At 65.3% G+C, this 57,671-nt stretch carries 46 protein-coding genes and 1 riboswitch (2 of these 47 only partly in view); of the genes, 26 read left to right on the top strand and 20 right to left on the bottom strand.

The features are described 5' to 3' along the window. From ACVZTU_RS02470 to ACVZTU_RS02490, 5 genes are all read right to left on the bottom strand, one after another. Window positions 1-686, bottom strand: the 5' portion of a protein-coding gene (locus tag ACVZTU_RS02470) for an MFS transporter (protein ID WP_458311771.1). It extends 628 nt beyond the left edge of the window; 686 of the gene's 1,314 nt are visible here — the first part of the coding sequence; it begins with the start codon at window positions 684-686; its stop codon lies beyond the left edge, outside the window. A 148-nt stretch (window positions 687-834) separates the two neighbouring features. After that, window positions 835-1,701: a polysaccharide deacetylase family protein gene (locus ACVZTU_RS02475; RefSeq protein WP_248284101.1), complete on the bottom strand. Its 867-nt coding sequence runs from the start codon at window positions 1,699-1,701 to the stop codon at window positions 835-837. A gap of 171 nt (window positions 1,702-1,872) precedes the next feature. Beyond that, complete coding sequence (locus ACVZTU_RS02480) at window positions 1,873-2,904, bottom strand: Lrp/AsnC family transcriptional regulator (RefSeq protein WP_139470344.1); 1,032 nt, start codon at window positions 2,902-2,904, stop codon at window positions 1,873-1,875. 234 nt (window positions 2,905-3,138) lie between these two features. Then, window positions 3,139-3,447 (bottom strand): hypothetical protein, encoded by a 309-nt coding sequence (locus tag ACVZTU_RS02485; RefSeq protein ID WP_139470343.1) that lies wholly within the window; start codon window positions 3,445-3,447, stop codon window positions 3,139-3,141. Between the two features lie 111 nt (window positions 3,448-3,558). After that, window positions 3,559-5,052 (bottom strand): alanine/glycine:cation symporter family protein, encoded by a 1,494-nt coding sequence (locus ACVZTU_RS02490; protein ID WP_139470342.1) that lies wholly within the window; start codon window positions 5,050-5,052, stop codon window positions 3,559-3,561. 338 nt (window positions 5,053-5,390) lie between these two features. Between ACVZTU_RS02490 and ACVZTU_RS02495 the strand changes: the two genes are divergently transcribed. Continuing rightward, window positions 5,391-6,251 carry a glycerophosphodiester phosphodiesterase gene (locus tag ACVZTU_RS02495; protein WP_181272486.1) on the top strand — a complete coding sequence of 287 codons (861 nt, stop codon included), beginning with the start codon at window positions 5,391-5,393 and terminating at the stop codon, window positions 6,249-6,251. Between the two features lie 27 nt (window positions 6,252-6,278). On the opposite strand, the gene ACVZTU_RS02500 is transcribed toward ACVZTU_RS02495, so the two are convergent. Together ACVZTU_RS02500 and ACVZTU_RS02505 are read right to left on the bottom strand one after the other, a co-directional pair. Then, a complete protein-coding gene (locus ACVZTU_RS02500) occupies window positions 6,279-7,229 on the bottom strand; it encodes a hypothetical protein (RefSeq protein ID WP_482401307.1) in 951 nt (316 codons plus the stop codon). Beyond that, window positions 7,226-8,272 carry a hypothetical protein gene (locus tag ACVZTU_RS02505; protein ID WP_482401308.1) on the bottom strand — a complete coding sequence of 349 codons (1,047 nt, stop codon included), beginning with the start codon at window positions 8,270-8,272 and terminating at the stop codon, window positions 7,226-7,228. Before ACVZTU_RS02505 ends, ACVZTU_RS02500 begins: the two co-directional genes overlap by 4 nt. A gap of 112 nt (window positions 8,273-8,384) precedes the next feature. Between ACVZTU_RS02505 and ACVZTU_RS02510 the strand changes: the two genes are divergently transcribed. Beyond that, the gene (locus ACVZTU_RS02510) at window positions 8,385-10,826 is read left to right on the top strand and encodes a thioredoxin domain-containing protein (RefSeq protein WP_482401309.1); all 2,442 of its coding nucleotides are present in this window, start codon (window positions 8,385-8,387) and stop codon (window positions 10,824-10,826) included. Window positions 10,827-10,978: 152 nt separating this feature from the next. On the opposite strand, the gene ACVZTU_RS02515 is transcribed toward ACVZTU_RS02510, so the two are convergent. Continuing rightward, entirely contained in the window at window positions 10,979-12,745 is a 1,767-nt protein-coding gene (locus ACVZTU_RS02515) for an ABC-ATPase domain-containing protein (RefSeq protein ID WP_139470337.1), read from the bottom strand. Between the two features lie 31 nt (window positions 12,746-12,776). Further along, complete coding sequence (locus ACVZTU_RS02520; protein WP_482401310.1) at window positions 12,777-13,568, bottom strand: amidohydrolase family protein; 792 nt, start codon at window positions 13,566-13,568, stop codon at window positions 12,777-12,779. 305 nt (window positions 13,569-13,873) lie between these two features. Between ACVZTU_RS02520 and ACVZTU_RS02525 the strand changes: the two genes are divergently transcribed. Together ACVZTU_RS02525 and ACVZTU_RS02530 are read left to right on the top strand one after the other, a co-directional pair. Beyond that, on the top strand, window positions 13,874-16,228 hold the full coding sequence (locus ACVZTU_RS02525) for a TRAP transporter permease (RefSeq protein WP_482401311.1): 2,355 nt from the start codon (window positions 13,874-13,876) through the stop codon (window positions 16,226-16,228). 16 nt (window positions 16,229-16,244) lie between these two features. Next, window positions 16,245-17,237 carry a TAXI family TRAP transporter solute-binding subunit gene (locus ACVZTU_RS02530; protein ID WP_139470334.1) on the top strand — a complete coding sequence of 331 codons (993 nt, stop codon included), beginning with the start codon at window positions 16,245-16,247 and terminating at the stop codon, window positions 17,235-17,237. A gap of 212 nt (window positions 17,238-17,449) precedes the next feature. On the opposite strand, the gene thiC is transcribed toward ACVZTU_RS02530, so the two are convergent. Both thiC and ACVZTU_RS02540 read right to left on the bottom strand, forming a co-directional pair. Further along, window positions 17,450-19,258, bottom strand: coding sequence for a phosphomethylpyrimidine synthase ThiC (thiC, locus tag ACVZTU_RS02535; RefSeq protein ID WP_139470333.1), 1,809 nt, complete (start codon window positions 19,256-19,258; stop codon window positions 17,450-17,452). Continuing rightward, window positions 19,254-19,362: riboswitch (TPP riboswitch) on the bottom strand. It overlaps the preceding gene by 5 nt. Window positions 19,363-19,424: 62 nt before the next feature. Next, a complete protein-coding gene (locus ACVZTU_RS02540; protein ID WP_139470332.1) occupies window positions 19,425-20,729 on the bottom strand; it encodes a M18 family aminopeptidase in 1,305 nt (434 codons plus the stop codon). A gap of 135 nt (window positions 20,730-20,864) precedes the next feature. On the opposite strand from ACVZTU_RS02540, the gene ACVZTU_RS02545 reads away from it, so the two are divergent. Continuing rightward, window positions 20,865-22,517 (top strand): DUF1684 domain-containing protein, encoded by a 1,653-nt coding sequence (locus ACVZTU_RS02545; protein WP_482401312.1) that lies wholly within the window; start codon window positions 20,865-20,867, stop codon window positions 22,515-22,517. 104 nt (window positions 22,518-22,621) lie between these two features. Here ACVZTU_RS02545 and ACVZTU_RS02550 read toward each other — a convergent pair whose 3' ends face one another. Next, window positions 22,622-24,592: a M13 family metallopeptidase gene (locus ACVZTU_RS02550; protein WP_139470330.1), complete on the bottom strand. Its 1,971-nt coding sequence runs from the start codon at window positions 24,590-24,592 to the stop codon at window positions 22,622-22,624. Window positions 24,593-24,644: 52 nt separating this feature from the next. Between ACVZTU_RS02550 and ACVZTU_RS02555 the strand changes: the two genes are divergently transcribed. Continuing rightward, window positions 24,645-25,160, top strand: a complete 516-nt coding sequence (locus tag ACVZTU_RS02555) for a low molecular weight protein-tyrosine-phosphatase (protein ID WP_172172347.1) — start codon at window positions 24,645-24,647, stop codon at window positions 25,158-25,160. A 65-nt stretch (window positions 25,161-25,225) separates the two neighbouring features. Then, complete coding sequence (locus ACVZTU_RS02560; protein WP_229664247.1) at window positions 25,226-25,873, top strand: copper resistance CopC family protein; 648 nt, start codon at window positions 25,226-25,228, stop codon at window positions 25,871-25,873. Between the two features lie 193 nt (window positions 25,874-26,066). On the opposite strand, the gene ACVZTU_RS02565 is transcribed toward ACVZTU_RS02560, so the two are convergent. Further along, on the bottom strand, window positions 26,067-27,248 hold the full coding sequence (locus tag ACVZTU_RS02565; protein ID WP_139470326.1) for a PQQ-dependent sugar dehydrogenase: 1,182 nt from the start codon (window positions 27,246-27,248) through the stop codon (window positions 26,067-26,069). Between the two features lie 193 nt (window positions 27,249-27,441). Here ACVZTU_RS02565 and ACVZTU_RS02570 point away from each other — a divergent pair, with 193 nt between their 5' ends. Together ACVZTU_RS02570 and ACVZTU_RS02575 are read left to right on the top strand one after the other, a co-directional pair. Next, window positions 27,442-28,428 carry an LLM class flavin-dependent oxidoreductase gene (locus ACVZTU_RS02570; protein WP_139470325.1) on the top strand — a complete coding sequence of 329 codons (987 nt, stop codon included), beginning with the start codon at window positions 27,442-27,444 and terminating at the stop codon, window positions 28,426-28,428. Window positions 28,429-28,538: 110 nt separating this feature from the next. Beyond that, on the top strand, window positions 28,539-29,108 hold the full coding sequence (locus ACVZTU_RS02575) for a GNAT family N-acetyltransferase (RefSeq protein WP_216657127.1): 570 nt from the start codon (window positions 28,539-28,541) through the stop codon (window positions 29,106-29,108). Between the two features lie 29 nt (window positions 29,109-29,137). Here the strand turns inward: ACVZTU_RS02575 and ACVZTU_RS02580 are convergent, their stop codons facing one another. Further along, the gene (locus ACVZTU_RS02580; RefSeq protein WP_482401313.1) at window positions 29,138-30,091 is read right to left on the bottom strand and encodes a LysR family transcriptional regulator; all 954 of its coding nucleotides are present in this window, start codon (window positions 30,089-30,091) and stop codon (window positions 29,138-29,140) included. A 103-nt stretch (window positions 30,092-30,194) separates the two neighbouring features. On the opposite strand from ACVZTU_RS02580, the gene ACVZTU_RS02585 reads away from it, so the two are divergent. Continuing rightward, a complete protein-coding gene (locus ACVZTU_RS02585; RefSeq protein ID WP_482401314.1) occupies window positions 30,195-31,952 on the top strand; it encodes an L-aspartate oxidase in 1,758 nt (585 codons plus the stop codon). A 148-nt stretch (window positions 31,953-32,100) separates the two neighbouring features. Next, a complete protein-coding gene (locus tag ACVZTU_RS02590) occupies window positions 32,101-32,514 on the top strand; it encodes a VOC family protein (RefSeq protein WP_181272292.1) in 414 nt (137 codons plus the stop codon). A gap of 26 nt (window positions 32,515-32,540) precedes the next feature. Here the strand turns inward: ACVZTU_RS02590 and ACVZTU_RS02595 are convergent, their stop codons facing one another. Then, window positions 32,541-34,610, bottom strand: a complete 2,070-nt coding sequence (locus tag ACVZTU_RS02595) for an MFS transporter (RefSeq protein ID WP_482401315.1) — start codon at window positions 34,608-34,610, stop codon at window positions 32,541-32,543. A gap of 513 nt (window positions 34,611-35,123) precedes the next feature. Between ACVZTU_RS02595 and ACVZTU_RS02600 the strand changes: the two genes are divergently transcribed. From ACVZTU_RS02600 to ACVZTU_RS02630, 7 genes are all read left to right on the top strand, one after another. Then, window positions 35,124-36,200: an IS110 family RNA-guided transposase gene (locus ACVZTU_RS02600; protein ID WP_482401316.1), complete on the top strand. Its 1,077-nt coding sequence runs from the start codon at window positions 35,124-35,126 to the stop codon at window positions 36,198-36,200. 279 nt (window positions 36,201-36,479) lie between these two features. Next, window positions 36,480-38,240 carry a potassium-transporting ATPase subunit KdpA gene (gene kdpA, locus ACVZTU_RS02605; RefSeq protein ID WP_181272293.1) on the top strand — a complete coding sequence of 587 codons (1,761 nt, stop codon included), beginning with the start codon at window positions 36,480-36,482 and terminating at the stop codon, window positions 38,238-38,240. A 1-nt stretch (window position 38,241) separates the two neighbouring features. Beyond that, the gene (gene kdpB, locus ACVZTU_RS02610) at window positions 38,242-40,419 is read left to right on the top strand and encodes a potassium-transporting ATPase subunit KdpB (RefSeq protein ID WP_181272294.1); all 2,178 of its coding nucleotides are present in this window, start codon (window positions 38,242-38,244) and stop codon (window positions 40,417-40,419) included. Window positions 40,420-40,506: 87 nt separating this feature from the next. Next, on the top strand, window positions 40,507-41,079 hold the full coding sequence (locus ACVZTU_RS02615; protein ID WP_181272295.1) for a potassium-transporting ATPase subunit C: 573 nt from the start codon (window positions 40,507-40,509) through the stop codon (window positions 41,077-41,079). Further along, the gene (locus ACVZTU_RS02620) at window positions 41,079-43,871 is read left to right on the top strand and encodes a DUF4118 domain-containing protein (RefSeq protein WP_482401317.1); all 2,793 of its coding nucleotides are present in this window, start codon (window positions 41,079-41,081) and stop codon (window positions 43,869-43,871) included. Before ACVZTU_RS02615 ends, ACVZTU_RS02620 begins: the two co-directional genes overlap by 1 nt. Then, window positions 43,868-44,548, top strand: coding sequence for a response regulator (locus ACVZTU_RS02625; protein ID WP_139470444.1), 681 nt, complete (start codon window positions 43,868-43,870; stop codon window positions 44,546-44,548). Before ACVZTU_RS02620 ends, ACVZTU_RS02625 begins: the two co-directional genes overlap by 4 nt. A gap of 10 nt (window positions 44,549-44,558) precedes the next feature. After that, window positions 44,559-45,014, top strand: coding sequence for an NUDIX hydrolase (locus tag ACVZTU_RS02630; RefSeq protein WP_139470443.1), 456 nt, complete (start codon window positions 44,559-44,561; stop codon window positions 45,012-45,014). A 265-nt stretch (window positions 45,015-45,279) separates the two neighbouring features. Here ACVZTU_RS02630 and ACVZTU_RS02635 read toward each other — a convergent pair whose 3' ends face one another. The 3 genes from ACVZTU_RS02635 to ACVZTU_RS02645 are packed head-to-tail and all read right to left on the bottom strand — an operon-like array spanning window position 45,280 to window position 48,170. Next, a complete protein-coding gene (locus tag ACVZTU_RS02635; RefSeq protein WP_139470442.1) occupies window positions 45,280-45,948 on the bottom strand; it encodes a response regulator in 669 nt (222 codons plus the stop codon). Then, window positions 45,945-47,177 (bottom strand): sensor histidine kinase, encoded by a 1,233-nt coding sequence (locus ACVZTU_RS02640; RefSeq protein ID WP_139470441.1) that lies wholly within the window; start codon window positions 47,175-47,177, stop codon window positions 45,945-45,947. Before ACVZTU_RS02640 ends, ACVZTU_RS02635 begins: the two co-directional genes overlap by 4 nt. 51 nt (window positions 47,178-47,228) lie before the next feature. After that, window positions 47,229-48,170 (bottom strand): CPBP family intramembrane glutamic endopeptidase, encoded by a 942-nt coding sequence (locus ACVZTU_RS02645; protein WP_139470440.1) that lies wholly within the window; start codon window positions 48,168-48,170, stop codon window positions 47,229-47,231. Between the two features lie 128 nt (window positions 48,171-48,298). Here ACVZTU_RS02645 and ACVZTU_RS02650 point away from each other — a divergent pair, with 128 nt between their 5' ends. Next, the gene (locus tag ACVZTU_RS02650) at window positions 48,299-48,856 is read left to right on the top strand and encodes a dihydroxy-acid dehydratase domain-containing protein (RefSeq protein ID WP_180345704.1); all 558 of its coding nucleotides are present in this window, start codon (window positions 48,299-48,301) and stop codon (window positions 48,854-48,856) included. Between the two features lie 36 nt (window positions 48,857-48,892). Here the strand turns inward: ACVZTU_RS02650 and ACVZTU_RS02655 are convergent, their stop codons facing one another. After that, window positions 48,893-49,630 (bottom strand): MerR family transcriptional regulator, encoded by a 738-nt coding sequence (locus ACVZTU_RS02655; protein WP_139470438.1) that lies wholly within the window; start codon window positions 49,628-49,630, stop codon window positions 48,893-48,895. A gap of 141 nt (window positions 49,631-49,771) precedes the next feature. Here ACVZTU_RS02655 and ACVZTU_RS02660 point away from each other — a divergent pair, with 141 nt between their 5' ends. The 7 genes from ACVZTU_RS02660 to ACVZTU_RS02690 all read left to right on the top strand — a co-directional run bounded on the left by ACVZTU_RS02660 (window position 49,772) and on the right by ACVZTU_RS02690 (window position 56,586). Then, a complete protein-coding gene (locus tag ACVZTU_RS02660) occupies window positions 49,772-50,809 on the top strand; it encodes a hypothetical protein (protein ID WP_139470437.1) in 1,038 nt (345 codons plus the stop codon). A 103-nt stretch (window positions 50,810-50,912) separates the two neighbouring features. Continuing rightward, a complete protein-coding gene (locus tag ACVZTU_RS02665) occupies window positions 50,913-51,551 on the top strand; it encodes a TetR/AcrR family transcriptional regulator (protein ID WP_139470436.1) in 639 nt (212 codons plus the stop codon). Continuing rightward, the gene (locus ACVZTU_RS02670) at window positions 51,548-52,384 is read left to right on the top strand and encodes an NAD(P)H-dependent oxidoreductase (RefSeq protein ID WP_139470435.1); all 837 of its coding nucleotides are present in this window, start codon (window positions 51,548-51,550) and stop codon (window positions 52,382-52,384) included. The genes ACVZTU_RS02665 and ACVZTU_RS02670 overlap by 4 nt, the downstream gene beginning before the upstream one ends. 245 nt (window positions 52,385-52,629) lie before the next feature. Further along, window positions 52,630-54,030: a hemolysin family protein gene (locus tag ACVZTU_RS02675; RefSeq protein ID WP_139470434.1), complete on the top strand. Its 1,401-nt coding sequence runs from the start codon at window positions 52,630-52,632 to the stop codon at window positions 54,028-54,030. Further along, window positions 54,027-55,049, top strand: coding sequence for a CNNM domain-containing protein (locus ACVZTU_RS02680; RefSeq protein ID WP_482401318.1), 1,023 nt, complete (start codon window positions 54,027-54,029; stop codon window positions 55,047-55,049). The genes ACVZTU_RS02675 and ACVZTU_RS02680 overlap by 4 nt, the downstream gene beginning before the upstream one ends. 254 nt (window positions 55,050-55,303) lie before the next feature. Beyond that, window positions 55,304-55,711: a helix-turn-helix domain-containing protein gene (locus tag ACVZTU_RS02685; RefSeq protein WP_482400705.1), complete on the top strand. Its 408-nt coding sequence runs from the start codon at window positions 55,304-55,306 to the stop codon at window positions 55,709-55,711. An 8-nt stretch (window positions 55,712-55,719) separates the two neighbouring features. Next, window positions 55,720-56,586 (top strand): IS3 family transposase, encoded by an 867-nt coding sequence (locus ACVZTU_RS02690; protein WP_482401739.1) that lies wholly within the window; start codon window positions 55,720-55,722, stop codon window positions 56,584-56,586. Between the two features lie 56 nt (window positions 56,587-56,642). On the opposite strand, the gene ACVZTU_RS02695 is transcribed toward ACVZTU_RS02690, so the two are convergent. After that, on the bottom strand, window positions 56,643-57,671 hold the 3' portion of the coding sequence (locus tag ACVZTU_RS02695; RefSeq protein ID WP_482401319.1) for an MFS transporter. It continues 447 nt past the right edge of the window; the window shows 1,029 of its 1,476 coding nt (coding positions 448-1,476); its start codon lies off the right edge, out of view — the gene reads right to left on this strand; it ends in the stop codon at window positions 56,643-56,645.

Below are 57,671 nucleotides of genomic sequence, written 5' to 3' on the forward strand. Positions count from 1 at the left end.
GCCTTTGTCGCTTCGAACGAATCCGACTCGGCAACATTCGTCCGCAGCCACAGACCGAACAGTCCTAGGAGCGCACCGAGCGCGAATGCTAGGCGCCAGCCCCAGGAGTCGAGAGCCTCGGAATCGAGAGCGGAGGTGATGACCGCTCCGATGCCCGCGGCGATGAGGCCGCCGGCTCCCACTGAGACCTGTTGCCAAGACCCGGCGAAGGCCCGGCGTTTGGGAGCTGCAGCTTCGACCATGAAGGCCGAGGAGGCGCCGAACTCGCCGCCAGCAGAGAAGCCTTGGAGCATGCGGGCCAGCACCAGCACGATCGGGGCCGCGATGCCGATCATCGAATAGTCGGGGGTGATTGCGATGAGGAGCGAGGCACCGGCCATCAGACCGATGGTCAGCGCCATGCCCTTCTTGCGACCGTGACGGTCGGCGTAGTTGCCGAGGACCGCGGCACCGATCGGACGCATGATGAAGCCGACGGCGAAGACAGCGAGCGTGGCGAGCAATGCCGCTGCCGGGTCGTCACCAGGGAAGAAGTGAACGGCAAAGACCGATGAGAAAGTCGTGTATATGGCCCAGTCGACCCATTCGACTGTGTTCCCGACAGCACCGGCGAGCAGCGCCTTTCGACCTTTCTTCGACAGCTTCGTGTCGTGGGGCGGATGCGTGTGAGTTGAGTCAAGAGACATGATCTGTTCGTTCCTTTGTGATGCAAACGGGGGCGTCGGCGACTCCGGTATCGGATGAGGCGAGCGTCGCAGCTCGCTGCGTTGAGATGGTGCTGGGGGAAGCAGAGGGATGCGGACTGACGCCGAGTGGAGAACTGCGGCAGGTCGATCAGTTCCCGGCGGGCAGTGCGAACCGGGTAGTCAGATGATCGGCGAGTTGTGCATGTGTACCGAACCAGACATCGTCGAATGTATGGATGTAGGCCAGGAGCCTGTCGACCATGGCGATCCGAGAGCGGTGTCCGCTGATGTGCGGGTGCAGAGTGAGTTCGAAGACTCCTCCGGAGGCGTACGCTGCGTCGAATTCGTCGATCCAAACGCGTTCGACGTCGCGGGGCGAGAGATGAGGGCGCAGACCGCCGAAGCGGTCCATCATGAAGTAGGGCGCATCATCTCTGATCCATTCGACAGGTATTTCGATGATCCCAGTCGGTTCGCCGTCGGCATCGAGCTCGTAGGGCTCGTCATCGGCCATGAGCGAGGAGTCATAGGCGAAGCCGAGCTCTCTGATGACCCTCAACGTGGACTGGGAGAAGTCCCAAGATGGCGTGCGGATTCCTGTCGGCCGAGTGCCGCTGAGCTGTTCGAGCACGTCGGTAGCCCGACCGATGAGGTCGAGTTCTGCGTCGTAGGACAGGGCGGTGTTGCGTTCATGAATCCACCCGTGCACAGCGACCTCATGTCCGCCTGCAACGTATCCCTCAATGTCCTGCGGGTGCAGGAGTGCCGACACTGCAGGAACGTAGAAGCTGGTGGGCACCTCATGCCTGGCGAGCATGTCGAGGATTCTCGGCACAGCGACCCTGCTGCCATACTCGCCTTGGGCGAGAGATCCAGGTGAGGTTTGTCCGTCGCGCAGGTACGGAGTCTCGTGATCGGAGTCGTAGGCGATGAGGACTGCACACCGAGCCTGCTCCGGCCAGCGTTGCTTGACGTCGTCGTGAACGAGGCTGCGGCCAGCTCGCACGCGATTCACTTCTGAGCGCCATTGTTCGTCAGGCCATTGCCACGGCTCGGCACTGGTGGAAGCCGATGCGGGATTCTGTGAGGACATTGCATCTCCTGTCGGTTCGGGTCGTTCTTCGTCGTGACATCACGTCGGGTCGTGGCTTCTCTGCCTCGTCGACGTCGCTGAGTGTGCGTTGAGCTAGGAGCGTGGTCGGAGGTATTCGATTGGGTCGGGCGGCTGTCCGTCCGTCGTGTACTTGCCCTCGATGATCGATGTCCACACGCGCTTGTGGGTCGCGGTTTGGATCGAGAGCTCTGCACTGCGGATTCCGGGCAGTGAGCCGAGGACTTCTGTCGAGTAATGGAACAGCTCGGTGCGATCGCGGACGATGAACTGACCGGCGAGACTGCAGTTGCCCGTCGTCGCGGTGAGGTACTTCGTGGACGGATGCTCCGCCAGCGTGAGAGCGGTTTGCCTGAGATGCTGCGGCTCGACCACCAACCAGAGGTGGAACTCGGTGTTGAAGCCGAGCAATTCGGGTTCGACGAGGATCCGGAAGTCGAGCACGCCGTACTCTTTCAGCTGTTCGATCGTGCGGGCAGCGGTGTTTTCGGACTTGCCGATCGACGCAGCGAGGTCACCGAGTGAAGTCCGCCCGTCGTGCATGAGCATGCCGAGCACTTTGACCTCGGTCTGTGAGAGTTCGAGATGCGGTGCCGGTTCGGTTTTGACCGGCGCGAGGCGCGTCGGCTCGTTCGTTTCGAATGGAGGAGCCCAGTCCTGCCCGGAAGCGAACGCATGCGTGAGGAGGAGACTTTCCGCCGACGCTGAAGTTCCCGCGGTGATCTCGGCGACGAGTCGGCTGTATTCCGCGTCGGGCGGCAGGACCATCTCCGCTGCGATGTCGACCGAACCCAAGAGGGTGTGGAACGAACGTACCTCGATGCGCTCTCTCAGCCTGGGAATGAGCACGTCCATGTCGCCATGTGCGTTCGAGATGCGCATATAGATCGGAGTGCCGAGGCCTAGCCGTACGACATCGGTGGCACCGATGACGCGGATCAGACCCTGGGTGTGCAGGCTCTCATATCGCCGGCGGACGGTGACTGCCGAGACGCCGACCTGCTCTGCGACTCGCGACCAAGGTGCGCGGCCGTCACGATGCAGGGCATCAACGATTGCGCGGTCTATAGGCTCCAAGGCTTCACGGGCGTGTGTGTTCCTGTTCACACAATGATCATATTCGTCATACGAGAGAAGTCAATAGTCGATTTGCTTCAGATTTGACGGGTGATTGGTAATAATTTCCCATCTAAATCGATCCCAGGCTAGATGAGTAGGTCACCATCGTGCTGTTCTGTCGGGAACTGGTCGGGGTGTATCAGTGGCTTCCGACCTAACAGTCATAGGTATGCGAGCCAGCTCAGTCCGGCTCACACTGCATCGGCGTGAGGCTGTCGGCACCTACTCGCGAACGGTCATGTCCATTCCCTCCATGTATCCGCGGGATCCCTCTGATAGTTCGAACGGTCCCAAGGCTTCCGCGAGGGGAAGCCACAAGGCACCCAATTCGGCAGTCTTTCTGCCGCCATAATGCTTGGCGCGGAGGTTCTCGTTGTATCGCATCTGGCTCAGTTCGTCATCGGTGACCGTCCAGATGACCACCTGCGGTGGATCATCATTGACGAACGTCACTCGGTGAGGATCGGCCGAGACCGACCATCCGGTCGCCTCGGCGAGGGCGTTCGCCAACTCAGTGCGATCGATACTCATCGTGACCTCCTTATGGTCAGGGGACTGCCTGCGGACCTTGGGGAATGAAAACACATCGGGCGCCCCGAAAGGGAGCGCCCGATGTGCGTTGTCGACTGCTGTTCGGCAGCCTCACTCGTTGTCGGAGCGAACCTTCTTGCCGCGGTCATGCCAGAACTTCGTTGTGGTCACCTCGTCGGTGCCGTCCCAGGCATCGACTTCGGTGTTGATGCGCCGATAAGTCGGCAGATCGCCGCGTCGGAACACCGGTTCGAATCCAGCCTTGCGCTGTTGCTGGTAATTCTTCAGCAGCGAGAACACCAGCGGCGAGAGCATCAGCAGGGCGAAGAGGTTGATGAGAGCCATGATCGCCATGAAGATATCGGCCGCGGTCCACACCAGGTCGAGGGCCGCGATCGCTCCGATGAACACCGAGACCATGACGATGACCTGATACACGCGCAGCGCGACGCGGTTCGTCGTCAGGTGCTCGATATTCGCTTCGCCGTAGTAGTAGTTGCCGAGGATCGACGAGAACGCGAAGAGGAAGATCGCCAGCGTGAGGAAGTGGATCGCCCACTGCCCGAGCTGACCGCTCAGCGCCGTCTGCGTGAGCTGGATGCCCTCAGCGGAGCTGCCGTACTCCGGATTCGACAGCAGGATGATGAACGCGGTGATCGAGCAGACGAGGATCGTATCGAAGTACACGCCCAGCGCCTGCACGAAGCCCTGCTTGGCCGGGTGCGACGCCGAGGCGGTCGCTGCCGCGTTCGGCACCGAACCGATACCGGCCTCATTGGAGAACAGGCCGCGCTGAACACCGATGAGCATGATCGAACCCAGCGTTCCGCCGGCGATCGAATCCATGCTGAACGCATCGGTGACGATCGTGGCGATCATCGACGGCACGGCACCGATGTTCATCACCACGACGATGATGCCGACGATGAGGTAGAGGCCGGCCATGATCGGCACCAGATAAGCCGAGATGTTCGAGATGCGCTTGGCGCCGCCGGCGAAGATCGCGAAGGCGGCGACGGCGATGATCGCGCCGGCCACGGCAGCGAAGACGCCGTCCGAACTCTCGACTCCGAAGGATGCCCCGACGGCGTCGACGATGGAGTTCGACTGCACCGAGTTGAACACGATGCCGTAGGTGATGGCGACGATGACGGCGAAGACCAGTCCGAGCCACTTCATGTTCAGCCCGTGCTTGATGTAATAAGCGGGACCGCCGCGGAAGTTCGGGCCGTCCTTGAGCTTGTACAGCTGTCCGAGAGCCGATTCGGCGAAGGCCGTGGCGCCGCCGACGATGGCCGTCAGCCACATCCAGAACATCGCACCCGGTCCACCGAGCGAGATCGCCAAAGCGACACCGGCGATGTTCGCCGTTCCCACCCGCGAGGCCGCGGAGATCGAGAAGGCGCGGAACGGCGAGATGTTCCGGTTGCCCTCGGAATCCCGTCCGCCCGGCTCCACCAGGGTGCGGAACATCTCGGGCAGCAGGCGGACCTGCACCGCTCCCGTGCGGATGGTGAAATACAGACCAGTGGGGATGAGAACAGCCACGAGGATGTACGACGATACGGTGCTGACACTGTCGAAAGCACTCTGGAGCATCTCCATCGAACTGCGCCTCCTTCGGCAATTGTGCTGGAGAGGATCGGAGGTGCGGAACGCGAGGACTCCGTCCGTGGTTACTCCCAGTCTGCCACCTCCGTCTCTGCAGCTGTGGCAGTGGCCCCTGCTTGAAGGTCACCGTCGGCCTGCGGCCGAGTCAGCATCGGCCCAGGCGACGGCCAGTGTCGACACCGTCAGGATTCATGTCCCGTCCACTCGCGCATCACCCGGAACTTGCTCGGGCCCCCTAGTCTGGGCGGCCTAGTACTCATCGTTCGGCCACCGCGCAGCAGTTGGATCCGGCGCCCGAACGCCACCCGCAGTCTCCGTGGAGGAGTTCTGAAATGCCCATCACCCTCGCCACCCCCACCTCCGATCACTCGCCCCGCGACCTCAGCGCCGGCGCGGCCGGCACCGTGATCGACCCCGCCCGCGTTCGGGTCCCGCCCCTGGTCATCGCACACCGAGGTGCGTCCGCCGATTGGCCGGAGAACACGATCCCCGCGTTCATCGCCGGCATCGACCAGGGCGCAGACATGATCGAAACCGACGTCCACATGAGCGCCGACGGTGAGCTCGTGATCATGCACGACACCACCGTCGATCGCACCACCGATGCCCGCACCCTGTACCCGAATCGTCAAGACCGCAGCATCGCCGGCATGAACGCCGCCCAGATCGCCACACTCGACGCCGGAAGCTGGAAGGGCGAGGAATTCGCCGGTGTCCGCGTGCCCCGCCTCGCCGAGGTGCTCACCCTCGCACACGACACCCGCACCGGCCTGCTGCTCGAGGTCAAGCACCCCGAGCTCTATCCCGGAATCGCCGAGGCGGTCCTGTCCGCCCTGCGCACCGTACCGAACTATCTCGACCGGGCTTTGGCCGCCGGCATGCTCGTCGTCCAGTCCGCGAACTGGGCATTCGTCGAAGAGTTCCACGCGCTCGCCCCGGAGATCCCGGTCGGCGTGCTCGGCCGACCCTGCCCGGACGAGCTCCAGGACTTCGCGGATTGGGTCGACCAGGTCAACCCCGAATTCTGCGCGGCCGACGAGGACTTCCTCACCGCCATCCACGAGCTCGGAATGACCAGCTTGGTGTGGACCGTCGACGACCTCGGCGAGATGGAACGAGCCATCGACGTCGGCGCCGACGGCATCATCACCAACGCTCCCGACCGCCTCGTCGAGGTCGTCGAAGCTCTCTAGAGGAGGCTCTATAGGTCCCGCGTCGGCTCAGTCGTGGGCGGGCCGGCGGATGATGCGGACAGAGAGCAGCACGCTGGACATGATCGTTCCGCCCATCCCGACCGGTCCGGCGATCGGGCCGAAATAGAGGTCAGCTCCGTCGCCGAACATCCTCGAAGTGGAGACCATGAACGCGGCCATACCGCAGACCACGGTGACTGCAGTCAGAACCTGGGCGATCCTCGGCGGGGGAGGGGATCCCGCTGCTGAGTCGGCGATGCAGTTTCTCGTCAGGGAGTACAAGCTGTATAGGCCGGCGGTTGAAGCTGTGAGACTCGCGCAGGCGGTGAGGAAGGCGATCGAGGCAGGGACGTCGGCGAAACGGCCCACGGACGGTTCGAAGGCGAAGCCCACCGCAATGATGAGAGCAGAGACGATGAGCACGGTGGCCGAGACCAAGGAGGCGTGGCGGTAGCGGGGGAGCTGGGGAGTCGGGTCGGCCGCCTCGGCGTGGGAATTTGCAGGGCCGGCGGAGTCTGGGGTTCGTCCGAGGATCGTCGCCAGCACAACGGCAACGATGAGCGGAAAGACCACGATCGTCAGTAGACGCAGTAACCAGAGATTCACGGCGATCGCCTGCCCGACATTCGAGTCGCCAGCGGAGGCGGAGACGAGCGAGGCCGATCCAGACGGGACGAACAGCAGTACGGTGATCACGCTGAGCACAATGCGCGGATGAAGGGGCAGGGGCCGGAGGAGGACGATCCCAGTTGCACCGGCGACGAGCAGGGTTCCGAGCTGGACCCACGCGCGGACCGGACTCGTCGTGAAGTACACATCATCGGCGCTGATGAGAAGCGCGGCGCCCGCCCACGACAGGCAATGGACGAGAAATGCCACGACCGTCAGTGAGAAGGCTCCAGGCCTCAGTGGTGCAGGTCGTTCGGCAGAGTCTCCGTCGGCGACGGCCTCAGCACCTTGCCGTGCGGCGGTGCTCATGACCCGTTGCTGGGATTGCTGCCGCTGCCGCCGACCTCAGTGCTGTCGTTGGCCACATTGCTGTCGTCCGCCTGGGTGGTGTCGTCGGGCTGGGCACGGTCACCGGGTTGGGTGACGTCGTGGGTCGGAGCGCAGTTGAGTGTGCGGACCGCGAGCACGAGGCTGCCGAGGACGAAGCCGAACATGGAGACGACCCAGCCCGTGTATCCCAGGCTGGAGACCGGTGGATACCCGATCGCCAGTATGGTCGACGCCCAGCACAGGTGCAGTCCGCAGGCGATGACGACGAACGCCAGAATGCGAGCCGATCGCGGTGTGGTGCCGGACGAAGCGGGGCCGACGGCCGGTTCATCGGCCGGCAGCGACCGAGACTCGGAGATGACCCGCAGGGCGGCGACGGCGGAGACGAGCCCGACCGCTGCGCCCAGAGCATTGAACGCATCACCGTACTCGAACAGGAACATGGCGTCGACGAACATGGTTCGCAGCAGCCAGACGAGGAGCACGATCCCGGTCGCAGCGAACAATCCGAAGGCGGCGGCACGTGAACGGCGGCAGAGGACTGCGGGAGCGGCCGCCTCGGCGACGGGAACAAGTTGGGCCGTGACTGCGGCCAGGGCGAGTGCCACAACGATCGGGAAAGCCACCGCCACGATGAGGCTCACGGTGACCAGGGCTGTGGTGAGCGCGGGATTGTCGGCCGATACGCCGGTGTCGGCGCCGAACGTGTCGATGGTGAAGATCGACTTGAGCGCTTCGACGGCGCAGAGGAACACAGTGATGACGATGAACACGCTGCGGGGGATCGGGCGAAGTCCGCGGGCGATCGTGATCGCGGCGGCGCCGGAGACCGCGATGAGCGCGAGGCGCAGGAGGCTCGGACCGGGTGACGACACGTAGGAGTCTTGAGCCTTGACCTCGAGGAGCCCGGTGCCGATCCACGTGACGAGGAAGGTGACGGCGGCAACGATGGTGATGGCCATTCTGCGGCTGTCGAGGCCGATTCTCGGGTCATGGGCGTCGGTGTTCGGTGCGGTGGTCATGGCCCCATGCTCCCATAAAAACCAGCCTCCTTGTCGGTTCGTGTGAGAAGAACTCGGTCGGCCGACGGAAGATGACCTCGCACGCGATCGCTCGAAGTGAGACGCTGGGGGCATGCCGAACGAACTCGCCGACTCGACCAGCCCTTACCTGCGCGCGCACGCCGACAATCCCGTGGACTGGCGGATGTGGACGAAGGAAACCCTCGCCGAGGCGGCCCGCCGTGACGTCCCCCTCCTCATCTCGATCGGCTACTCCACCTGCCATTGGTGCCATGTCATGGCCCACGAATCCTTCGAGGACGAAGCGGTCGCGGCGATGATGAACGACCGGTTCGTGCCCGTGAAGATCGACCGTGAGGAACTGCCGGACATCGACGCCTACTACATGAACGCCCTGCAGGCGATGACCGGCCAAGGCGGATGGCCGATGACGATCTTCGCCACACCTGCCGGCAGCCCCTTCTACGCCGGCACTTACTTCCCGCCCGCGCCGCGGGGCAATCTGCCGGCGTTCACGCAGGTGCTCTCGGCCGTATCGGCGACGTGGACAGACCGCCGCGACGAGGTCAATCAGATGACGGCCCGGATGGACCGCGGGCTGGCCGAGATGGCCGATGCCGTGACCAGTGCGCTCCCCGCCGAGGCGGCCGCGGAGTCCCTGACCCCCGACGAGCTCGATTCCGCTGCCGCAGCGCTGCTCGATTCGTACGATCCTGCCTGGGGTGGGTTCGGAGGTGCCCCGAAGTTCCCGCCGATGATGAACATCCTGCAGCTCCTCGCGGCGTTCGTGCGCTTGGGCGGGACCGCCTCGGCGGGTGAGGGGGCGGATGACGGTGCTTCGGCGCGCCCGGGAACCGGTGGGACCGCCTCGGCGAACGGGGGAGGGGCCGGGGAGCACCCGCTGGATCGGGTCCGGGCCGAGGGGCGGCTCGGCTGGCTCGGCGCCGACGGACACCTGACCGGTGAACTCGTCCTCGATTGCCTCATCGCCGTGCGTTCGACATTGGCGCGGATCGCTTCCGGTGGCATGCGCGACCAGGTGCGCGGCGGGATCGCTCGCTACAGCGTCGACCGGCAGTGGTTCGTGCCGCACTTCGAGAAGATGCTCTACGACAACTCCCTCTATCTGCGTGCCGTCGTCGCCTGGGCGAAGGTCGAACGCGCCCTGGATTCGGGTTCGAAGTGGCTCGCCCTGGCCGAACGTGAGATCGCCGATACCGCGACCTTCCTGATCAGGGACCTGTCGACCGATGACGGATTCATCGCCGCCCTCGATGCGGATTCGCTCAACTCGGCGGGAGTCTCCGAAGAGGGCGCGGCCTACGTGTTCACTCCCGAAGAATTCGCGGAGGCGGGGCAGGCTGGTCTTCTCGGACTCGTCGATTCGCCGGCAGGGGAAGAGCTGTCCGGCCAGGTGGTCGCGGCCGTGCGGATCATCGACTGGCTCGGCATGGAGGATGTGCCCTTCGATGCGGAGCACCCCGCGCCGTGGGACATCGAGGCGACGAAGCGACAGCGCGAGGCGCTTGAGCAGATGCGCGCTCGCCGATCCCAGCCGGCCCGTGACGAGAAGATCATCACCGAATGGAATTCCTTGGCCGTCACCGCCCTCGCCGAGGCGGCCCTGTACTCCGGCGCGGGAGCTGAGGATTCGGGGGGTGCAGATTCGACGGGAAGTGCGGAGCCGACCGGTGGTGCGATTACAGGGAACGCCGAATCTGCAGATTCGGCGCGGTGGGCAGAAACCGCCGTGCGATTCTGGACGGCGATGCACGACCGGTTCGAGCAGGCAGGGGCATCCGAGCCGGTGGACGCAGCCGGACCGACTGGATTCGACGTGCGGCGCAGCTTCACCGGCGATGTCGCCGGCCCAGGGCGGGGCGGGCTCGCCGATTGGGCGCAGCTCATCACCGCTGGGATCACGGTCCGACAGCTGCCGGACGGGGCCCCCTCGGTGCGGGTGGACGATCTGGTCGAACTCGGTGCGACGATGCTTGACCTCTTCACCGCCGAGCGGGGCGACGGGGTCCTCGAAGCAGTCGATTCGCTCGGTGACGGGATCATCGACGTGAAGTCGGCGGACCCAGTCGACAACACCGTGCCGTCGGGACGATCGGCGGCTGCCGAGGCAGCGCTGCTGCTCGCCGAGCTCGGCGTCGAGGCTGCGACATCTGCTGGGTTGGAGTCATCCGGTGAGGCGGCGTCCCCGGGTGGGGTCGCCGAGCTGGATACGGGACGGCTGTTGGAGGTTCGGGATCGGCTGCTCGGGGTCTATCGGGCGCTGGTCGGGCAGGCTCCGCGCGGGTGCGGACACGCGCTGTGGCAAGCCGAGCGGGCCCTGTCTCCCGTGCGGGTCGCCACCGTCGACGTTGCGCTGCGGAACATCGCGGCCAGGAATCCGTCGCTCACTCTGCTCACGGCCTCGACCGGGGTTCCGGGACCGGACGGTCGGGAGGTCGAAGTCCCCGCGGGGACGGCGATCGTGTGCCGGGGAACGCAATGCTCCCTGCCGGTCGGCACGGCCGCCGAGCTGGTTGGGCTGCTGGACGGGTAGGACTGTTGGACCGTCCGGGCGCGCACGTCAGCGGTGGTGTTGGGCCGCCTCGGCGGCAGATCGGGAACTGTTCGGGAAATCACCACATTCCATCGGCGACGGAATATTGAGTTGTCCCGGATAGTGATGGTGGAGAGTCACTTCACGGAAATTCAGCGTTCGAGGCTCAAGCTCCGGTAACGGTTGAGTGCGGCGGCGATCTCCTGCCGTCGCGGCCGGGTCAGGTGGCCCGGATGGTCGCGGTGTCCCGTGATTCCGTCGAGGCCCTCAGCGTCGAGCATGTCCACGACCTCGGCCAGCGCCTCGGTCAGGGAGGTGCGTCCGTCGAAGATCTCGGCCAGGTATTCGAGAGCTTCGGCCACTCCCGACGCCTGCTGAGCGTCGACGAGTTGAGCGATGGCGATGAGGTCGATGAAGTCGCGGCCGAATTGGATCCGGTCGGATCCCTTCGCTCGAGCGGTCTTCGTCTTCGACGCCGGTCGCAGCGCCTTCGCCGTCGGCACACGCGGTGCGGCGATGAAAGAGGGGGCGGCGGGGGAGTCCGAACCGGTGTGTGGGTCGCTGCCGGTTGGAGCCGTTTCGAGGTCGGCTGCGGTGACGCCGACGAGCTCATGTGCTTGGTCCGTGACTTCCTTGGGCACATAGGCGTCGAGCGCGATGACGTGGTCGGCGACTTCGAAGAACGCACTCGATCCGCCGGCGACGAGCACCGTGGACACGCCCTGCTCGGTCAGCAGCGGACGCACGCGGTCGACGAATGGGGTGATCGGTTCCCGCTCGGCGGGGATGAGCGCACGCATGCGTTCGTCGCGGATCATGAAGTTCGTCGCCGACGTGTCCTCGTCGATGAGCAGGGTGTTCGCGCCCACCTCGATCGCCTCGACGAGATTGGCCGCCTGCGAGGTCGACCCGCTGGCATTCGTCGTGGAGAAGAATCTCGTGTCAGAGCCCGAGGGTAGGTTGTTGATGAACGCCGAGATGTCGTCGCCGGTGACGGCGCGACCGTCCTCGGCTCGAATGGAGGTGGCAGTTGGGTCGCTGATGACCCATTCGCGCCCGTCGCCAGCGATATGCGGGTAGACGCCGCGTTCGAGCGCGCGCAGAATCGTCGACTTCCCGTGATAGCCGCCGCCGACGATGACGGTGACCCCGCGAGGGATGCCCATGCCGGTGACGGTGCGGCCGCTGGAGAGTTCGACAGTGTGCTCGAGTTCGAGAGGGGAGGTGAAGACAACCGCATCGGAGGACTTCATCGGCAGGTCCGAATCCCCGGACGTCCGCGGGAGAATCGCACCATTTCCGACGAGACCGATGAGTCCTGCTTCGCCGAGGTGGCTGCGCAGTTCCAGCTGATCCCGGTGCAGTCGGACGTGGTCGGCGAGCCCCTGGGCCGATGGGCCGTGAGTGTTCCCTCCTCTGTCTGCTGGGGCGTCCGACCAGCGGTCGAAGAGGAAGAGCCGTTCGGCGAATTCCGGCAGATCACGGGTGAGGATGTCCGCTGCCTGATGGCCGAGGATGCGGCGGCCGCGCGCAGGCAGATTGACGAGCAGTCGTGCCTCGAACCCGGCGTCATCGATGAGGATGTTCGTCCGCTCGAGGATCTCCTGCCCGGGACGGCCGAGGATGAGTGCGCGCTGATCGAGCTTCGCAAGCACCCCGTTGCCGGCCCGGAGCAGATAATCGGCGGCGGCGATGCGGTCGGCGCGATCAGTGGTGAGGTCGAGCGGGAACTTCGCATCGGCACGATCGACGCGGACCCGGACCTTCGACGGAGAGGCGAACGGATCGGCCTGGACCCGGTCGATGAACACGGTGACCGGTCCGAAGGTGTAGCGGCCGCGGATCTGCTTGAGATTGCCGTAGCTGCGACCGTCGAGGTTATGCAGAGTAGAGGCGAGATTCGACTGACGTGAACTCATTTCACTCATGCTACTGGCGGGAGATGAATGCTTACTCAGCGGTTGTGGACTCGACGCCGTAGAACCGGGCCGCGTTCGACCAGAACACGGCGTCCGCCTCGGTGGGGGTGAGCACCTGACGAAGGAGCGTGAAATCAGCATCGGCGAAGGGGCGACGTGCCCGCGTCGACGGCAAGTCCGTCCCCACCATCAGCGCGGTCGGGTCGGTGTCGACGATGCGACGGATCGCCTCGGCGGGATCGAGCTCCACACGGCCGAAACCGGTGGCCTTGACCTTGACTCCGGCCTCGACGAGGCGCAGCAGGGTCGACAGTCCGTCCTCGTGCATGCCCAGATGATCGATGCTCACCGCCGGCAGTGAGGCGATGCGTGCGGCGAGATCCTCATCGATGGTGCGGGCGTCGATATAGAGCTCGGCGTGCCATCCGACGAGGTCATGGGCCCGTCGGGCAAAGCCGTCGAGGGCATCGAGGGTGGCCGAACCGCCGCGGGCGATATTGAATCGCAGAGCCTTGATGCCGGCCGCGTCGAGGCGTCGGATCTGATCATCGCTGGTCTCATCCGGCAGCTGGGTGACGCCGACATAGTTGTCGCCGAGCTGGCGCAGGGCCTCGATGAGGTACCCCTGGTCGAAGCCTTGGAACGAACCGGACACGACGGCGCCTCCTGCGACTTCGACTCCCACATCGGGGAGGCTCTGCAGTCGCACGCGATAGTCGGTGACCGTGAACGGATCGGGCAGATAGCCGTTGTTCTCGATCAGCGGATGGTTCGAATCGATGATGTGCAGGTGCGCGTCGAAGGCACGCTGGAGTTCGCTCATACCGCCAACCTACAACGTCTCCGAACTGCTCATTCAAGGCGTGGCGCGTCTGTCGGTCTGTGTACCGTTCGATGGGCGCGTCCCGCCTTGAACGACGCTGAAAAGGACACCGGGGAGCGGCTCGGGGATTCTCATTCTTCGGTACTGCGGATAACGATCCCATCAAGGGTCTCGAACGCGCGGTCGGCAGACCTGGTCATGTCAGCGCCTCGGTATATTGTGAGGGAGTTCACATTGAGGTGATCGAGCGGCGCTGGTCGACGGTGATCGCGGCTGCTCTCTTTCGAACATTTGGAAGGATGAGGATGTCCGGACGCACTGCCGAGGCCGCTTCGACAGACCCGGTGCAGCAGACCGACGTCGACGAGCTCATCGCTCAATACGACGAAGAGCTGCCGCAGCGGACGCTGACGCGCAGACTCGACCTCGGCGTCGGCATCGTCTGCTTCGTCGTCTCGCTCTTCGTGCTCAACCAGGTGTTCTTCCCTCTGCGGCAGGGCAACCAGTTCTACCTCATGTGGTTCCTCGCCTTCGTGCTGCCGTTGGTCTTCGTCTGCTATCGGCCCGGATTCGGTCGCAAAGCCGAAGCGGCGGACAAGGCCGCGGAAGCGGCCGAGGCGGTTTCGACGGACGGCGCAGGGGGCAAGGGTAGGGCCGGCACCGAGGCGGGGGTCGCCTCGGCGAAATCCTCGACATCGCCGAAGCGGAGACGGGCGAAGAACGACAACCCGTCGATCATCGATTGGGCACTCGTCGTCATCACCTTCCTCACCTGTGCTTATCCGGTGCTGCCGTTCTTCTCCGGCGGATTCAACGAATTCCTCAACCGGCAGGGTTCGCTGACCGGCCTGGACGTCGTCATGGGCGGAGTCCTGCTTCTGCTCATCCTCGAAGCGACCCGCCGAACCACCGGACTCATCCTGCCGATCTTCTGCATCGTCTTCTTCCTCTACAGCTACTACGGCTCCTATATCCCCGTGAACTGGCCGGGCTCGCATGCCGGGCAGAACTTCGACCAGATCGTCAACGCCCTGTACAACGACGCCTCCGGTTTCTACGGAATCCCACTCGACGTGGCCGCGACCTACATCGTGCTGTTCACCATCTACGGAGCCGTGCTCGACAAGACCGGCGCCGCCAGCTTCTTCATCGATCTCAGCTTCTCCCTGTTCAAGAAATCCAAGGCAGCCCCCGGACGCACCGTGGCACTGTCCGGATTCCTCCTCGGCACGGTCTCCGGCTCGGGCACGGCAACGGCCGTCTCGCTCGGCGCGGTCACCTGGCCGGTGCTCAAAAGAGCCGGCTATCCGAAGGAGAACGCCGGCGGTATGCTTGCCGCCTCCGGCATCGGCGCCATCCTGTCCCCGCCGACGCTCGGTGCCGCGGCCTTCATCATCGCCGAGCTGCTCAACGTCTCCTACGGACTCGTCCTTCTGTGGGCAGTCGTGCCCACTCTCCTGTACTACCTCGGCATCTTCCTCGCCATCGAAATCGACTCCCGGAAGATCGAAGTCGACTACACGCCGCCGCCGGGGCTGCGGTCATGGCCGATCTTCAAGAAGGGCTTCTACCACTTCATCTCCCTGGGCATCATCGTCGTCTTCCTCGCCCTCGGCATGGCACCGTTCAAAGCCGTCGTCTACGCGACGCTCGTCGGCATCGGATTCGGCATCATCGAGATCATCCTCGCCCGCCGAGGCGAACCCGCCACGATCCTCCGCGCCGTCTGGGACGTGTTCTACGGGGCCCTGTCGACGGGCATCCGCTCGGTTCTGCCGGTGACGAGCGTGTGTGCCGCCGCCGGCATCATCGTCTCGACGATCACGAAGACCGGGCTCGGCCAGGTCATCTCCGACATCCTCATCAAGGGAGCGCAGGCATTCTCGGATGATCCGACGGTCATCCTGATCCTCACCTGCATCTTCGCCGCAGTTGCCGTGACGGTGCTCGGTCTGGCGGTGCCGGTGACCGCCTCGTTCATCATCAGCTGGGTCATCGTCGGACCTGCGCTGATCACCCTCGGAGTCCCCGAGGCGGCCGCGGCGATGTTCATCTTCTACTACGCAGTCCTCTCCGAGGTCTCCCCGCCGACCGCACTGGCGGCGGTCGCCTCCTCGGCGATCACCGGCGGCCGCGTCATCGCCACCATGTGGCAGGCCTGCAAGTACGCGATCCCCGCATTCCTCGTCCCCCTGGCCTTCACCTTCACCCCCGAAGGTGCCGCATTGGTCGCTCAGGGAGGGTTCTTCGGCGCGGTCTGGACCTTCCTCGTCTCGGCCTGCGCAGTCGCTGCCTTGGCCGCGGGTGCAGGCGGATGGATCATCTGCCGCGCCGGCTGGCCCGAGCGGATCCTGTGCTTCCTCGCCGCCGGCGCGCTCCTCTACCTGCAGCCGCTGTCGATGATGGTCGGCTTCGCGGCCCTTGCCCTCGCCGTGGTCATCCACCTCATCCTCCGACGCAAGCCGGCGACCTCCTCGGCGACGGGAACTGCGGTTGGACCGGCCGCCTCGGCGACGGGAACCGTGACAGGAGCGGCCGCCTCGGCGAAGGACGAGGCACCGGCGAATGCGGTCGACCCGAGTACAGCCGAAGCGGACGGATCCGGTGACGGATTTTCCACCGAACCACCCTCGTCCGGAACACCGGCCGGGACCAACTGAGAAAGGGACGAAGTCCATGAAGCGAACAAGGACGTTCACAATCGCCGCTGCGGCCCTGGCCGCAGTGCTGACGATGAGTTCATGCGGTGGCAAGCGCGAAGCCGAGCCCGCCGCAGAAGGCGGAGACGGCTGCACCGCCGCCTCGGGGCAGATCACCATCGCCACCGGCAACTCGACCGGCGTGTACTACGTGCTCGGCGGAGGTCTGGCACAGGTGATCTCCGACAACTCCGACCTCAAGGCCACAGCGTCGGAGACCGGCGCCTCCGTGCAGAACCTCCAACAGCTGTCCAGCGGCGACTTCGACATCGCGTTCTCCCTGGCCGATACCGCTGCCGACGCAGTGTCGGGGGATGCGGACTTCAAGGAGGCCGAGGACATCTCCGCGCTCTCGCGCATCTACGACAACTTCACTCACGTCGTCGTGCGCAAGGATGCCGAAATCGACTCGGTCGAGGACTTCAAGGGCAAGACGATCTCGACCGGTTCGCCGAAGTCCGGCACCGAGGTCATCGCCAACCGTCTCATCGAATCGGCCGGACTCAAGGACGGGGACGTGACCAAACAGCGCCTCGACCTGTCGAAGACCGTCGACGGGATGAAGGACGGAACCATCGACGGCATGGTGTGGTCCGGCGGACTGCCCACGGCAGGAGTCACCGATCTCTTCACCTCGAACGGCAAGGACGTCGAGATCCTCGACATCTCCGACCTCGAGGGGAAGATGAAGGAGATCAACCCCGTCTACGAGGTGGCAGAGATCCCCGGTGACACGTACAAGGGCGTCGACACGGTGAAGACGATCGTCACCCCGAACGTGCTCATGGTCCGCAATGACATGGACGAAGGCACGGCCTGCGCTCTGACGAAGCTCCTCTTCGACAAAAAGGACGACCTGGTCAAGGTGCATGCCGCGGCGAAGGAGATCAACCTCGACACCGCCGAACCGCCGGAGCCGATCAAGCTGCACCCGGGCTCGCAGAAAGCACTGGACGAGCTGAATAAGTAAGTGCGAGTTGCCCAACCGCTCGTTCAAGGCGTGGCGCGTCTGTCGATCTGTGTACAGTCCGATAGGCGCGCTCCGCCTTGAACGACGCTGACGAGGAGCGGAGCTCCACGCTTCGCATGGCGGGCAGCGCGGCCCGCAGCCAGGATTCTCCGGGGCCCTCGTTCCTCAGTTGTTCTGAGGGCCGACGGGCGGGATCCGGCCCGGAGCCGGACTCAGCCTTCCCGCAGGCCGACGGTCGGATCGGGCAGGTAGACCTCTCCGCCCGATGCGAGGAACTCGCGGCTCTTCTGCTGCATTCCCGCCAGGGCCTCCTGCGCCTCGGCGCTGCCGTAGGTATCGCGGATGTCCTGGGAGATGCGCATCGAGCAGAACTTCGGACCGCACATCGAACAGAAGTGCGCGGTCTTCGCCGGTTCCGCCGGCAGCGTCTCGTCGTGGAACGCCTCGGCGGTCTCCGGATCGAGGCCGAGGGCGAACTGGTCCCGCCACCGGAATTCGAATCGAGCCTTCGACAGCGCATCATCGCGGGCCGTCGCCCCCGGGTGGCCCTTCGCGATATCGGCGGCATGCGCGGCGATCTTGTACGTGATCACCCCGGTCTTGACGTCGTCACGGTCGGGCAGCCCGAGATGCTCCTTCGGGGTGACGTAGCAGAGCATCGCCGTGCCGTAGCGGGCGATCTCCGTCGCCCCGATCGCCGAGGTGATGTGGTCGTATCCGGGCGCGATATCCGTAACCAGCGGACCCAAGGTGTAGAACGGCGCACCGTGACAGAGCTCCTGCTGACGTTCGACGTTCTCCCGCACGAGGTGAAGCGGAATGTGCCCGGGCCCTTCGACCATCACCTGGACGTCGTGGGCCCACGCGCGTTCGGTGAGTTCGGCGAGAGTGTCGAGCTCGGCGAACTGGGCGGCATCATTGGCATCGGCGATAGAACCCGGCCGCAGTCCGTCGCCGAGCGAGAAAGCGACATCGTAGCGAGCGAAGATCTCACAGAGTTCATCGAAGTGGGTGTAGAGGAAGTTCTCCTCGTGGTGGGCAAGGCACCAGCCGGCCATGATGGACCCGCCGCGTGAGACCATCCCGGTGACCCGGTCAGCCGTGAGAGGAACGTAGCGCAGCAGCACACCGGCGTGCACGGTCATGTAGTCGACACCCTGCTCGCACTGCTCGATGACGGTGTCGCGATAGATCTCCCAGGTCAGCGCGTTCGCATCGCCGTCGACCTTCTCCAGCGCCTGATAGATCGGGACGGTGCCGATGGGGATCGGCGAATTGCGGATGATCCACTCCCTAGTGGTGTGGATGTCATTGCCGGTCGACAGATCCATGAGGGTGTCGGCACCCCACTTCGCGGCCCACCGCAGCTTCTGCACCTCCTCGGCGATGGAGCTGGTGACCGCGGAATTGCCGATGTTCGCATTGATCTTGACGAGGAACGCCCTGCCGATGATCATCGGCTCGGATTCGGGGTGATTGATGTTGTTCGGAATGATCGCGCGACCGGAGGCGAGCTCGGCGCGCACGAGTTCGACATCGCACTGCTCGCGAAGCGCCACGAACCGCATCTCCGGGGTGATGATGCCCTGCTTTGCGTAGTGCATCTGGGTCACCGTGCGGCCGGACTTGGCCCGACGGGGGACCGGTTTGCGTCCCTTCCACTGCTGCGACGGGGCACCTCGGCGGACGGCGGCACGACCGTCATCGGCGATGCGGTGGCCGCGGGCGTCATACGTCTCAGTGTCGAGGCGGTTCTCGATCCACGGGAATCGCAGAGCGGGCAGTCCCTCTTCCGGAATGCTGCCCGGCCCGACGGTGCGGTAGACGTCGACGGGATCGTTGGCCCGACCGTTCGAGTCCTCGAGCTCGATGCGGGTCACGGGAACGCGGATGTCGTGTTCCTCGTCCTCGACCCATGCCGGCGAATGCGTCGGATACTGCTCGAGGGTGAACTGGTCGTGCGAATCTGCGTCAGACGAAGTCGTGGCAGGGGCAGGTGTTTCAGGGGTGAATGCAGTCATCTGCAGTCCTCACTTCCTACGCCGGTATCAACCGGATCAGGTTCTACGGTCTCGGACGATCCAGTCCGATCTCAGCCCTTGCAGCGGGCTCCCGTGGGGTCGTGCCATTCCTATCACGACTGACGCAGTGAGGACAACCGTGGCTCCTTGAGCGACGGGAATGGGGTCAGCCGCCCTGGAGGAACGCCTTCGCAGCGGCGCCGAGGGCGACGACGTCGGAGACCGCGACCATTTCGCGTGCCGAGTGCATCGAGTACAGAGCCGGGCCCACATCAACGGTCGTCATGCCCAGCCGGGTCGCGGTCAGCGGTCCGATCGTCGACCCGCAGGGCATCGCATTGTTCGACACGAAATCCTGGTACTCGACCCCGGCGGCCGCGCACGCCCGTGACCACACGGCGGTGCCCACCGCATCCGTGGCGTAGCGCTGCTGAGCGTTGAGCTTGAGCAGGGGACCGCCGCCGAGGCGGGGGCGGACATGCGGATCGTGCCGTTCGGGATAGTTCGGATGGGCAGCATGCCCGGCATCGGAGGAGACACACACCGAGGTGGACATCGACGCGAGATAATCGCTGCGCGTCGACTGCGGCAGCAAGGAGGCGACGATGCGCTCGGTGACGTCGGCGAGGAACGGACCGCACGCGCCCGAGCGCGAATTCGACCCGATCTCCTCATGATCGAACGCCGCGAACAGTGGGATGCCGTCGAGCCCGTCGGCATCGAGCTGGGTGAGCGCGGTGACGCCGGCGTGGACGGACAGGAGGTTGTCCAGCCTCGGCGAGGCGAAGAACTCCTCGGCGGCACCGAAGAGGGCCGGCTCCTGAACGGGAATCGTGTAGACATCGTGGCCGACGACGGACTCGGCATCGACCCCGGCAGAGGCGGCGAGCAGTTCGATGATGTCCGCCTCGGCGAGGTCGGCCAGACCGATGACGGGAGCGGTGTGACGCTGCTTGTCCAAGGTCAGACCCTCATTGACCTGCCGGTCGAGGTGGATCGCGAGCTGCGGGATGCGGGCGATCGGCCCGGTGCGGGCGAGCACGATGCTGCCGTCGGCGAGGCCGAGCCGACCCGCGAACGCGAGCTCACGATCGAGCCACGAATTCAGCAGCGGCCCGCCGTAGATCTCCACCCCGACCTGCCGGGTGCCTTCGGCGGTGAACTCGCCGCCGGGTTTGAGTTTGAACGCCGGGGAGTCGGTGTGGGAACCGAACACGCGGAACCGGGGAGCCGCCTCGGTGACGGTGGGATTCATCCACGCGATGAGCGCGCCGTCGCGGATGACGTAGTGCCCGGTTCCGGGCGTCAGCGCCCAGGGAACGGACTCGTCGAGGCGGGAGAAACCGGCCTCTTCCAGGCGTTTCGCCGCGGTGTCCACCGCGTGGTAGGAGCTGGGAGATGCGCTGACGAAGTCGCCGAGGTCGGCCGCTGTCGTCGCGGCCACATCCGGTCTCGGGAGTGATTCATTCATTTCCCCAGCCTATCGTTTGCGGTAGTTTGGAGGTGAAGAAGATCAGGTCTCAGACGCCGGGTTGCCACCGGGTCCGAGAATCAGGCGGGGGCAGCGACCCTGCGACCGCACCAGCGACGGCAAGGAGTGTTCGACGTGAACCAGTTCGTGACGGAGTGGAACACCTGGCGCGACTCACGGAACTCAGCCCTTGCGAAACCGTTCGGCTGGCTCAGTGTCGTCGGACTCCACTGGCTCGACGCCGAATCGACCTGGACCGACGCCCCCGGCACGTTCACCGTCGACGACGGCTGGGTGACCGTATCCCTGAAGACCGGAATCAAGGCCGGCCCCGCAGCCGAGACATTCGACCTGCTCAGCAAGGTCGACAACGGTGAGTCAGCTGGTGCCGTTGCTGCTTCTGGCGTGAACGGCGGAGGACCGACCCGTGCGACCAGCCCGGCCGTGCCCAGCGACACCTCGACTCTGCCGAGGGTGATGGACCAGTCCGGTGCGGGCGCGGCTGCGGCAGACTCCGCGGGTAGCGACCCTTCTGCCGGAACGGGCGCCGGATCCGATGCGGGGTCCGATGGCGGATCCGACGGGCACGCAGCAGCGCCCGCCAAGCCACAGGTCCGCGTGGAAGAGAACGGGTTCAGCGCGAAGCTTCCGAACGGCGGCTCGCTCAACTGGTTCACCGTCGGCAACGTCCTCTACGAACTCATCGATCGGGGCGGCCGCCTCGGCGTGCGTGTGCGCAATTCGAAGTCCCCGCTGCTCGGGAAGTTCTTCGAGGTTCCGGTCTTCGACCCGGACCCGGACTTCGTCTTCCTCGCCCGGTTCACCAGGTTCGACCCGTTCAAGACCTACACCATCGAAACCGCCCAAGAGGACCTGCAGCTGCAGACACAGGCGGCGGGAACCGTCACCTTCGAGACCTCGCACGGTGAGGTGAGCCTGCTCGCCACCGGGTGCCCGAAGACCGGACTCCAACTGGACTTCCACGATTCGACGAACGGGAGCACCACCGCCGCGTGGCGGACCATCGACCTCGGAGTGCCGAATCAGGACGGGTCGCTCGTCATCGATTTCAACCGTGCGGTGAACTACCCGTTCGCGTTCACCTCGTTCGCCACCTGCCCAGCCCCGATCGAAGGAAACGTCGTTCCGTTCGACGTCACCGCAGGTGAGCGGCGTCCTCCATTCTTCTACTCGGAGGCCGGGATCAACGTGCCGTTCCTCTTCTACGTGTGGTGGGACGAAGAGAGCGCCGAGGTGACGCGCCCCTGGTATTCGCGTTTCGGCCTCGACATCACCATCCTCAACCCCAACCACGACGACGGGCGGATCTCCCTCGTCGGCTTCGACGGGGTCGCGATGTCCGGCGGGGATCTGTCGCCGCTGGGGCGCAAGGCCCGGTCGCGGCTCATCGATGTCGCCACCGAAGCGCTGACTTCACGGATTCCGGTCATCGGCATCGGCGCGTACTCGGCGTTCGTCATCCAGGCCCAGCGGGAGCTGCGTTCGCAGCAGGGCTACGTCGACGGCATCGAAACCGAATACGAGGCGCCGGCGGACCGTCTGCTCATCGTGATGAACAACGAGCTCGACCCGAAGCAGGCCGGTTTCGACATCGTCCACACCGACGCCAGCGGGCTGATCTATGTGGAGATGCCCTTCAACATCCCGCTCGAGTCCGACCGCACTGAGGTCGAGGACTTCCAGTCGGCGATGGAATCCGGTGCCTCGATCACGAGCTGGCAGGAATTCGACTACCGCATGGTCGCCCTCATCCGCCACCACCGCTGACGGCCGGCTCCCAGCCTCAGTCCCAGCGCCCGTTTCCTCCCAGAACTACCTGACGGCGGCCCAGCAACCTCGCGCGAGGTTGCTGGGCCGCCGTCAGGTAGCAATTACCAGATGGTGACTCGCTGGTCGGGGGCTAAGTACATGCCGTCGCCCTCTGCCACGCCGTAGGTGTCGTGGAAGGCGGTCATGTTCTTCACGACCTGGTTGCAGCGGAACTCCTCCGGCGAATGCGGGTCGATCGACAGCCTGCGCACACGCTCCTCGGTGCGCATCTTCGACCGCCATGCCTTCGCCCATGCCTCGAAGAACGCCTTCGCCTGCTCGGCCGACGGCGCCACCGGCACGCCCGGAGTGCCCGCCCGTTCGCCGAGTTCGAGCTCGAGCGCCTTCCACCCGATCGACAGACCACCGAGGTCGCCGATGTTCTCACCGACCGTCAGCGCCCCGTTGACGTGCTGATTCGGTTCGAGACCTGTCGGGACCAGCTCTTCGTACTGGGCGATGAGTGCGTTCGTGCGCTCCTCGAACAGGGTCCGATCCGATTCGGTCCACCAGTCGACGAGGTTGCCGTCACCGTCGTAGCGCGATCCCTGATCGTCGAACCCGTGACCGATCTCGTGGCCGATGACCGCGCCGATCGCTCCGAAGTTTGCGGCCACCTCACCGGAGGCGTCGAAGAACGGCGGCTGGAGGATGGCCGCCGGGAAGACGATCTCGTTCATCACCGGGTGGTAGTAGGCGTTGACCGTCTGCGGGGTCATCAGCCATTCCGTGCGGTCGATGGGCCCGCCGATCCGCTTCACCTGCCGCACATGCTCGGCCTGCGAGCAGCGACGCACGTTGCCCACCAGGTCGGAGGAGTCGATCGCGGCCGGGTACTCCCGCCACACCTCCGGGTAGCCGACCTTCGGGGTGAACTTCGAGAGCTTGACCAGGGCGCGTTCCTTCGTCTCCTCGCTCATCCAGTCGAGCTCGCGGATCGACTTGTCATAGGCCTTGATGAGCATGCCCACGAGGTGGTCGATCGCGTCCTTGGACGACGGCGGGAACTCAGCTGAGACGTAGAGTTTGCCCACGGCCTCACCGAGGTAGCCCTCGACGAGGCTGACCCCGCGCTTCCAGCGCTCCCGCAGGGCAGGAGTGCCCGAGAGAGTGCGGGAGTTGAAGTCGAAGTTCTCCTCGACGAACTCATCGGAGAGCAGCGAGGCGGTGTCGGAGACTACGACGAAGCGCAGCCACGTCTTGATGGTCTCGATGTCGGTCTCTGCCCACACCTTCGCCATGCCCGTGACGAATGAGGGCTGGGAGACCACGAGGTACTTCAGATCAGACGCATCGGCGGTGAGGATCCCCAGGTAGGAGTCGAAGTCGAACTCGGGTCCGAGGTCGCGCAGCTCGGAGATCGAATACTTGTTGTACGTCTTCTCCGCATCACGGCAGGCCACGCGGTCCCAGTGGTGGCGTGCGAGTTCGGTCTCGAACGTCATCACCTTGGCGGCCACCTCGGCGTCGGAGATTCCGGACTTCTCGCCGAGGCCGGCAAGGGCCGCGATCTTCTGTACGTGGGCGAGGAATTTCGCGCGCACCTCGGCGTGGTCGTCGTTGAAGTAGTAGTCCTCGTCGGGCAGGGAGATGCCGGCCTGGACGAGATAGAGGGCGTAGACGTCGGAGTCCTTCGCATCGGCGGTGACGTACCCACCGAGCAGACCGCCGATACCCTCGGTCTCCAACCGGGCGAGAAGGGCGGCGAGCTCAGACTTGTCCTCGGCGGCGTCGATAGCTGCGAACGTCGAGGTCAGCGGGGCGACTCCTAGTTCGTTGATGCGATCGACATCCATGAACGAGGTGAACAGGTCGGCGACCTTCTGCCCCTCGGAGCCCGGCTCCTGCGGGGCGTCGGACACGGAGGTGATGATGTCGCGGACCTTGGTCTCTGCGGTGTCGAAGAGCTCACGCATGGCTCCGTCGCCGGCCCGGTCATCGGGGATCGTGAACGAGTCGATCCACTCGCCGTTGATGTGCTGGTACAGGTCGTCCTGAGGCCTGATCGAGGTCAGTGAGGTTTCAGAAGTCATGGCCCCACAGTATCGTGATCAGAGCCCCGCACGCCCTGCCCGAGGAGGAGATATGAGTCTGGCATCCGTCGTTTTCGTGTGCACCGGCAACATCTGCCGATCCGTCACCGCCGAACGTGTGCTCTTACATCACCTGGCCGATACCGGCGCCGAGGCGGTCGTCGACTCCGCCGGGATCAGCGACGAGGAGGCCGGCAACCCCATCGACCCACGTCAGGCGCGTGTGCTCGCCGCGGCCGGCTACCGCACCGACGATCACGTCGCCCGACAGATCACCCCCGATTGGTTGGCCGACCGCGATCTGGCGGTGGCGATGACCGCCCGCCACTATCGTGCCCTGGAGCGGATGATCTCAGGTCTTCCCGCCGAGGCGGCCCCGGAGCTGCGGATGCTACGCGAGTTCGATCCGCGGGTGGCCGGGGTCGAGGGCGACGGTGTTCCGGCGCCGGATGTCGAGGATCCCTGGTACGGCGAATTCAAGGATTTCGAAGAAACTCTTGAGACAATTGAAGTGTCCGTGCCGGGAATCACGGATCGTCTGCGCGCGCTGGCCGCGAAAACTCAGTGATACTAGTAGGCACAAGCTTGCTGACACGACCGACATCGCAGGTACGCCTCGAAGGAGAAACTCTCATGACTCGTCTCATGACACGACAGAACTGGTCCGCTCTCAGGCTGGGCTTCGCCGCCCTGCTGGTGGCCGCGATGAGCGTGTTCGCATTCGCCCCCGCCGCCAGTGCCCATGATCAGCTGGTGTCGTCGAATCCCGAGGACGGTGCCGAACTCGATCAGCAGCCCAAATGGCTCGAGATGACCTTCTCCGGCGACATCCAGGAAGTCGGCTCCGAGGTCAAGGTCGTCGTCGACGGCAAGGATGTCTCCGCAGGTGAGCTGACCGTTGAGGGCAAGAAACTCAGCGTCGCTCTGCCCGATGATCTCAAACCCGGCGACTACAAGGTCACCTGGCGCGTGGTGTCGCAGGACGGCCACCCGATCTCCGGTGACTACTCGTTCGCGATCAAGGATGCCGAAGGCGCCGGCGGTGATGTCAAGGAATCGTCCGGAGAGTCGACGAAGGCCGGACTCGGCGGCGGAGTCGTCGACGAACCCGGCAAGGACACCGAGGATCGCGGCGAGATCGGCGAGTCCACCGGCAGCGACTCCGGAATGTCGACGCCGATGATCGTGCTGCTGTCTGTCGGCGGCCTGGCCATCATCGTCATCGTCGTTCTGCTCATGCGTCGCAAGTCCCAGGGCCTGCCCGGCACCAAGGACAACTGAGCGAGGACTCCCACACAGCACGTCTGACACGAGGCCCCGAACGCGAAGAGCGTTCGGGGCCTCGGTGTATCCGGTCCGTGGTGGAATCGGCGGCGATCTCGTTCAAGCGTCAGCGCGGTTATGGCGAGGTACACCGGCTGATAAGTGTGCTTCGCCTTGAAGGAGAGGCTAGGGAGGCGGTCGGGCCAGCACCTCAGAGTGTGAAACGCAGGAGACGGTCGTCGTCCGGGCCGGGTTCTCCGCGACCGTCGGTGTTGTTCGTCAGCACGAGCAGCGACCCGTCGGGCGCTTCGACCACATCGCGCAGTCGCCCGTGCTCGCCGGTCCACAGCTCTGACGACGACTTCAGGTCGTCGAGCGGAACTTGGTGTAGGCGCTCACCGCGCAGCCCGGCGATGAGGATGCTGTCATCGGTGACGGCCAGTCCGCTGGGGCTCGCTTGGTCGGGGGACCACTGCTGCACCGGGTCGATGAAATCACCGTCCCCGTCACCGGAGCCGCCGTCACTCGCACCGTCACCCTGGGCGATGCCCTCGACCTCGGGCCATCCGTAATTCCCGCCGGCTTCGATGACGTTGAGTTCGTCCCACGTGTCCTGCCCGAATTCCGAGGCGTACATCGTGCCCTCGTCGTCCCACCCGATGCCCTGCGGATTCCGGTGCCCCATGCTGAAGACGAGTGAATCGCCGAAAGGATTGTCATCGGGAACGTCGCCGTCGGGCGTCATGCGCAGAATCTTTCCCGACAGCGCACTCTCGTCCTGTGCGCTGTCGCGATCGCCCGTATCGCCGAGAGTGGCATAGAGCATTCCGTCGGGCCCGAACGCGAGCCGCCCGCCGTTGTGGAAGTTCGCGGTCGGCAGCCCGTCGAGGATCGTCTCCTCCTCACTCAGGGACAGATTCCCGGCCTCGCCGAGGAGGTCGAACCGTACGACCCGGTTCTCCGTCCCAGCGGCGAAGAAGGCGTAGAGACGGTCATCGTCGACCGCGAGACCGTGGAGGCCCGCCTCACCCGAGGCCGAGGCGTCATCGATCCGGCCGACCTCACGAACGTCGCCACCTGCGGAGACTTCGAGGATGCGACCCGAATCGCGTTCGCTGACCAGCATGGTCTGCCCGTGGAAGGCGATCGACCACGGGGATTCGAGGCCGGTCGCGACGACCGCGGGAGAGTCCGCGCCCGGTGTTGACGATGTGGACCCGGTGTCGGATGATCCGGAACCACTGCTCGCCGAGGCGGCCCCCGCCGCTGACTCGTCCCGACCGTCGGTCTCGCCGGAGTGCGAATCGGAGGAGCAGGCGCTGAGGACGACGGCCAGGGACACGGCGGCACCGGTGAGGAGCCGCCGGGTGCGAAAGTGTGCTGAGGTGCTCATGATCTCGCCTTCATCGGGGAGTCCGGTGGCACAAGACTATCCGTCGGCCGCTCAAGAACTGAACCGCTTGCCGCTGAATGGGACCGTCTGCACAGGAATAGAACCGTCTGCTCGGACTGTTGCCTCAAGTGACTGAAATTCTGCGACTGCATCCCGCAACCGCACCGTGCGCCCACCGAAGGAGCCTTCCGCCTTGTCCGTTCCGTTGAACATCCTCGATCTCGTCTCCATCCGGGAAGGAGCCACCGCGCGCGAGGGCATCGCCGAATCGATGGCGAACGCGAAGCTCTCCGACGAACTGGGATACAAACGCCTGTGGTTCGCCGAGCACCACAACACGATGGGCCTGGCCGCCAGCGCCACAGCACTGCTCATCTCTCAGGCCGCCTCGGTGACGGAGAAGATCCGGGTCGGGTCCGGCGGTGTCATGCTGCCCAACCACGCGCCACTCATGGTGGCCGAACAGTATGGAACGCTCGCGAACATCCATGGGCCGCGCATCGACTTGGGCCTCGGGCGCGCACCAGGCACGGACGGGATGACCGCGCAGGCGCTCGCCCGATCCTCGGCCGAACCACAGGACTTCGCACAGAACATCTATGACATGCAGGGCTGGTTCTCCGAGACAGGGCAGGCGCACACGATGCCGATCAAGTCCGCGGTCTCGGCGGGGATGAACGTGCCCATCTGGGTGCTCGGGTCGACGATGAACGGCGCCTCGATCGCCGGTCAGCTGGGCCTCCCGTTCTCCCTGGCCTCGCACTTCGCACCCGACCAGATCGACATCGCGATCAAGACCTACCGCGATTCGTTCACCGCCGATGCGCCGACCGCCCAGATCGACGAACCCTACGTCATGGCCGGGATCAACGTCATGGTCGCCGATACCGACGCCGAGGCGGCCCGCCAGTTCACCTCAGTCCAGCAGATGTTCAACGACATGCGCACCGGCCGCCGCCGCAATCTGCAGCCCCCGGTCGACCCGGCCGAGATCTATGCGCAGGGCGGAACCAGCCCGATGCTGTCCATCAGCGCCGTCGGCTCACCGGATACTGCGACCGCGCAGATGGCCGAGTTCGTCGAACGCACCGGCGCCGACGAACTCATCACCGTCACCTACGCCTACGATCCAGAGGTGCAGCGCCAGTCGCTGAAACTGCTCGCCGACGCCTGGTTCTGAGGCGACGACTGAGCGGACCCCAGGCTGGGGCGCGAGCCGCCGTTCGGCCATTGGCTGTGGACATCGACGGTGTCGGCGAACCCGTCGAACCGCGGTAGATTGGTATCGTGATGATTGCCGTGCGTGAGGCGACTGCCGCCGATGTCCCCGCCGCCGCAGGAGTGCTCTCCAGAGCCTTTGATGAATACTCCTGGACGCGGTGGTCTGTGCCGGCCGACCGCTATCGCGCGCGGCTGGAGGAGCTGCAGGCGATTTATCTCGCCCACGCGGTCGAGTGCGGGCTGGTGATCGTCGAGGAGAAGTACCGGGGCGTGGCGGCCTTCGTGCCCCCGGAAGCTCCCGACCTTAACTCCGAGCGACAGAATCGCGTGAGCGAGCTGCTCGGTGATCGCCTCGAGGTGCTGATGGCCACACACCTGCCGTCGCGGCCCCACGCCGCGTGGGATCTCGCCACCATCGGTGTGGAACCCGACAGCTGGGGGTCGGGCATCGCGTCGGCGATCCTCGCCGAAGGTCTGCGCCGGATGGACACGATCGGCTCCCTGGTGTCGCTGGAGACGTCGGATCCGCGCAATGTCGCTCTCTACGTCCGATTCGGTTTCAGTACCATCGCCGAGACGCAGGTGCCGAACGGTCCGAAGGTCTCGACCATGGTCCGCACGCTTTCGACTGAAGCATAGAGGCACTCCGTCCTCACCGAGGCTCGACCTCACCCCACCAGGCGCACATGTGCCGCCAGTCCGGGTTCGGTGTCGGCGAGCGTGCGGGCGGTGGACAGGACCGTCGACTCCATCGCCGAGGCGGCCCTCGTCGCCCGCACGTCCGCGCGCGTCGCGAGGCTGACCGTCCGCGTCAGCTGCGGATCGGACAGGGGCGCCGAGGTCAGCCGGGGGCGATCGACGAGCACCATGGCCGGGACGATCGCGACCCCGAGGCCGCGTTCGACGAACCGCAGCGCCGCATCCATCTCCACTCCTTCGACGACGACTCGGGGGCTCAGTCCGGCCGTCTCGAATGCCGTGGAGGTGGCCTCCCTGAGGTCGTAGCCGTGATGGAACAGGACCTGGGGACGGTCGGCCACCTCGGCGAGGGTGATCCGATCGGTCTGCGCACGGTCTGAGTTGAGCAGATCGGAACCGGCGGCGGCGATGACGACGAGATCCTCGGCGAGGATCCCGCGCAGGCTGAGCCTCGGCATCTGCGGGGCGAGGTCGAAGGTGCGGGTGATGAGCGCGAGGTCGAGTTCGCCGCCGGCCAGTGACTCGATGAGCTCACGGGAGCCTTTTTCGACGAGCTCGAGTTCGACGCCGGGATGGGCCGTGTGGAACCGGCTGATCGCCTCGGCCACTAGGCTCACGCACAGGGTCGGGGTCGCACCGAGCCGGACGCGACCGCGCCGCAGACCGGCGAGCTCGTCCATGTCGCGGCGGACCGCCTCGGCATCGGCGAGCATTCGTTTCGCCGTCGGCAGCAGGGTCTGGCCGGCGTCAGTGAGTGTGATGTGTCCGTGCGCGCGGTGGAAGAGCTCGGCCCCGAGTTCCTTCTCCAGCGTCGAGATCTGTCGGGACAGCGAGGGCTGGGCCAAGTGGAGCGTCGCGGCGGCTTTCGTGAAATGGCCGGTGGCGGCCACCTCGGCGAAGCTTCTCAGCTGTTCGAGGTTCACTGTGGGTCTCCGTGCAGGTCAGACATGGCAATAGCCTATCGCTATCGACTTGACTCAAACAATGCATTGGACGTATGGAGTAGGTGGTTCCATAGTGGAATCCATGCACACCACACAGGGCGGACCCCGCCGAAAAGAACACTCCATCTCCACCTCGGTGCTGGTCATCGGAACCGGCGGATCGGGCCTGCGGGCCGCGATCGAGGTCGCCGAAGCCGGCGCCGATGTCCTTGCCGTCGGCAAACGGCCGAAGGAAGACGCGCACACCTCGCTGGCCGCCGGCGGCATCAACGCGGCCCTGGCGACGATGGATCCGGACGACACGTGGCAGCAGCATGCTGCCGACACGATCAAGGAATCCTATGACCTCGCCAACCCCCGGACCGTCGAAATCGTCACCCAGGGAGCAGCCGAAGGCATCGCTGACCTGGAGCGATATGGAATGGACTTCGCGAAAGAGGACGACGGTCGGATCTCTCAGCGCTTCTTCGGTGCCCACACCTGGCGTCGCACCGCTTTCGCCGGCGACTACACAGGGCTGGAGATCCAGCGCACCCTCATTCATCGTGCCGAAGCCCTGAACATCCCCATCCTCGACCGCGTCTACATCACGAAGCTGCTCGTTGCCGACGGTCGGATCTTCGGCGCCTACGGCTTCGACGTCATCGACGGCACCGGCTACCGCATCCACGCCGACGCCGTCATCCTCGCCGCCGGCGGGCACAATCGGATCTGGCGGCGGACGTCGTCGCGGCGGGATGAGAACACCGGAGACTCCTTCCGCCTGGCCGTCGAGGCCGGTGCCCGCCTGCGCGATGCCGAACTCGTCCAATTCCACCCTTCGGGCATCATCGAACCGGAAAACGCCGCCGGCACCCTGGTCTCCGAGGCGGCCCGCGGCGAGGGCGGCATCCTGCGCAACGGTCTGGGGGAGCGGTTCATGGAACGCTACGACCCGCAGCGCATGGAACTGTCCACCCGCGACCGCGTGGCCCTGGCCGCCTACACCGAGATCGCCGAGGGACGCGGAACCGAGAACGGCGGCGTCTGGCTCGACGTGTCCCACCTGCCCCGAGAGACCATCATGAGCCGGCTGCCACGCGTGTTCCAGACGCTCATGGAAACGCAGATGCTCGACATCACGCGCTCGCCGATCGAGATCGCCCCGACCGCGCACTACTCGATGGGCGGAGTCTGGGTCGACCCGGTCGATCACAGCACCGACGTCGAGGGACTCTGGGCCATCGGCGAAGCCTCGTCCGGGCTGCACGGGGCGAACAGGCTGGGCGGAAATTCGCTCATCGAACTCCTCGTCTTCGGTCGCATCGTCGGCCAGTCGGCGGTTGCGTACTCCGAGGGGCTGGAGGCGCAGGTGCGGAGTCGGGATGCCGTCGCCGAGGCGCGGGCCGAGATCGCCGGTCTGCTGGCATCCGAGGGAACGGAGAACGTCCGGGCCCTGCAGCGCGAGGTCCGCAACCTCATGACCGAGCACGCCGGAGTCGTCCGCGACGAGGCGGGTCTGCAGGCCGGGCTGGAGAAGCTCGCGGCGATCGAGGCGCGCCTCGAACTCGTCGGGATCCATCCCGATATCGCTGGATTCTCCGATCTCGCGCACGCCTTCGATCTCAAGTCCTCGGTGCTCGCGGCCCGCGCGACCATCGAGTGCGCGTTGGAGCGCCGTGAGACCCGCGGCTGCCACAACCGCAGCGACTACCCGGAGATGGACCCGGCGCTGCAGGTCAACCTCGTGTGGTCGCCGAGCGTTGGGGTGGTCCGCGAATCGATCCCGCCGGTCGACCCCGAGGTCGAGGAGCTCATGCACACCGGCGAGATCAGCCAGGAGGGCAAGCTCGTCGAATAACCCCATCCCCAATTACTACCTGACGGCGGCCCAGCAACCTTGCGCGAGGTTGCTGGGCCGCCGTCAGGTGTGTCTGAGGGGTGTCGCGCCGAGGCAACAGGCGGGCTGAGAGTTGTCGGCGGCATCGCGGCACCATACACTCCCGGTTATGGCCCTCAACGTGGAACGGATCGACCACATCGTGCTCAACTGCCGCGATGTGACGGCAACGGCGGAATGGTACGAACGAGTCCTGGGCATGCGCGCCGAACGGTTCGGCCCCGCACAGCGAGTCGCGCTCGCCTTCGGTGATCAGAAGATCAACCTCCGCCCGATCGGCGCGGCCGACGATGATCCGGACTGGGTGACGGGCAGCACCGAAGCTGCCGGGTCAGAGGATCTCTGCTTCATCACGACCACCACTCCCACCGCCGTCGCCGATCATCTCACCGACTGCGGAGTCGAGATCGTCAACGGACCGGTGACGAAGGTCGGTGCCCTCGGGCCGATGACCTCGCACTACTGCCGCGACCTCGACGGGAATCTCATCGAAATAGCGGTGTACCCCACTGCTGGGCCCTGAGCCGCCGACGGGCAGCAGAGCGAGGGTCACGCGAGTACGGACCCGACCGGCACCCGTTCACGCAGGTACCCCGCGACGGCCATCCGGTTGATCGCCGAGCGGCTGACGATGCCGACCATACGTCCCTCGGGGCCGTCCACCACCGGCACCTTCTTCAGCTTCGCATCGGAGAGGGCGGCGACGGCATAAGCGATCGAGGCGTCGACGTCGATGGTGACGACCTCACGGTTCGCCAGGCGCATGACCTCGAGATTCGCAAGATCGGCCATGGCCTGGCTCAGATCATCCTCGGCGCCGATTGCGAACGAGTAGATCGATGTCGACGAAGGGCGGGCAGCCGACAGATAGCGCATCACGTCACCGTCGGAGAGGAAGCCGACCAGGTCGCCGTCGGCGTCGACCACCGGTGCTCCCGAGATGCCGCGATCGGTGAAGGTCCGCAGCGCCTCGAGCACGCTCTGGTTCGCCGACAGAGTGAACACCTCGGACTTCATGATCGCCGCGACGGTGGTCGGATCGACCGATCCCACCGTGATGTTCGCCGAGGTGGCCGACCGGTCGACCGGAACCGCCGAGGCGGCCGATAGTTCCGTCGCGTCGCCCATGGAAGCTGCGCCCGGGCCGGGTACGCCCGGGTCGGCGTCATCCGCCGAGTCACCCTGACTGTTGCGACCCGCTCGACCGCCGCGGTCATGCCTCACCGAACGGTAGGCGAGGAACGCGAGCACGATGCCGATCACCGAGGTGGCCACCACAAATGCAACGGCACCGCGGAAACCCAGGAGCAGCGACGAGAGTTCGCTGCCGCCGGAGTTCAGGCGTGCCTTGCTCAGGGCACCGTAGACTCCGGCGGCCAGTGACGTACCGACGCAGCCGGCGATCTGGAAACTGGTGGACACGACGGTGACACCATGCGGACTGGTCTCGTGATCGAGGTGGGACAAGGCGAAGGTCTGCGCGGGCCCGATGACGAACGCCGTCGCCAACACCGCCGGGACGTAGAGCGCGCCGAAGATCACGAGAGACGTCTGCCCTGCCGCCAGTCCGACCAGGCTGACGAAGACGGCCATGACGAGGAAGCCGATCGGGATCGGCCACCGACCACTGTGGCGATCGAACAACCGTCCGGCTACGGGACCCAGAGCCACTGTGAGCAAGATGCCCGGGGCTAATGTCAGCGAGGCGCCCAGCGGCGGAACATCGCGTGCTGCCTGCAGAAACAGGGGGATGACGACGTTCATCGCGAAGACGAACACAAGTCCGAGCATCGTCATCACCACACCGAGCACGAACGGGGTGCTCGAGAACGGCCGCAGGTCGAGAAGCGGATGATCGATCCGCCGCTGGCGGGCGATGAACGCCCACAGTGCCAGCAGTCCGATCACTCCGGACGTCGCTGCCCACACGGCGGAGCCGCCGAATGCCGCGGTGACACCGTAGAGGATGCCGACGAGCGCCACGGCAACGAGCAGGAACGAGAGGGTGTCGAGGCGGGGTCGGCCGAGCTCGGCGACGGTGCGCAGGACGAGAGTTCCGGCGATGAGCACGATGAGACACAGACCGCCGAAGACCCACATGAGCGTCGTCCACGGGGCGACGGTGAGCAGAGCTCCGGAGAGGACGATGGCCAGCGACGGTCCCAAGGTGGTCATCGCCGCCATGATGCCCATGTTCATCCCGAGCTTCTCGCGCGGGGAGACAGCCAGGGTGGTGTTCATGCCGATAGGGGTGAGCAGGCCAGTGCCGATCGCCTGCGGCAGTCGTCCGATGAGGAGGACGCCGAAGTTCGGCGCGAAGGCTCCGACGAGCGACCCGATGACCATGACCGCGACGACGCTGACGAACAGACTGCGGGTGGGGAACCGGTGATAGAGGACATTGGCGACCGGGACGAAGACCGCGGCGACGAGAAGGTAGGCCGTGGTCAGCCACTGGACCGTGGTCACGGCGACGCCGAAGTCGGCCATGATCGGGGTGAATGCGACATTGAGGAAGGTTTCGTTGAACGTGGCAAGGAACGCTGCGGCGGCGGCAACCGCGATCATCGGTCCCACACGTTCGGTCGCGTGCGGACGGGAATGGGCAGGTGAGGTCATGGAATCTCCTGACAGTCGGCGGATGTCAGCTGCTTGACCGTGCCGTGTCAGAAGTTGCTCGAGTGAACCTCGCGTGTCGTGTCATCGAAGCGCTGTGGCCAATGGGCCGTGATCGAATGTAGCAGATTTCGCCGATCTTCGTAAGCCGAGCCGGACCGATCGCTCCCGCCCACTCCCCCAATTACTACCCGACGGCTGTGAGTCTTGGTAGTGGCTGGTCTGGGACCGGCTGGCAGAGTAGGTGTTGGCCGTACCCATCCCGTGATCGTGACTCAACCCGGCGGTGACCCACCCCCTTTGGTGGTGTCTTCGGGCCGATTTGTCCGATCACATGGGTGGTGCGGCCGGCACCAGCCCGGCCCACCTCGGTAACTTGATCAGAAGGCTGTCCACCCCCGGAAAACCGGGGGCGTGACTCATCACAGTGTTGTTCCGAAGTGACTCCTACCCGGACCGGTACCGGCCGCAAGCGGCCGGTCAACCTATCGGTCAAACAGGAAGCTTCGAACCGCCATGTCCATTGTCGCGCACTTATACAACTTCTTCATCGGCGTCGATACCCACGCCAGAAACCACGTCTACACGATCATCACCAACACCGGTCTCCTCGTCGCTACCCGCAGTTTCCCGACGTCGCGGGCCGGGATCAAACGGGCTCTGAACTGGGCTGGTAGGCGCACCGGCGGTGACCTCGACACCCTCTGGGTTGTGGAAGGAACCGCATCCTACGGGGCGGTGCTGACCGGGCACATCGCCGCGGCCGGATACTCGGTCGTCGAAGCCGGGCGGATGGATGCCAAGGCCAGGTTCGGTGTGGGCAAGAGCGACGAGCTCGACTCCTACCGGATCGCGGCATCCGTGTTGGCGTTGCGCACTGACCAGCTGCGGTGGCCGCGACAAGGCGCGGGTGTCCGGCAGGCACTGCGTGTCCTGCTGGCAGCCCGGGACGCGATGACCACGGAACGGACTCGGATGATCAACTCCCTGACAGCTCTGGTGCGCACCATCGATCTGGGCATCGATGCCCGTCAGTCATTGACTGATGACCAGGTCACAGAGATCGCGAAATGGCGGGCCCGCAATGAGGACATTGATGTGTCCACCGCCCGTGATGAAGCAGTCCGTCTGGCCAAACGGGTCCTGGCTTTGAATGACGATCTGCAGGACAACCATGACAGGCTCGCCGAGCTCGTTGAAGCCAGCCCGGCCGCGGTCTTGCTGGCCGAGCCCGGGATCGGTCCGTTCAGTGCTGCTGTGTGCTTCACCGCGTGGTCCCATCCGGGTCGGGTACGGAACGAGGCTGCGTTCGCAGCTTTGGCGGGGGTCAACCCGATCCCTGCGTCGTCGGGTAACACGCACCGGCATCGGTTGAATCGGGGTGGGGATCGGCAGTTGAACCGGGCTTTGCACACGGTGATCACGAACCGGATGATCCACGATGAGAGGACCAGGGATTATGTTGCCCAGCGCTTTGGTGAGGACCCGACGAAGAAGTCGAAGAGGGAGCTCAAACGCAAGCTCAAATGGTATCTAGCGCGTCGGGTCTTCAGGATTCTCAACGGGTTAGAAACTAGTCCCGCGCCGGCTTGACAGACATAGAAGGATCGGCCCAGCAACCTTGCGCAAGGTTGCTGGGCCGCCGTCGGGTAGTAATTGGGGTGTTGGGGTTGTGTTGGGAGGTGTGAAGATCGCGTTAAGATCGCCCGCCGACCGGCCCCTGCGGCGGTGGGATGGACGCATGTCATTCACTTCATCGCCGAGGCGGCCGACCGGACCGTCGCACGCTGCGTCCCGTACGGGGCAGGTCCGCTCAATGCGTTCTGAGCACTGCCCGTGCACCGAGTTCCGCTCCTCCCGGGAGGGCCGGTCATGAGCTGGTTCGCTGGCATCACGCAGATCCTGCTTGTCCTCGCTCTTCTGGCCGCGGCCCACGTTCCGCTCGGCAACTACATGGCCCGCGTGTTCCTCTCGGAGACCGACACCCGCGCCGAATCCGTCCTCTACCGCCTCACCGGCGTCGACTCGTCCTCGCAGCAGCGGTGGCGCACCTACTTCCTCTCGGTCCTCGGGTTCACGGCCGTCTCGCTTGTCGTCCTCTTCGGCTTGCTCCGCCTCCAACACGTCCTGCCACTGTCGAACGGCAAGTCGGATGTGCCCGTCGACCAGGCGATCAACACTGCGGTCTCCTTTGTCACGAACACGAACTGGCAGTCCTACTCCGGTGAGACGACGATGGGCTTCCTCGCCCAGATGGCCGGGCTCGCCGTCCAGAACTTCGTCTCCGCGGCCGTCGGCATCGCCGTAGCCGTCGCCCTCATCCGCGGGCTCATGCGCTCGAACTCCCTGTTCATCGGCAACTTCTGGGTCGACCTCACCCGCTCGACACTGCGTATTCTGCTTCCGCTCTCGGTGCTCTTCGCGATCATCTACATGGGACTCGGCGTCATCGACAATCTCACCCCTGACCAGGTCGTCCACACCGTCACCGGCGGCACCCACGCCGCCGACGCAGCCCAAGCCGGCAGCACCATCACCCAGACCATCCCCGGTGGTCCCGATGCCAGCCAGGAGGTCATCAAACACCTCGGCACGAACGGCGGCGGCTTCTTCAACGCGAACTCCGCGCACCCGCTCTCGGCTCCGAGCGCCCTGGTCAACCTCGCGAACATCTTCCTCATCCTCCTCATCCCCTCGGCACTGCCGCGCACCTTCGGCATCATGGTCGGCAGCCGCAAGCAGGGCTGGGCGATCCTTGTGGCCATGGCCACCTTCTTCGTCCTCTCACTCGCCGCCGTCATCGCCCTTGAAACGACGACCACCACCCCGGCTTCCCACGCAGCGGGAGCCGCAATGGAAGGCCGCGAAACCCGTTTCGGCGTCATCCCCTCGGCTTTCTTCGCCGTGGCCACGACTCTGACCTCGACGGGAGCGATCGACTCGGCCCACTCGAGCTACTCAGGACTCGGGGGAGCGGTGCTCATGATCAACATGATGATCGGAGAGATCGCCCCCGGCGGCGTCGGCTCCGGCCTCTACGGCATGCTCATCGTCGCAATCGTTGCCGTCTTCGTCTGCGGACTCATGGTCGGTCGCACTCCGGAGTTCCTCGGCAAGCGCATCGGCCGGACCGAGATCACCTTGGCGAGCACCTTCATCCTCGTCTCCCCGGCGCTGACCCTGATCGGCACCGCCGTGGCCACGCTGTGCCCGGGCACGCTCGACTCGGTCCTCAACACCACCTCGGCGATCCAATCCTCCGGCCACGCAACCGCGCAGACCGCACAAACCGCGACCCAACTCAACCCTCACGCCCTGTCCGAGATCCTCTACGCCTTCACCTCGGCGGCAAACAACAACGGATCCGCGTTCGCCGGCCTTGACGCGAACACCCCGTTCTTCAACATCGCCCTGGCGATCGCGATGCTGCTCGGCCGCCTCGTGCCGATCGGCGCCGTGCTCGCGCTCGCCGGAGCGTTGGCCAAACAGACCCCCGCCGAGGCGAGCCCGGGCACCCTGCCCACCCACCGACCCCTGTTCGTCGGGGTCGTCGTCGGCAGCGGCTTCGTCATCAGCGCCCTCACCTTCCTCCCCGTGCTCGCACTGGGACCGATCAACGAAGGACTCATGTGAGATGAGAACCATCACCGCTCCCGCCCTCCTCCAGGCAAGCCTGCTCGGGCTCAGAAAGCTCGACCCCCGCACCGCCTGGCGCAACCCCGTGATGTTCCTCGTCGAGATCGGCGCGGCCATCACCCTCATCCTCGCGATCGCCGATCCCAGCCGTTTCACCTGGGCGATCAGCATCTGGCTGTGGCTGACAGTCGTCTTCGCCAACACCGCCGAGGCGCTCGCCGAGGGCCGCGGCAAGGCCCAGGCCGACTCCCTTCGGGCCAGCCGGGTCAGCGTCGACGCAACCCGCGTGCTGCCGGGCGGGGGCACCGAAACCGTGCCCGCCTCCCAGCTGCAGGCCGGGGACCGGGTGCTCGTGACCGCAGGTGAGACGATCCCCGGCGACGGCGACGTCATCGAGGGTGCGGCCACCGTCGACGAGTCCGCCATCACCGGCGAATCCGCGCCCGTCATCCGTGAGGCCGGCGGCGACCGCTGCGCCGTCACAGGCGGGACGAAGGTGCTCTCCGACTCGATCACCGTGACCGTCACCGCGAGCCCCGGAGAGAGCTTCCTCGACCGGATGATCACGATGGTCGAGGGTGCGAACCGGCAGAAGACCCCCAACGAGGTGGCCCTCGGCGTCTTCCTCTCCGTGCTCACCCTCATCTTCATCCTGGTGGTGCTCAGCCTCGCCCCGATCGCCTCCTTCTCCGGCGCCCCGCAGTCGCTGACCGTGCTCATCGCCCTCCTCGTCTGCCTCATCCCGACGACGATCGGCGCGCTGCTCTCGGCAATCGGCATCGCCGGCATGGACCGGCTGGTCGCGGCGAACGTGCTCGCGAAGTCCGGCCGCGCCGTCGAGGCCGCCGGTGACGTGTCGACGCTGCTGCTCGACAAGACCGGCACGATCACGATGGGCGACCGGCAGGCCACCGACTTCGTGCCCTTGGGATCGACGACACCGGAACGGATCGCCGAGGCGGCCCGGCTGTCCTCGTTGGCCGACGACACCCCCGAGGGCAGGTCCGTCGTCACCCTCGCCGAGACGGAATTCCGCATCGACGCCGCCGGCCTCGAGGCCTATCCCGAGGCCGAATTCATCTCGTTCTCGGCGACGACCCGCCTGTCGGGGATCGTCCTGCCGGTTCGTGAGCAGGTCACTGAGCAGGATGGGGCGACTTCCCCCGCCGAGGTAGGCGCACATCGATCCGCGCGTACGCGGTCGACCGTCGTCGAGGTAGTCGGAAGGACTGGTGCGGGTGCGTCGTCATCCGCCGCGGTGGGGTTGGCCGCGGGAGTGGCACCGTTGCGTCGCACCGTGGTCAAGGGTGCGGCCAAGGAGGTCATCGCGTGGGCCCGCGACCGCGGGGCCGAGGTCCCCGAGGCCGCGACCGCCGAGGTCGAACGCATCAACACGGGGGGCGGCACGGCACTCCTCGTCGCTGAGGCTGTCGGGTCCTCCGCACGGGTGCTCGGGGTCATCGACCTGCGCGACATCGTCAAACCGGGCATGGCCGAGCGCTTCGCGACGCTGCGCGAGATGGGGATCCGGACGGTGATGATCACCGGCGACAACGAGCTCACGGCCCGCGCGATCGCCCGGGAAGCCGGGGTCGATGACTTCCTCTCCGAGGCCACGCCCGAGGACAAACTCGCCCTCATCAAGACCGAACAGGCCGGCGGTCGGATGGTCGCGATGACCGGGGACGGGACGAACGACGCGCCCGCGCTCGCGCAGGCCGACGTCGGGGTCGCAATGAACACGGGCACGACCGCGGCGAAGGAGGCCGGCAACCTCGTCGACCTCGATTCGGATCCGACGAAGCTCATCGACATCGTCGCGATCGGTAAGCAGCTGCTCATCACCCGTGGGGCGCTGACGACGTTCTCGATCGCCAACGATGTCGCGAAGTACTTCGCGATCATTCCGGCGATGTTCCTGCTCGCGTTCCCGGGGCTCGGGGCGCTCAACATCATGGGTCTGCACAGCCCCGCCTCGGCGATCCTGTCCGCGGTGATCTTCAATGCCCTCATCATCGTCGCCCTCATCCCGGTCGCGCTGCGCGGGGTGCGGTTCCGGGCGCGGACGGCCTCGTCGCTGCTGCGGATGAACCTGCTCGTGTTCGGCATCGGCGGACTCATCGTCCCGTTCATCGGCATCAAACTCATCGACCTCGTCATCGCGCCGCTGCTCTGAGCAATTCACCACTGCGGGTGGTGCACCGCTCTGAAGCGCCCGCCTGACCTCGTCGTTCACACTGACTACTCTGAAAGGACCCTCATCATGCTCCCCATCTTCGGCCGACAGCTCCTCACCGGGGCACGGATGCTTCTGGTGCTCACCCTCGTCGTCGGCCTCGCGTACCCGCTGGCGATGGTCGCGATCGGTCGTCTCATGCCCGCCCAAGACGCGTCGATTCGCAACAGTGCCGGCGAGGTCGTCGGCAACGCCCGCCTCGCCCAGCCCGTGAGCGGGGACGAATGGTTCTTTCCTCGGCCTTCGGCCGGTGACTATGACGGACTCGCCTCGGGGGCGTCGAACCTCGCGGCGAACAGTCCCGAACTGCTCAAACAGATCGCCGACCGTCGCTTCCAGATCGCTGAGCGAGAGCACGTCGACCCGGCGAGCATTCCTGCGGATGCGCTGAGCGCGTCCGCGTCCGGTCTCGATCCGGACATCAGCCCTGAGTATGCTCGACTCCAGATCCCTCGCGTCGCGCGGGAGACGGGACTGAGCAGGAAGGACGTGACCGCGATGGTTCAGGCGAACACGCAGGATCCGCTGTTCGGCTTCATCGGTGAGCCTCAGGTCAACGTCGTCACTCTCAACAACGACCTCGCGAACGGCGGGCGCTGATGGACTCACCTCGGCGGGGCACGCTCACGGTCTTCCTCGGCTACGCGCCCGGGGTGGGCAAGACCGTCGCGATGCTCGAGGCTGCGGCGACTGCGGCAGACAACGGCCGCGACGTCGTCATCGGCATCGTCGAGGACCACGGACGTGCCTTCACCCGGTCCCTGGCCGAGGGATTCGAGACCATCGCCCGGCGCCCGGCCGACTACCGCGGTCGGACGTTTCACGAACTCGACACCGAGGCGGTGCTCACCCGGGCGCCCGAACTCGTCATCATCGACGAACTCGCGCATACGAATGTGCCGAGCGATGATTCGGTCGGTGGCGACGGCACGGAGACCTACCTCGGCGGCGGAACCACGCCCACCCCGACCCGCACCAAACGTTGGGAGGACGTCGAGGCGATCCTCGCCGCCGGCATCGACGTGTTCACGACGGTGAACATCCAGCACCTCGAATCCCTCGGCGACGTCGTCGGTGCGATCATCGGCCGCAACCAGGCCGAACGCGTCCCCGACCCCTTCCTCCGCGCCGCCGACGAAGTCGAACTCATCGACATCAGCCCCGCCGCACTGCGCACCCGACTGGTCGACGGGCGGATCTATGCAGCGGAGAAGGTCGCTGCCGCGATGTCGAACTACTTCCGGCTCGGCAACCTCACCGCGCTGCGCGAACTCGCCCTCCTGTGGCTGGCCGACCGGGTGGACGAAGGCCTCGAGAAGTACCGCGACGAAAAGGGTATCCGCGCCACCTGGGCCGCCCGCGACCGGATCCTCGTCGCCGTCACCGGCGGCCCGGAATCGACGACGCTCATCCGCCGCGGACTGCGCATCGCCGGCCGAGTGGCCGGGCGCGAACTCCACGTCGTCCACGTCATCGAACCCGACGGCACCCGCCGCTCCGGTGCCCCGCACCTGCTGTCGGCCCGCGAACTCGCCGAGGCGAACCACGCCGTATGGCACACCGTGGTCGGTGGCGATGTCGCCAAGGCCCTCATCGAGTTCGCCCGCACCCTCAATGCCTCACAGATCGTCCTCGGGGTCTCGCGCACCCCGTGGTACCGGCGCATGTTCGGCCCCGGCGTGGCCAACCGCGTCATCAGCGCCGCCGCTGACATCGACGTGCACATGGTCACCCACGCCCAGGCCGCCCGATTCTGGCGGCCGGATCGAGAACGCACCCGAGACAATCCCCTCTCGCGTCTTCGTCGCATCCTCGGCTGGATCATCGGTGCGCTCGCCCCGCTCGTGCTCACCGGCCTGTTCGTCGCGCTCGGCCCCGGGTCGACCTCGCTGGGCATGAACTTCCTCGCCTACATCACCGTCGTCGTGCTCGTCGCCCTCATCGGCGGGTTGTGGCCGGCGGTGATGACGGCCGTGTTCGGAGCCGGACTCATCAACTTCTTCTTCACCCATCCGGTGAATTCGTTGTCGGTGAGGCAGATTGAGAACATCCTCGCGCTCGTCATCTTCGTCGCGGTCGCCGTGGCCGTGGCCACCGTCGTCGACCAAGCCGCCCGCCGCTCGAGGCAGGCTCAGGCGGCCGAACACGAGGCGGGAGTGCTCAGTGAGCTCGCCGGATCGATGATCGCCGAGGGTGACAGCCCCGAGGCGATGGTCGCGGGCATCCGCACGAGCTTCGCCCTCGACGGGGTCACCCTCTTCGTCCGCGGGAACGGGGCGGGCGGCGAAGACCGCACCGACGCTGTCGGTCGTGCCGGTGACGGCGACCGGGCGGGCAATACGAACCGCGCGGGCGGCGGGGACGTGGCGGCCGCCTCGGCGGGGGAACCGATCAGGTCACGGGCCGAGGCGAGCGAGGTCATCGACCTCGACGAGGACACCTCACTGGCGCTGAAAGGGCGGCCGCTCAGTGCCGGAGAACAGCGGATCCTCGACGCTTATGCCGGCAGGCTGCTGCGGGTGCTCACGGAATCGGCCCTGCAGCGCAGCCGCACCGAGGCCAGGGAACTCTCGGCCGGCAACGCCGTGCGCACCGCCCTGCTCACCGCGGTCTCCCACGACCTGCGCACGCCGCTGGGCGCGATCACCACGGCGACCTCGACGCTGCTGCTCGACGAGATCGAGCTCTCGGATGCCGACCAGCGGCTCATGCTCGAGACCATCGAGCACGGAGCCCAGCGCCTCGAGAAGCTCATCGACAACCTCCTCGACATGAGCCGGATCCAGTCCGGGGCGGTGACGATCGCGACGGCACCGGTGCTCGTGGCCGATGTCGTCGCCTCGGCGCTGGATGAACTCGACGGGGATTCGGCGGGGATCGCGACCGGCGATGACGGGGGCCCGGCGGGGACCGCGGCCGGCGATGACGGGGACTCGGCGGGGATCGCGGCCGGCGATGACGGTCGCTCTTCACAGCCGAAGATCACCGTCGATGTCGACCCCGAGACGTGGATCGACGTCGATGCGGGGCTCGTCGAACGCGTGCTCGTCAACATCATCGAGAACTCCGTGAAGTACGGCGAGGGCGCACCGATCACGATCGATGCCTCCACCGGCGCCGAGGCGGTCCACCTCCGCGTCGCAGACTCCGGTCCCGGAGTGGCCGAGGAGGCACTCGAGTCCGTCTTCACCCCGTTCACCAGGCTCGATGAGTCCAACACGAAGGGTCTCGGGCTGGGGATGGCGGTCGCGTTGGGTCTGTGCCGGGCGATGGACATCGAGCTGAGCGCCGAGCCGACCCCGGGCGGCGGATTCACCGCGGTGCTGACGATTCCGCGCCGAGGTGGGGCGCCGGCAGCACCCGAGGAGACGAGGAAGGGCGACGCGTTGTGAAGCACGTGCTCATCGTCGAAGACGACACCGACATCGCCCGCGCCGTGAGTGTGGGGCTGCGGGGCAAGGGCCATGAGGTGACGATCACCGGCAGCGGGCGGCAGATGAATGAGGCGCTCGCCGAGGCGACCGTCGATGTCATCCTCCTCGACCTCGGACTGCCCGACGTCGACGGCATCGAACTCATCTCGCAGGTGCGCAAGTGGAGCCAGGTGCCCATCGTCGTCATCTCGGCCCGCCATGACGCGCGTGGCAAGATCGCCGCCCTCGACGCCGGGGCCGATGACTATGTGACGAAGCCGTTCTCCCTCGGCGAGGTCCTCGCCCGCCTGCGCGCGATCGAGCGGCGCTCGGGTACGGCGGCCGATTCGAGTGTTGTGCGCACCGGTGATGGGCGGGTCGTCATCGACCTTGCCGCTCATGTCCTTCAGGTCGAAGGTGCCGAGGTGCATCTCACGCCGATCGAATGGAACATGCTCGGCGTCTTCGCCAAGCATCGGGGTGCGCTCGTCGATGCGACGACCCTGCTCACCGAGGTGTGGGGCCCTGAGTATGCCGGGGAGCGCGGCTACCTGCGGGTCTATATGTCCCAGCTGCGGCAGAAACTCGAGGCCGACCCTGCCCGACCGCAGTACCTGCACACGCAGATGGGCATGGGCTACCGCTTCACCCCGTAGTGTGGGCGACATGCCCAACCCCACACGAGTCGCCGTCCGCATCGTCCTGCTCGATTCCGATTCTCGCGTCCTGCTCTTCGAAGGGCGCGACCTCGCCGATGCTCAGGACAGCATCCGCTTCTGGTTCACCGCCGGCGGTGGCAGCGAAGCCAGCGAAACCCTGCAGGAGACCGCGGAACGCGAGCTGGAAGAGGAGACAGGTCTGTCCGGCATCGATCTGGTCGGCCCGTTCCATCGTCGTGAATTCGACTTCCTCAACCACGGAGAACCTCAGCACCAGGTCGAGCATTTCTTCGCCGCACGGACGGATGTGACGGATCTGAGCGACTCGAACTGGACCGCGCTCGAGCGAACGGCCATGACCACATGGCGCTGGTGGAGCGCCGACGATCTCGAGGACGCACCGATCCGGTACTTCCCGGAGAACCTGTCGGAGCTGATCAGGGAAGCGGCCGACTTGGTCTAGACTGAATCGCCCCGGGAACAATGGAGACAGTGAAGCCACGGAAAGGACTTCCCTGTCATGCTCCAAAAGAAATACCCGCTCGAGCTTCGTGAACGAGCCGCTTCCTGTGTTGCGTGAGTGGTTTCTAGACAGCTCCACTCTCGCAACCGGAGGCCTTCACCCATACACAGATCAACTGCGATTCACGCAACAACTTCATGGCCAGCAACACCTAGTCCCATCTCGGACCCACTTTCCTCTGCGGTCTCAGTCTGCGTCCGAGACGCTAGGCGTCCTGCACGGTGACGAGGTGATTCTGGTACGCCCAGACGACGGCCTGGAGGCGGGAACGAACTCCCAGCTTCGGCAGCATCCGAGCGAGATGAGATTTGACCGTTGCCACCTCGATCACCAGTTGGTCCGCGATCTCACTGTTAGTCATTCCCTGCGCCAATAACATGAGAATCTCACGTTCACGGGTCGTGACGGCCGAAAGGGCGCGAGAGGCAACGACAGGCTGCAGTTGGCGGCGCTGGGTGTATTCGCTGACGATCCTCCGCGTCAGTTTCCGATCGATTGTCCCGTAGCCCTCCGCTACACTGCGCAGAGCGCTGAGGATCTCCTCGGGTTCGGAGTCCTTGAGAAGAAATCCGGAGACGCCGACCTCGAGAGCACGGAAGACATAGTCGTCGATGTCGAATGTCGTGAGTATGAGGACGGGGATCGGGTCATCGAGCTGCGGTGCCGATATTCGAGCCGCGACCTCGATGCCGTCCAGACCCGGCATTCGGATATCGAGGCAGGCGACATCTGGACGCAGTTCGAGGGCAAGGTCGAGTGCTTGGTCGCCGTCGGCAGCCGTTCCCACGACCTCGATGTCATCTTCGGCCCCGAGTAGTGCGGCCAGCCCGCCGCGGGCGAGCGGTTGGTCATCGGCGATCAGTGTGCGGATCATCGGTTTCCTCTGTCAGGATCGAAGGGGATTCTCATGTGTGTGACCCACCCATTGTCGTCGGTGGGGCCGAAATCGAGTGAACCCCCGACCAGCGCCGCGCGTTCGCTCATGCCGAGGATCCCGAGGCCGCTGCCCCCGGCGCCGGAATCGTGCCTCTGCGTCGGTGATGTGTTGCGGACGGTGAGATGAAGGGCATCGGAATCGCCGGCATCGACGATGACTGTGGAGTCGGCACCCGGCGCATGTCGCCCGACGTTGGTCAGGGATTCCTGAACCATGCGATATCCGGCCAGCTGCGCGAGCGGACTCAAGAGTCGTCCGGGATCGCGTTCGCCGTCGGGAAGGACGGTGAGGTCGACACGCCTCCCATTCCGGTTGGCGGTGTCGACGAGGCGTTCGATGCTGGCCAAGGTCTTGATCTGCTGATCGTCATCCTCACGCAGCAGTCCAACGAGTTGGCGCAGATCGTGGAGGACCGCGCGGCTCTGCTGTCGGATTTCGAGCGCACCGTCCTTTGCCGCCTCGGGATGACTCTCGCACTGCCGGGCAATGCTCGCGGCCATCAGTGAGATCCCCGAGAGATGATGTGCCGCAATGTCGTGGAGTTCACGTGCCATTGTCGATCGCTCGTGGGCGATGGCCTCGCTGATCTGTGCCTCTCGCTCTCGGGCGAGCGCGTTCAGCATCTCACGCTGGGCCGAGGTGGCCGCTCGATGGGAGGAGAGGACACAGGCGGGGAGGAGGGGGCCGATCACGACCACCAGTGCCTGAGCAAGAGCGGTGACCACCGTCTGAAGGACCTCGTCGTCACCGAGTCCAAGACGGTTGATCAGCTGTCCCAGAGCGACGCACGTGACGACGGCGATCGACCAGCGGATCGTTCGAGTGAGTGTGAAGTGCAGACCGGCGAGGAATACGGAGGCCGTGACCGGAATGATCGTGACAGTGAACGCAGAATTCGGTGCGAGCGCTGCCAGTGCCAGGGGGAGTGCAGAGACGATGAGCATGGAGCGAAACGGCCAGCGGTCCCTCCCCGCAAGCGCGCCGGCTTGGAGGAGGAGCGTTGCTGCGGTGAGGAGCCATGATGACGTTGTCATCGGTTCATCGAGCATTGTCGGGTCATGGGCGAAGAGTCCGGCGGTGATCGCCAGAAACGCCAGAGCCGCGCAACCAGTCGCCAACGGCACGGTCGGGTTCGCTCGCACTGTGGAGATGCTGTCTCTGGGCATGGCAGCCTCAATCGCGATCGTGCTGTCGGGCGCCGCCGTGCTCAGCGAACATCATCTGAGGTCCTGACCAGGGGCGTTTTCTACAGGATGGTATCCCAGTCGGCCTTTTGTTGTCACGACGATGAGTATGGCGGCGACAGTGGAGCCCATCGCCATGGCGGTCCACATCAGATCGCCGTCGCCTTCGAGAGTGGGGAAGATCTCCGACCACATGACAGAAGCGAAGTTGTTGGCGCTTACGTGCATGAGCATGGACAGCGGGAGGCTCTCTCCGGTGCGATTGAATACCCACGACATGACGATATTGAAGGAGCAGCAGAAGACGGAGAAGGCCGCAAGGCGGACCCACGAGGCATCAGGGTAGCCGCCCCATTCGGTGAGGAAGAGGGGCAGGTGCCACACGGTCCAGAGGGGACCGAGGATGAAGGCGGACTTAAGTGGGGAGTGGACCTTTTGAAGTCGGTGAAGGGCGAAATCGCGCCAACCCGGTTCTTCGGCGAGGCCGGTGGTGATGAACTGGAAGGCGAGCATGGGCAGGTAGGCAGCCAGGACGGCGACCGACGGTGCGATGATGTTTCCGGCTGAGAATGCCAAGCCTGTCAGCACCATGCCTGCCGGAACTGCCAGCACGGCGATGAGGTACCAGATAGGAGCGGCCCTCCATCGAAGCAGGCGCCCCATCCAGGCCTTCAGCCCCTGACGTCCGTCAATGACGGCAGTGAGCAGGAAAGCGGATCCGATCGGGCCGATGTAGGCTCCGGGCAGCACGCCCAGCAGTTGGCTGGTTCCCAAGATCTCCGGGAACCGGAAGCCCCATGCTCCCACACCGTTGAGCGACAGGATGTACGGGGTCCAGGTCACCCAACTGAGCAGATTGGCGAGAACGAAGAAACTCGTCAAGGGACGTTGCCGAAACAGGTTGACGAGTTTTCGGCGAGAGGGTGTCGTGTGGAGTTGTTGGGCGCCGGTGTGTGCGCTGTGCTGTGTTGTCATGATCCCAAATTAGTGACCGCGACGTGTCAGCCTCTAGGCCAGGAAGGGTGGACTCGTGCTCTGCATACTTTAGGTGCAAACCAACGGTGTCACGATTGATTCGTGGCCGGTCGGGCGAAGTGGCGGGCGTGACCAAATCCGTCGCCTATGACCACTTCGGGGACAGGTCTGGAGTCTTCTTCGAGTTGTATCGGGCTTTCGAACACTGGCGGCACGAGACCCTCGACGCGGCACTCGACGATGTGGCGCCCGTGCGCGCGGACGTCGCGGCCGTCGCTGCTGCGGCATATATCGACTGCCACGTGGTTGAGGGGCGAGAACTCTCCGACGTCATTCACGCCCTGTCCGCTTCGTCAGAGCTCGACAGCATCCTCCGCCGAACGGTGGACGAATACCTCGCCAGGTGCCGTGAGGTGCTGGCACCTTTCGGAGGCGATCTGGGTGTGGGCGGCCTGACTGCGATCGTCGGCGCCGGCGACATCATCGCCATCGGCATCCCGAATAGGTCGATCAGTCTCGAGGTCTCGGACGAGGAGCTCACGCGGCGGCGGGACCGTCTCGAGGCGCACGGCACCTATCGTCCCCGGCAACGCGAGCGCAGCGTCTCGACCGCGCTGCGCGCCTACGCCGCGTTCGAACAGTCCGCGGACAGGGGCGCGGTGCGGAAGGTGCCCGAGGTGGTGTGAGGGGGCGGGCGAGGAGACCCAAGGCTTCGACCTTGCCTACCCGTGGTCTGCAGGATGCTCGCGCAGGATTGACCCTGTGCGCGCGAGGACTTCGAGCTGGGTCGAGTTGTAGAGCTCAGCGAGCGCGACATGAAACGCCTGCCGGCCGAAGCTCCGGCCCCGCTTGGAGGCGAATCGGGGCGCGCTGAGCTCAGGGATATCGGCTTGCAGATGGCGAACCGCAGCGGCGAGTCGCTCGGGCAGATGGCGGACGTCCGCGAGATCCATCTCCTCTGTCAGCTGGCCGAACTCCTGGAGAGCTGCATGATCCGCTGTCTTCGTGCGCACCTGATTCCAGGCTGCCATTGATTCTTCTGAGACGAGTCGTGACGCCACTGTCAGGAAGTCTTCGTCGGCTGATGACAGCGGCTCGGAGGAGTCGCTGTCCTTGTTCGTGAGCGCCGAGAGTTCTTGGGCGATCTGGGCGTTGATGGTCTGCAGGCGTCTGATCGCGGATGAGGTCTCGTCGGCCAATTCGCGCAGCTTGTCAACATAGGCGTCGGCGTCGCCGAGTCCGCCTCCGGCGAGGTCCATCTCGCGGATCTCCGAAAGTGGAGCGCCGAGATCGACGAGGCGTCTGATCCGCAGCAGCAGCGTCAGATGCGCGACCCCGTAGGACTTGTAGCCGTTCGCTCCTCGGGGCGGCACAGGCAACAAGCCGATGTCGTGGTAATGCCGAACTGTTCTCAGCGTCGTCCCTGCCAGATCAGCGAGTTCCTGCGTGCTCCAACTCATCTGCCCACTCTTTTCGAAGAACGGCCTTGACTATGCCGTTACGGCCGACTTTAGCATCTCAATGATCGCTGCCGGCAGGATTCGAGCGCAAGACCACAGCTGCTCGTGACTGCCCGGAGAATGAGGAAGAGGAGACGGTCAATGTTTAAGGGAATTGCCTCGGCACCCCGCCGTGAGGACAGAAAGGCAGACTCGCCAGCGCGTAGACGCCTGCTGCTGTGGTGGCTGCATGGCGCCGTGAGGTTCGTGCTTGCCGCGCTGCTGATCTACAACGGCGTGATCAAACTCGGGCTCGGACAGTTCGGGGCACCGGACATCGGAGAATCTCTCATCACCTTGGGCGAGATGAGCCCGATGGGACTGCTGTCGCGCATGGTCGGATTCTCTCCGCTGTTTCAGGTGCTTGCCGGAGTCGCCGAGGTAGGTGCGGCCGCGGCGCTGATCTGGCGGCGCACCGCTCTGTTCGGGGGACTGGTGACCTTTGCATCGATGTCGTTCATCTTCGTGCTCAACCTCGGCTACGACATGCCGGGCAAACAGCTCTCCATTTTCATGCTGGTGCTGGCCCTCATCGTCATCGCCCCTTGGGGGCTGAGGACGGTGTCTGCGATCGTCGGCTCCGGTGGTCTCCAGGCGCCGCGTCGCCCTCGTCTCTTCCGCGGGGAGAGAGCGAACAAGATGGCAGGAATCGTCGCACCGATCGCCGGTTGGCTCGTCCTGCTTCTGTTCAGCGCGGCGATTGTCGCAACGCAACCGACGCATTCGACCGATTCTTCCGCACCGGCGGGAGTCTGGACGATCGAGACATCGGACTCGCAAGAGGAAGGCGCCGACGACCAGAGGTGGCAGACGATCGCGCTGGGTGATCGACTCACCGATGGGCGTGCCAAGGTCCAGGTCCGACAGGCGGACGGCACTCTGCTCACGGGAACCTATGCACGCCACTACGACACGCTCGACCTCGAGCTCAAACCCTTGCGGCAGCCGGGACAGACAGCGGTGGCGTATGCGAACGAACCGGCTCTGAGGCAGTCGGTGACCTATACCCTGAGCGGGTCGAGTCGGATGGCGATCGCCGGTGACCAGACCGCCTCGGCGCGCTTGGACCATGATGCCGCGGTGCTCTACGAGCGCGGCTTCAGCTGGGGGATGCGCTCGGACGACCCGTTCGAACGGTGATGAGCGCGGTGACGACCTCGGACTCTCGGTGCCGCCAAGAAGCGAACTGACAAACCTAAGCTACTTGGAGTAACCTACTAATAGTAGATTAGAGGTGGAGGGCATGGCAGCAGAGCGAGCCGCGCCAGAACGGAAGCGGCTGAACAGGGAAAACCGTCATGAGCAGCTGCTTGATGTCGCACGGGAGATGATCCGGTCCCAGGGGACTGAGAGCTTCACTCTGGCGCGTCTGGCTGAGGCGGCCGGAGTCACCAAGCCCGTGGCCTATGACCACTTCGGTGACAGATCGAGGGTCTTCGTCGAGCTGTACCTGGCCTTCGAGAAGCGTCGCCTGGAGACTCTCGATGAGGCTCTGGACGATGTATCGCCGACGCTCTCGGACGTCGCGGAGGTCGTTGCCGCTGCCTATATCGACTGCTACGTCATCGAAGGGCGGGAGCTGTCAGACGTGATCGCGGCACTGTCCGGTTCGCCCGAGCTGGACGCCATCCGACGGCGGACGGTGGAGGAGTACCTCATCAGGTGCCGTGAGGCGCTGACCCCCTTTGCGGGCACCCTCGGCGAGGCTTCGCTGTGGGCGATCGTCGGTGCTGGCGATGGTCTTGGCCGAGCAGTGACCGAACGACAGATCCGAGCCGCCGACGCCTGCCGGGTTCTCACGCGAGTCGTGACGGCTGTGGCGGCGCCGACCGCAGGTATTGAACAAGAGACCGCAGACATCGACAAGGAGAAGGACACATGACGATCAACCATCCACCGGTGCCGGGCAGCGCACTGTGGGTCCACGCGCACCCGAGACCAGATTCATTGAACGGTCAGCTCTTCACCGAGGGCGTGCGTGCCCTCGGCGAACAGTACCGAGTCGCGACCTCGGACCTGTATTCCCAGGACTTCGACCCGCGACTCTCACACCGAGACCTCGGCGGGAGCAGCCTGTCGGGGAGTGACGGGTCAGGAAACAGTCGATCAGGAAGCACCGTCGAGCTCAACGCCGAGGCCTTCAGCGCCGGTTCGCTGCCGCCCGATGTCACCGCTGAGCAAGAGAAGCTGGCCGCGGCGGAATTGCTGGTCGTCCAGTTTCCGCTGTGGTGGTACGGGCCACCGGCGATCCTCAAGGGATGGTTGGACCGAGTTCTGACAGCAGGTTTCGCGTTCGGCGATCTCGACCCCCGCCTCGGTGTTCCGCGTCGGTACGGCGACGGCGGACTCTCAGGGCGTCGTGCCCTGGTAGTCGTGACTGCCGGCGAAGACGAGCGGTCGATCGGGCATCGCGGCATCAGCGGAGACGTCGAATCCCTGCTGTTTCCTCTCACCCACGGGGCACTGTGGTACGTCGGAATCGACACGTTCGACCTGCACGTCATCCACGACGCCGACGTCCTCAGCCCGGAGCGGGTTCAGGAGGAGAAGGACCGGCTGACCGGTCGACTTCGCGCGCTCGATTCGGAGCAGACAAAGCCGTACCGACGGCTCAGTGACGGCGAGTACGCGGGCACGCGTGCCCTGAAGGACACCATCCTCCCCGGTCGGACCGATCTGGCCATCCATCGTCGAGATGAGGCCGCGACTGCGTGAGCTGAAATGGAGGGCGCGCGGCAGGTCCGGGCCCTGCCGCCGCCGTCCACAGCCTCTTGCCAGCTGATGCCTGGATAATTGATTCCAGCCGCCCACTTGATCACTTTCGGAAGGACCATGGACGACTATCGAAGTCCCGGCTGGGACATCACTTTCAGCACCTCTGACCAACTTCATATTGCGCGCACAGACGCTTCGCACGCCCATATCGATCGGGCACAGCGCACGCGAACAGGTGGTCGCCGTTGACCTGGCTGCTCTCGCTCCTCATCGGGCTCCTCGTCGTCCTCCTCATCACCGTGGCCACCGGCTACTTCGTGGCGCAGGAATTCGCGTACATGGCCGTCGACCGATCTCGTCTGGCCGCACGTTCGGCCTCCGGTGATCGAGCCGCGGACCGGGCCCTGTCCATCACCCGCCGCACCTCCTTCATGCTCTCCGGCGCGCAGCTGGGCATCACCGTCACAGGACTGCTCGTCGGCTACGTCGCCGAACCGCTCATCGGCACCGCCGTCGGTGAGGCACTGGGAGGCACCCCGATCCCTGCCGGCACAGGCGTGCTCATCGGCACCGTCCTCGCCCTGCTCGTCTCGACGCTCATCCAGATGCTCTTCGGCGAACTGTTCCCGAAGAACCTGGCCATCGCCCGCCCCGAGGCGCTCGCCACGTGGCTCGCCCGTTCGACCTCGATCTATCTCGCCGTCTTCGGCTGGCTCATCACGATCTTCGACAAAGCCTCGAACGCCCTGCTGCGCGTCCTCGGCATCGAACCGGTCCACGACGTCGACCACTCCGCCACCCGGCGCGACCTCAAGCACATCGTCGCCGAATCCCGGGAGGGCGGCGAGATCGTCGACGACGATTCGCTCATCCTCGACCGCATCCTCGACTTCCCGCAGCAGAGCGTCGCCCACGCCACAGTGCCGCGCTCCCGCGTCGACGTCATCGACATCGACACGCCCCTGGACGAGGTGCGCGAACTGATGAGCCGCGGCCACTCCCGCTACCCCGTGCTCGACGCCGATGATCAGGTGATCGGTACGATCGACCTCCTCGACGTCCTCGCCGAGGCGGGGTCGGGCACCACCGAAAACGTCGCCGCGGCGGCACCGGGCACCACCGACACCGTCACCGCGACCGGGGTCCGTTCCCTCCTGCGCGACCCGGTCTTCGTTCCGGAATCCCTCCCGTTGCCGGACGCGGTGGCCACGCTCCTCGAACGGCGGGAGCAGATGGCCTGCGTCGTCGACGAATACGGCGGCTTCGCCGGAATCGTGACGATGGAGGACCTCGGCGAGGAACTCGTCGGCGACATCGCCGACGAACACGACCACATCGTCGAAGAACTCATCGAGACCGGCGACGGCACCTGGACGGCGCCCGGGATCATCCCCCTCGACGAGGTGGCCCGCGTCCTCCAACGAGAACTGCCGACCACCTCGGCTCAGACCTTGTCGGGACTCGTCATCGAACACCTCCGCGGATTCCCCGAGGTGGGCGACCGGGTCTCGATCGAACTGCCGATCGACCCCGCCGACCTCGGCGGAGACGACACCCCGGAGACCGAGCGCCTCGTCATCCACGTCATCGAGGTGGCCACGCATGTGCCCGCGCGGCTGCGGATCGGAATCGAGGTGGCACGATGAGCAATCCCTGGGTCATCGCCGCGATCACGATCGCCATCATCGGCCTCAGCGCGTTCTTCGTCGCCGTCGAATTCGCGCTCATCGCCGCCAAACGGCACCGTCTCGAAGACGCGGCCGCGGACAGCCGATCGGCCCGAGCCGCCCTGCGCAGCTCGACCGAACTGTCGGTGCTGCTGGCGGGGTCGCAGCTGGGCATCACGGCCTGCACCCTGGCGCTCGGGGCGATCACGAAACCGGCCGTCCATCACTGGATCACCCCGGTCGCCGAGGCGCTGGGCCTGCCGCTGTGGATCGCCGACATCGTCGGCTTCGTCCTCGCCCTCATCATCGTCACCTTCCTTCACCTCGTCGTCGGCGAGATGGCGCCGAAGTCGTGGGCGGTGGCGCATCCGGAACGCTCGGCGATCATGCTCGCATTGCCGATGCGGGCGTTCATGTTCCTCACTCGCCCGCTGCTGCATGTGCTCAACAACGCTGCGAACGCGTGCCTCCGCCTGGTCAAGGTCGAACCCGTCGACGAGGTCGATCAGGCGCACACGCCCGAGGACCTGAGGCAGCTGCTGCAGCATTCGGCGCAGGCGGGAACCTTGGAGAAGGAGTCCTCGGAGGCTCTGCTCGGAGCCCTCGACCTCACCCGGCTCACACTTGACGAGCTCGTGGCCGGTCGCCCGGAGCCGACAGCCGTCGGTCCGGCAGCGACTGCAGGGGAGGTGCGCGAGGCGTCGCGCCACGACCGTCACCGTCGCATCCTCGTGCGCACCGAGGCTGGCGGCCCGCTGAGTCATGTGGTGCATGTCAGGGATGTCCTCGGACTCGCCGAGGATGCTCCCATCATCGAGGCGGCCCGACCCGTCACCGTCGTGGACGGATCGATGACCGTGGTGCGGGCGTTCGAGGCGATGCGGGAGGACAGCGTGCAGCTGGCCTTGGTGGAGAGGGCCGACGGCAGCCACGCGGTCGCCACCGTCACCGACGTACTCACCCACCTGCTGACCACCGGCCAAGTGCCCTCCCGATAATTACTACCTGACGGCGGCCCAGCAACCTCGCGTGGAGTGGTCCCCGAAAGTTGGACTGTGATCAACACAAACCAACTTGAAGGGACCACTCCATGCGTCAGGACTGTCTGATCACGAACGATCAAGCTCATGCCGCGATCGAACTCTTTAGCCAAGGCCTGGGTTACGCCGCGACAGCGACCAAGCTCGACGTCCATAAACCCACGCTCAAACTCCTCCACGACCGATGGTTAGTGCGTGGAACAATATCGGTCATGGAACCGTATCAACGCCGCCGCATCCCCAAAGAGACGAAGATCGCGACCGCGAAACGGTACCTAAACGGCGAACACAAAGTCGAACTCGCCAAGGAACTCGGTCTAGCCTCGTCACGTCCCATCCTGGACTGGGCCAAGGAGTACCGGAACAAAGGCGAGGACGCCTTCACCCCCCGCAAAGCATCGGGTAAGGGGAAGACAGCTCGGATGCGGGCGATGGACAACGGGCAGGACCCGGATGCTGAACAGGTCCCGGCGAAGCCGGACGTGTTGACGAAGAAGGCTCGTGTCGAGGACATCAGCCTGGCCGAGTACCGCCAGTTACAAGACCGACTGCTGCGGGCCGAAGCGGAGAACGCGTACTTAAAAAAACTGAAGGCCTTGAGGCAGAACGGGCAGCTGTAAAAGCACGCATTGTTGCCAGTCTCAAGGCGAACTACCCCCTGCCCGTGTTGCTGCAAATTGCGGGTTTGGCCCGGTCGACGTTCTTCTATCACCAGAAACGCTTCGGTCAGAAGCCTGACCCGTATGTGCAGGTGAGAGGCCGGATCCGGGAGATCTTCACCGGCAGTCGCGAATGCTATGGACACCGCAAGATTTGGGCAGTCTTGGTCAAAGAAGGCATCACGATCGCGAAGAAGACTGTGCTGCGGTTGATGCAGGACATGGGCATCAAGACCAAGGTGCGCAGGAAGCGGTACAACTCCCACCGCGGCACGATCGGCCGCGTTGCCGGTAACGTCCTCAACCGGGAATTCACCGCAGATGAACCGAATGAGAAATGGGTTTCTGACGTCACGGAATTTCCTGTGGCGGATCAGAAACTGTACCTGTCGCCGATCATTGATCTCTTCGATACCAGTGTGGTGTCGTACTCGATGTCGATGTCACCAAACACGGCATTGACGAACGAGTCACTGACGAATGCGTGTCAGGGGCTGCGGCCGGGACAGAAACCGTTGGTGCACACGGACCAGGGGTTTCAGTACCAGCACGTGTCGTGGGCGGCGATCCTGGCCAAACACGGTGCCACACCGTCGATGTCGCGGAAGGGAAACTGCTGGGATAACGCGATGGCGGAGAATTTCTTCGGGCAGTTGAAGTCCGAGATGTTCTATCTGCAGAAATTCGACTCGATCGAGGACCTGAAGAAAGCGATCGATGAGTACATTCATTGGTATAACTTTGAGAGGATCTCGATGCGACTAGGCGGCCTTGCCCCGATGGAATATCGGACCAAGACCGCCACAGCCGAACAGCCGGCAACTGCTTCATGCTGACCCCACAGCAGTCCAACTATTGGGGACCACTCCAGCGCGAGGTTGCTGGGCCGCCGTCAGGTAGTAATTGGGGTCAGGCGCTGGCGCGGGCGGTGCGCACCGAACGGTTGGCGAGGAATGCCAAGATGATGCCGATCACCGAGGTGGCCACGACGAGTCCGACAGCACCGTGGAAGCCCAGCAGCAGGGAAGTCCGCCTCACCGCGACCGGCCGCGGCCCCCGCACCGCTGAGGGCGCCATAGATGCCGGCTGCCAGAGAGGTGCCGACGCAGCCGGCGATCTGGAAGCTCGTCGAGACCACGGTGACGCCGTGCGGGCTCGTCTCACGATCAAGGCTGGACAGCGCAAAGGTCTGGGCCGGGCCGATGACGAACGCCGTGGCCAGCACCGCCGGAATGTACAGCAGCGCGAAGACGAGTACGGAATCAAACCCGGCGGCGACTCCGACGAGAGTGACGAAGACAGCCATGACGAGGAAACCGAGCGGGATCGACCAGCGTCCGCCGTGTCGGTCGAAGAGTCGCCCGGCCACCGGGCCGAGAACCACGGTGAGCAGAATGCCCGGGGCCAACGCCAGAGAGGCGCCCATCGGAGCCAGGTCTTTCGCCGATTGCAGGAACAGGGGAATGACGACGTTCATGGCGAAGACGAACACGAGTCCGAGCATCGTCATGACCACGCCGAGGACGAAGGGGCGGCTGGCGAAAGGACGCAGATCGAGCAGCGGGTGCTCAATGCGACGCTGCCGGGCGATGAAACCCCAAAGCGCAAGCAGACCGGCAACTCCGGCACTGCCGGCGACGAGCGCCGAACCGCCGAAGGCTGCGGTGACTCCGTAGAGGATGCCAACAAGGGCGACCGCGACCAGCAGGAAAGACAGAGCGTCGAACCTCGGGCGCCCGAGCTCGGCGACAGTGCGCAGGAAGACCCCGCCGGCCAGAAGGACGACGAGGCAGAGTGCGCCGAAGACCCACATCAGAGTCGTCCACGGGGCGATGGTCAGCAGCATCCCCGAGGCGACGATGGCCAGCGACGGCCCGAGAGTCGTCATCGCGGCCATGATGCCCATGTTCATCCCAAGCTT

This window comes from Brevibacterium sp. OS20 (genome assembly GCF_056837565.1).

Bases quoted from the DNA above. Each gene is read 5' to 3' on its own strand.
- ACVZTU_RS02485 (WP_139470343.1), bottom strand. From the start codon at position 3,447: ATGAGTATCGATCGCACTGAGTTGGCGAACGCCCTCGCCGAGGCGACC.
- ACVZTU_RS02490 (WP_139470342.1), bottom strand. From the start codon at position 5,052: ATGGAGATGCTCCAGAGTGCTTTCGACAGTGTCAGCACCGTATCGTCG.
- ACVZTU_RS02495 (WP_181272486.1), top strand. From the start codon at position 5,391: ATGCCCATCACCCTCGCCACCCCCACCTCCGATCACTCGCCCCGCGAC.
- ACVZTU_RS02500 (WP_482401307.1), bottom strand. From the start codon at position 7,229: ATGAGCACCGCCGCACGGCAAGGTGCTGAGGCCGTCGCCGACGGAGAC.
- ACVZTU_RS02505 (WP_482401308.1), bottom strand. From the start codon at position 8,272: ATGACCACCGCACCGAACACCGACGCCCATGACCCGAGAATCGGCCTC.
- ACVZTU_RS02510 (WP_482401309.1), top strand. From the start codon at position 8,385: ATGCCGAACGAACTCGCCGACTCGACCAGCCCTTACCTGCGCGCGCAC.
- ACVZTU_RS02515 (WP_139470337.1), bottom strand. From the start codon at position 12,745: ATGAGTTCACGTCAGTCGAATCTCGCCTCTACTCTGCATAACCTCGAC.
- ACVZTU_RS02520 (WP_482401310.1), bottom strand. From the start codon at position 13,568: ATGAGCGAACTCCAGCGTGCCTTCGACGCGCACCTGCACATCATCGAT.
- ACVZTU_RS02525 (WP_482401311.1), top strand. From the start codon at position 13,874: ATGTCCGGACGCACTGCCGAGGCCGCTTCGACAGACCCGGTGCAGCAG.
- ACVZTU_RS02530 (WP_139470334.1), top strand. From the start codon at position 16,245: ATGAAGCGAACAAGGACGTTCACAATCGCCGCTGCGGCCCTGGCCGCA.
- thiC (WP_139470333.1), bottom strand. From the start codon at position 19,258: ATGACTGCATTCACCCCTGAAACACCTGCCCCTGCCACGACTTCGTCT.
- ACVZTU_RS02540 (WP_139470332.1), bottom strand. From the start codon at position 20,729: ATGAATGAATCACTCCCGAGACCGGATGTGGCCGCGACGACAGCGGCC.
- ACVZTU_RS02550 (WP_139470330.1), bottom strand. From the start codon at position 24,592: ATGACTTCTGAAACCTCACTGACCTCGATCAGGCCTCAGGACGACCTG.
- ACVZTU_RS02555 (WP_172172347.1), top strand. From the start codon at position 24,645: ATGAGTCTGGCATCCGTCGTTTTCGTGTGCACCGGCAACATCTGCCGA.
- ACVZTU_RS02560 (WP_229664247.1), top strand. From the start codon at position 25,226: ATGACTCGTCTCATGACACGACAGAACTGGTCCGCTCTCAGGCTGGGC.
- ACVZTU_RS02565 (WP_139470326.1), bottom strand. From the start codon at position 27,248: ATGAGCACCTCAGCACACTTTCGCACCCGGCGGCTCCTCACCGGTGCC.
- ACVZTU_RS02575 (WP_216657127.1), top strand. From the start codon at position 28,539: ATGATTGCCGTGCGTGAGGCGACTGCCGCCGATGTCCCCGCCGCCGCA.
- ACVZTU_RS02585 (WP_482401314.1), top strand. From the start codon at position 30,195: ATGCACACCACACAGGGCGGACCCCGCCGAAAAGAACACTCCATCTCC.
- ACVZTU_RS02590 (WP_181272292.1), top strand. From the start codon at position 32,101: ATGGCCCTCAACGTGGAACGGATCGACCACATCGTGCTCAACTGCCGC.
- ACVZTU_RS02595 (WP_482401315.1), bottom strand. From the start codon at position 34,610: ATGACCTCACCTGCCCATTCCCGTCCGCACGCGACCGAACGTGTGGGA.
- ACVZTU_RS02600 (WP_482401316.1), top strand. From the start codon at position 35,124: ATGTCCATTGTCGCGCACTTATACAACTTCTTCATCGGCGTCGATACC.
- kdpA (WP_181272293.1), top strand. From the start codon at position 36,480: ATGAGCTGGTTCGCTGGCATCACGCAGATCCTGCTTGTCCTCGCTCTT.
- kdpB (WP_181272294.1), top strand. From the start codon at position 38,242: ATGAGAACCATCACCGCTCCCGCCCTCCTCCAGGCAAGCCTGCTCGGG.
- ACVZTU_RS02615 (WP_181272295.1), top strand. From the start codon at position 40,507: ATGCTCCCCATCTTCGGCCGACAGCTCCTCACCGGGGCACGGATGCTT.
- ACVZTU_RS02620 (WP_482401317.1), top strand. From the start codon at position 41,079: ATGGACTCACCTCGGCGGGGCACGCTCACGGTCTTCCTCGGCTACGCG.
- ACVZTU_RS02630 (WP_139470443.1), top strand. From the start codon at position 44,559: ATGCCCAACCCCACACGAGTCGCCGTCCGCATCGTCCTGCTCGATTCC.
- ACVZTU_RS02635 (WP_139470442.1), bottom strand. From the start codon at position 45,948: ATGATCCGCACACTGATCGCCGATGACCAACCGCTCGCCCGCGGCGGG.
- ACVZTU_RS02640 (WP_139470441.1), bottom strand. From the start codon at position 47,177: ATGCCCAGAGACAGCATCTCCACAGTGCGAGCGAACCCGACCGTGCCG.
- ACVZTU_RS02645 (WP_139470440.1), bottom strand. From the start codon at position 48,170: ATGACAACACAGCACAGCGCACACACCGGCGCCCAACAACTCCACACG.
- ACVZTU_RS02655 (WP_139470438.1), bottom strand. From the start codon at position 49,630: ATGAGTTGGAGCACGCAGGAACTCGCTGATCTGGCAGGGACGACGCTG.
- ACVZTU_RS02660 (WP_139470437.1), top strand. From the start codon at position 49,772: ATGTTTAAGGGAATTGCCTCGGCACCCCGCCGTGAGGACAGAAAGGCA.
- ACVZTU_RS02665 (WP_139470436.1), top strand. From the start codon at position 50,913: ATGGCAGCAGAGCGAGCCGCGCCAGAACGGAAGCGGCTGAACAGGGAA.
- ACVZTU_RS02670 (WP_139470435.1), top strand. From the start codon at position 51,548: ATGACGATCAACCATCCACCGGTGCCGGGCAGCGCACTGTGGGTCCAC.
- ACVZTU_RS02680 (WP_482401318.1), top strand. From the start codon at position 54,027: ATGAGCAATCCCTGGGTCATCGCCGCGATCACGATCGCCATCATCGGC.
- ACVZTU_RS02685 (WP_482400705.1), top strand. From the start codon at position 55,304: ATGGAACCGTATCAACGCCGCCGCATCCCCAAAGAGACGAAGATCGCG.